This is a genomic window from Caballeronia sp. LZ032, from assembly GCF_031451315.1.
GTDB lineage: Bacteria > Pseudomonadota > Gammaproteobacteria > Burkholderiales > Burkholderiaceae > Caballeronia.
In genome coordinates this window covers 693362-748725 of sequence record NZ_JARUXP010000001.1, presented here as the reverse complement: position 1 = coordinate 748725, position 55364 = coordinate 693362, and the positions used below count along the sequence as shown (strand labels likewise).

General features: G+C 64.5%; 53 protein-coding genes and 5 tRNA genes (1 of these 58 cut by a window edge). 24 read left to right on the top strand and 34 right to left on the bottom strand.

Annotation, left to right across the window (positions count from 1 at the left end; all coding sequences use genetic code 11):
* From QCE69_RS03485 to QCE69_RS03450, 8 genes are all read right to left on the bottom strand, one after another.
* Nucleotides 1-9: the 5' portion of a 2-aminoethylphosphonate aminotransferase gene (locus QCE69_RS03485; RefSeq protein WP_309929481.1), read on the bottom strand. 1056 nt of this gene lie to the left of the window's left edge; the window shows 9 of its 1065 coding nt (coding positions 1-9); its start codon is at nucleotides 7-9; its stop codon lies beyond the left edge, outside the window.
* Complete coding sequence (gene aepY, locus QCE69_RS03480; protein ID WP_309929478.1) at nucleotides 9-1175, bottom strand: phosphonopyruvate decarboxylase; 1167 nt, start codon at nucleotides 1173-1175, stop codon at nucleotides 9-11. The genes QCE69_RS03485 and aepY overlap by 1 nt, the downstream gene beginning before the upstream one ends.
* Nucleotides 1168-2874 (bottom strand): phosphoenolpyruvate mutase, encoded by a 1707-nt coding sequence (gene aepX, locus QCE69_RS03475; RefSeq protein ID WP_309914519.1) that lies wholly within the window; start codon nucleotides 2872-2874, stop codon nucleotides 1168-1170. The genes aepY and aepX overlap by 8 nt, the downstream gene beginning before the upstream one ends.
* Complete coding sequence (locus tag QCE69_RS03470) at nucleotides 2871-3647, bottom strand: phosphocholine cytidylyltransferase family protein (RefSeq protein WP_309807604.1); 777 nt, start codon at nucleotides 3645-3647, stop codon at nucleotides 2871-2873. The genes aepX and QCE69_RS03470 overlap by 4 nt, the downstream gene beginning before the upstream one ends.
* Nucleotides 3648-3671: 24 nt before the next feature.
* Nucleotides 3672-4688 (bottom strand): flippase-like domain-containing protein, encoded by a 1017-nt coding sequence (locus QCE69_RS03465; protein ID WP_309914514.1) that lies wholly within the window; start codon nucleotides 4686-4688, stop codon nucleotides 3672-3674.
* The gene (locus QCE69_RS03460) at nucleotides 4685-5488 is read right to left on the bottom strand and encodes a 2OG-Fe(II) oxygenase (protein WP_309914511.1); all 804 of its coding nucleotides are present in this window, start codon (nucleotides 5486-5488) and stop codon (nucleotides 4685-4687) included. The genes QCE69_RS03465 and QCE69_RS03460 overlap by 4 nt, the downstream gene beginning before the upstream one ends.
* Entirely contained in the window at nucleotides 5485-6180 is a 696-nt protein-coding gene (locus QCE69_RS03455) for a CDP-alcohol phosphatidyltransferase family protein (protein WP_309914508.1), read from the bottom strand. Before QCE69_RS03455 ends, QCE69_RS03460 begins: the two co-directional genes overlap by 4 nt.
* A gap of 206 nt (nucleotides 6181-6386) precedes the next feature.
* A complete protein-coding gene (locus QCE69_RS03450) occupies nucleotides 6387-7106 on the bottom strand; it encodes a DUF4136 domain-containing protein (protein WP_309914505.1) in 720 nt (239 codons plus the stop codon).
* A gap of 258 nt (nucleotides 7107-7364) precedes the next feature.
* On the opposite strand from QCE69_RS03450, the gene pepN reads away from it, so the two are divergent.
* From pepN to QCE69_RS03435, 3 genes are all read left to right on the top strand, one after another.
* A complete protein-coding gene (gene pepN, locus QCE69_RS03445; protein WP_309929475.1) occupies nucleotides 7365-10088 on the top strand; it encodes an aminopeptidase N in 2724 nt (907 codons plus the stop codon).
* 186 nt (nucleotides 10089-10274) lie between these two features.
* On the top strand, nucleotides 10275-11294 hold the full coding sequence (locus tag QCE69_RS03440) for a class 1 fructose-bisphosphatase (RefSeq protein ID WP_309914498.1): 1020 nt from the start codon (nucleotides 10275-10277) through the stop codon (nucleotides 11292-11294).
* A gap of 53 nt (nucleotides 11295-11347) precedes the next feature.
* Nucleotides 11348-11423 (top strand) — tRNA-Thr (locus QCE69_RS03435).
* Nucleotides 11424-12075: 652 nt separating this feature from the next.
* On the opposite strand, the gene QCE69_RS03430 is transcribed toward QCE69_RS03435, so the two are convergent.
* Nucleotides 12076-12462 (bottom strand): hypothetical protein, encoded by a 387-nt coding sequence (locus tag QCE69_RS03430; protein ID WP_309931669.1) that lies wholly within the window; start codon nucleotides 12460-12462, stop codon nucleotides 12076-12078.
* A 4-nt stretch (nucleotides 12463-12466) separates the two neighbouring features.
* On the opposite strand from QCE69_RS03430, the gene QCE69_RS03425 reads away from it, so the two are divergent.
* Nucleotides 12467-13069, top strand: a complete 603-nt coding sequence (locus tag QCE69_RS03425; protein ID WP_309931539.1) for a chorismate mutase — start codon at nucleotides 12467-12469, stop codon at nucleotides 13067-13069.
* 19 nt (nucleotides 13070-13088) lie between these two features.
* On the opposite strand, the gene QCE69_RS03420 is transcribed toward QCE69_RS03425, so the two are convergent.
* Nucleotides 13089-14231, bottom strand: a complete 1143-nt coding sequence (locus tag QCE69_RS03420; RefSeq protein WP_404987278.1) for an exonuclease domain-containing protein — start codon at nucleotides 14229-14231, stop codon at nucleotides 13089-13091.
* Between the two features lie 549 nt (nucleotides 14232-14780).
* Nucleotides 14781-15185, bottom strand: coding sequence for a hypothetical protein (locus QCE69_RS03415; protein ID WP_309929474.1), 405 nt, complete (start codon nucleotides 15183-15185; stop codon nucleotides 14781-14783).
* A 377-nt stretch (nucleotides 15186-15562) separates the two neighbouring features.
* On the opposite strand from QCE69_RS03415, the gene QCE69_RS03410 reads away from it, so the two are divergent.
* A complete protein-coding gene (locus tag QCE69_RS03410) occupies nucleotides 15563-16720 on the top strand; it encodes a porin (protein ID WP_309914492.1) in 1158 nt (385 codons plus the stop codon).
* 100 nt (nucleotides 16721-16820) lie between these two features.
* On the opposite strand, the gene greB is transcribed toward QCE69_RS03410, so the two are convergent.
* A complete protein-coding gene (greB, locus tag QCE69_RS03405; protein ID WP_309914489.1) occupies nucleotides 16821-17372 on the bottom strand; it encodes a transcription elongation factor GreB in 552 nt (183 codons plus the stop codon).
* A gap of 151 nt (nucleotides 17373-17523) precedes the next feature.
* Here greB and QCE69_RS03400 point away from each other — a divergent pair.
* Together QCE69_RS03400 and QCE69_RS03395 are read left to right on the top strand one after the other, a co-directional pair.
* Nucleotides 17524-17600 (top strand) — tRNA-Arg (locus QCE69_RS03400).
* Between the two features lie 105 nt (nucleotides 17601-17705).
* Nucleotides 17706-17782, top strand: a tRNA-Arg gene (locus QCE69_RS03395).
* Nucleotides 17783-17865: 83 nt separating this feature from the next.
* On the opposite strand, the gene QCE69_RS03390 is transcribed toward QCE69_RS03395, so the two are convergent.
* From QCE69_RS03390 to QCE69_RS03370, 5 genes are all read right to left on the bottom strand, one after another.
* On the bottom strand, nucleotides 17866-18357 hold the full coding sequence (locus tag QCE69_RS03390; protein ID WP_309914486.1) for a phage protein NinX family protein: 492 nt from the start codon (nucleotides 18355-18357) through the stop codon (nucleotides 17866-17868).
* Between the two features lie 71 nt (nucleotides 18358-18428).
* Complete coding sequence (locus tag QCE69_RS03385) at nucleotides 18429-20822, bottom strand: bifunctional (p)ppGpp synthetase/guanosine-3',5'-bis(diphosphate) 3'-pyrophosphohydrolase (protein ID WP_309914483.1); 2394 nt, start codon at nucleotides 20820-20822, stop codon at nucleotides 18429-18431.
* A gap of 98 nt (nucleotides 20823-20920) precedes the next feature.
* Entirely contained in the window at nucleotides 20921-21124 is a 204-nt protein-coding gene (rpoZ, locus tag QCE69_RS03380; RefSeq protein WP_050456014.1) for a DNA-directed RNA polymerase subunit omega, read from the bottom strand.
* A 69-nt stretch (nucleotides 21125-21193) separates the two neighbouring features.
* Nucleotides 21194-21871 carry a guanylate kinase gene (gene gmk, locus QCE69_RS03375; protein ID WP_309914479.1) on the bottom strand — a complete coding sequence of 226 codons (678 nt, stop codon included), beginning with the start codon at nucleotides 21869-21871 and terminating at the stop codon, nucleotides 21194-21196.
* Between the two features lie 9 nt (nucleotides 21872-21880).
* On the bottom strand, nucleotides 21881-22825 hold the full coding sequence (locus QCE69_RS03370) for a YicC/YloC family endoribonuclease (protein ID WP_309929472.1): 945 nt from the start codon (nucleotides 22823-22825) through the stop codon (nucleotides 21881-21883).
* A 287-nt stretch (nucleotides 22826-23112) separates the two neighbouring features.
* Here QCE69_RS03370 and rph point away from each other — a divergent pair, with 287 nt between their 5' ends.
* The 5 genes from rph (at nucleotide 23113) to QCE69_RS03345 (ending at nucleotide 27080) form a co-directional block, all read left to right on the top strand.
* On the top strand, nucleotides 23113-23871 hold the full coding sequence (rph, locus tag QCE69_RS03365; protein WP_404987274.1) for a ribonuclease PH: 759 nt from the start codon (nucleotides 23113-23115) through the stop codon (nucleotides 23869-23871).
* Nucleotides 23864-24493 (top strand): RdgB/HAM1 family non-canonical purine NTP pyrophosphatase, encoded by a 630-nt coding sequence (rdgB, locus tag QCE69_RS03360; protein WP_309929470.1) that lies wholly within the window; start codon nucleotides 23864-23866, stop codon nucleotides 24491-24493. The genes rph and rdgB overlap by 8 nt, the downstream gene beginning before the upstream one ends.
* Complete coding sequence (gene hemW, locus QCE69_RS03355) at nucleotides 24490-25713, top strand: radical SAM family heme chaperone HemW (RefSeq protein WP_309914471.1); 1224 nt, start codon at nucleotides 24490-24492, stop codon at nucleotides 25711-25713. Before rdgB ends, hemW begins: the two co-directional genes overlap by 4 nt.
* A 29-nt stretch (nucleotides 25714-25742) precedes the next feature.
* Entirely contained in the window at nucleotides 25743-26933 is a 1191-nt protein-coding gene (locus QCE69_RS03350) for an MFS transporter (protein WP_309919590.1), read from the top strand.
* A gap of 57 nt (nucleotides 26934-26990) precedes the next feature.
* Nucleotides 26991-27080 (top strand) — tRNA-Ser (locus QCE69_RS03345).
* Nucleotides 27081-27518: 438 nt separating this feature from the next.
* Here the strand turns inward: QCE69_RS03345 and QCE69_RS39480 are convergent.
* On the bottom strand, nucleotides 27519-27839 hold the full coding sequence (locus tag QCE69_RS39480) for a zinc-ribbon domain-containing protein (protein WP_404987271.1): 321 nt from the start codon (nucleotides 27837-27839) through the stop codon (nucleotides 27519-27521).
* Between the two features lie 15 nt (nucleotides 27840-27854).
* Complete coding sequence (locus tag QCE69_RS03340) at nucleotides 27855-30164, bottom strand: heavy metal translocating P-type ATPase (protein WP_409021162.1); 2310 nt, start codon at nucleotides 30162-30164, stop codon at nucleotides 27855-27857.
* A gap of 235 nt (nucleotides 30165-30399) precedes the next feature.
* Here QCE69_RS03340 and QCE69_RS03335 point away from each other — a divergent pair, with 235 nt between their 5' ends.
* Nucleotides 30400-30723, top strand: coding sequence for a hypothetical protein (locus QCE69_RS03335; RefSeq protein ID WP_309929469.1), 324 nt, complete (start codon nucleotides 30400-30402; stop codon nucleotides 30721-30723).
* A 33-nt stretch (nucleotides 30724-30756) separates the two neighbouring features.
* Here the strand turns inward: QCE69_RS03335 and QCE69_RS03330 are convergent, their stop codons facing one another.
* Nucleotides 30757-30915, bottom strand: a complete 159-nt coding sequence (locus tag QCE69_RS03330; protein ID WP_309929468.1) for a hypothetical protein — start codon at nucleotides 30913-30915, stop codon at nucleotides 30757-30759.
* 130 nt (nucleotides 30916-31045) lie between these two features.
* On the opposite strand from QCE69_RS03330, the gene QCE69_RS03325 reads away from it, so the two are divergent.
* Together QCE69_RS03325 and QCE69_RS03320 are read left to right on the top strand one after the other, a co-directional pair.
* The gene (locus tag QCE69_RS03325; RefSeq protein WP_309914463.1) at nucleotides 31046-31534 is read left to right on the top strand and encodes a TonB family protein; all 489 of its coding nucleotides are present in this window, start codon (nucleotides 31046-31048) and stop codon (nucleotides 31532-31534) included.
* A gap of 317 nt (nucleotides 31535-31851) precedes the next feature.
* The gene (locus tag QCE69_RS03320; RefSeq protein ID WP_309929465.1) at nucleotides 31852-33156 is read left to right on the top strand and encodes an MFS transporter; all 1305 of its coding nucleotides are present in this window, start codon (nucleotides 31852-31854) and stop codon (nucleotides 33154-33156) included.
* Nucleotides 33157-33182: 26 nt separating this feature from the next.
* On the opposite strand, the gene opgC is transcribed toward QCE69_RS03320, so the two are convergent.
* The gene (gene opgC, locus QCE69_RS03315) at nucleotides 33183-34379 is read right to left on the bottom strand and encodes an OpgC domain-containing protein (protein ID WP_309929464.1); all 1197 of its coding nucleotides are present in this window, start codon (nucleotides 34377-34379) and stop codon (nucleotides 33183-33185) included.
* A gap of 285 nt (nucleotides 34380-34664) precedes the next feature.
* Here opgC and QCE69_RS03310 point away from each other — a divergent pair, with 285 nt between their 5' ends.
* On the top strand, nucleotides 34665-34844 hold the full coding sequence (locus QCE69_RS03310; protein ID WP_309914456.1) for a hypothetical protein: 180 nt from the start codon (nucleotides 34665-34667) through the stop codon (nucleotides 34842-34844).
* 314 nt (nucleotides 34845-35158) lie between these two features.
* On the opposite strand, the gene QCE69_RS03305 is transcribed toward QCE69_RS03310, so the two are convergent.
* The 6 genes from QCE69_RS03305 to map form a co-directional block, all read right to left on the bottom strand.
* Complete coding sequence (locus QCE69_RS03305; RefSeq protein WP_309929463.1) at nucleotides 35159-35464, bottom strand: hypothetical protein; 306 nt, start codon at nucleotides 35462-35464, stop codon at nucleotides 35159-35161.
* Between the two features lie 316 nt (nucleotides 35465-35780).
* Complete coding sequence (minE, locus tag QCE69_RS03300; RefSeq protein ID WP_035926261.1) at nucleotides 35781-36035, bottom strand: cell division topological specificity factor MinE; 255 nt, start codon at nucleotides 36033-36035, stop codon at nucleotides 35781-35783.
* A gap of 9 nt (nucleotides 36036-36044) precedes the next feature.
* On the bottom strand, nucleotides 36045-36860 hold the full coding sequence (gene minD / locus QCE69_RS03295; protein WP_309914450.1) for a septum site-determining protein MinD: 816 nt from the start codon (nucleotides 36858-36860) through the stop codon (nucleotides 36045-36047).
* An 87-nt stretch (nucleotides 36861-36947) separates the two neighbouring features.
* Nucleotides 36948-37715: a septum site-determining protein MinC gene (gene minC, locus QCE69_RS03290; RefSeq protein ID WP_309831050.1), complete on the bottom strand. Its 768-nt coding sequence runs from the start codon at nucleotides 37713-37715 to the stop codon at nucleotides 36948-36950.
* Between the two features lie 141 nt (nucleotides 37716-37856).
* Nucleotides 37857-38381, bottom strand: coding sequence for a GNAT family N-acetyltransferase (locus QCE69_RS03285; protein ID WP_309914448.1), 525 nt, complete (start codon nucleotides 38379-38381; stop codon nucleotides 37857-37859).
* A gap of 178 nt (nucleotides 38382-38559) precedes the next feature.
* Nucleotides 38560-39342, bottom strand: coding sequence for a type I methionyl aminopeptidase (gene map, locus QCE69_RS03280; RefSeq protein ID WP_309914444.1), 783 nt, complete (start codon nucleotides 39340-39342; stop codon nucleotides 38560-38562).
* 206 nt (nucleotides 39343-39548) lie between these two features.
* On the opposite strand from map, the gene QCE69_RS03275 reads away from it, so the two are divergent.
* The gene (locus QCE69_RS03275; RefSeq protein WP_409021161.1) at nucleotides 39549-39902 is read left to right on the top strand and encodes a hypothetical protein; all 354 of its coding nucleotides are present in this window, start codon (nucleotides 39549-39551) and stop codon (nucleotides 39900-39902) included.
* A 10-nt stretch (nucleotides 39903-39912) separates the two neighbouring features.
* Here QCE69_RS03275 and QCE69_RS03270 read toward each other — a convergent pair whose 3' ends face one another.
* The 4 genes from QCE69_RS03270 to QCE69_RS03255 all read right to left on the bottom strand — a co-directional run bounded on the left by QCE69_RS03270 (nucleotide 39913) and on the right by QCE69_RS03255 (nucleotide 44029).
* Nucleotides 39913-40890 (bottom strand): Abi family protein, encoded by a 978-nt coding sequence (locus QCE69_RS03270; protein WP_309929460.1) that lies wholly within the window; start codon nucleotides 40888-40890, stop codon nucleotides 39913-39915.
* A gap of 230 nt (nucleotides 40891-41120) precedes the next feature.
* Nucleotides 41121-41211, bottom strand: a tRNA-Ser gene (locus tag QCE69_RS03265).
* 124 nt (nucleotides 41212-41335) lie between these two features.
* A complete protein-coding gene (serS, locus tag QCE69_RS03260; protein ID WP_309929458.1) occupies nucleotides 41336-42634 on the bottom strand; it encodes a serine--tRNA ligase in 1299 nt (432 codons plus the stop codon).
* Between the two features lie 78 nt (nucleotides 42635-42712).
* Entirely contained in the window at nucleotides 42713-44029 is a 1317-nt protein-coding gene (locus QCE69_RS03255) for a replication-associated recombination protein A (RefSeq protein ID WP_309929456.1), read from the bottom strand.
* Between the two features lie 179 nt (nucleotides 44030-44208).
* On the opposite strand from QCE69_RS03255, the gene cytX reads away from it, so the two are divergent.
* Nucleotides 44209-45537: a putative hydroxymethylpyrimidine transporter CytX gene (cytX, locus tag QCE69_RS03250; protein WP_309914430.1), complete on the top strand. Its 1329-nt coding sequence runs from the start codon at nucleotides 44209-44211 to the stop codon at nucleotides 45535-45537.
* 21 nt (nucleotides 45538-45558) lie between these two features.
* On the opposite strand, the gene speB is transcribed toward cytX, so the two are convergent.
* Nucleotides 45559-46575, bottom strand: coding sequence for an agmatinase (gene speB, locus QCE69_RS03245; RefSeq protein ID WP_309929453.1), 1017 nt, complete (start codon nucleotides 46573-46575; stop codon nucleotides 45559-45561).
* Between the two features lie 114 nt (nucleotides 46576-46689).
* On the opposite strand from speB, the gene QCE69_RS03240 reads away from it, so the two are divergent.
* The gene (locus QCE69_RS03240; protein WP_309929451.1) at nucleotides 46690-47592 is read left to right on the top strand and encodes a LysR family transcriptional regulator; all 903 of its coding nucleotides are present in this window, start codon (nucleotides 46690-46692) and stop codon (nucleotides 47590-47592) included.
* 236 nt (nucleotides 47593-47828) lie between these two features.
* A complete protein-coding gene (locus QCE69_RS03235) occupies nucleotides 47829-48299 on the top strand; it encodes a hypothetical protein (protein WP_309929449.1) in 471 nt (156 codons plus the stop codon).
* A gap of 54 nt (nucleotides 48300-48353) precedes the next feature.
* On the opposite strand, the gene lolA is transcribed toward QCE69_RS03235, so the two are convergent.
* Entirely contained in the window at nucleotides 48354-49034 is a 681-nt protein-coding gene (gene lolA / locus QCE69_RS03230) for an outer membrane lipoprotein chaperone LolA (RefSeq protein WP_309914419.1), read from the bottom strand.
* A 32-nt stretch (nucleotides 49035-49066) separates the two neighbouring features.
* The gene (locus QCE69_RS03225) at nucleotides 49067-51382 is read right to left on the bottom strand and encodes a DNA translocase FtsK 4TM domain-containing protein (RefSeq protein ID WP_309914417.1); all 2316 of its coding nucleotides are present in this window, start codon (nucleotides 51380-51382) and stop codon (nucleotides 49067-49069) included.
* Nucleotides 51383-51802: 420 nt separating this feature from the next.
* On the opposite strand from QCE69_RS03225, the gene trxB reads away from it, so the two are divergent.
* The 4 genes from trxB to QCE69_RS03205 all read left to right on the top strand — a co-directional run bounded on the left by trxB (nucleotide 51803) and on the right by QCE69_RS03205 (nucleotide 55250).
* On the top strand, nucleotides 51803-52798 hold the full coding sequence (trxB, locus tag QCE69_RS03220; protein ID WP_309914414.1) for a thioredoxin-disulfide reductase: 996 nt from the start codon (nucleotides 51803-51805) through the stop codon (nucleotides 52796-52798).
* Between the two features lie 214 nt (nucleotides 52799-53012).
* Complete coding sequence (locus tag QCE69_RS03215; protein ID WP_309929446.1) at nucleotides 53013-53849, top strand: Smr/MutS family protein; 837 nt, start codon at nucleotides 53013-53015, stop codon at nucleotides 53847-53849.
* Nucleotides 53839-54459 (top strand): trimeric intracellular cation channel family protein, encoded by a 621-nt coding sequence (locus QCE69_RS03210; protein ID WP_309914409.1) that lies wholly within the window; start codon nucleotides 53839-53841, stop codon nucleotides 54457-54459. The genes QCE69_RS03215 and QCE69_RS03210 overlap by 11 nt, the downstream gene beginning before the upstream one ends.
* Before the next feature lie 137 nt (nucleotides 54460-54596).
* Nucleotides 54597-55250, top strand: coding sequence for a protein-L-isoaspartate O-methyltransferase (locus QCE69_RS03205; RefSeq protein ID WP_309807553.1), 654 nt, complete (start codon nucleotides 54597-54599; stop codon nucleotides 55248-55250).
* Nucleotides 55251-55364: the final 114 nt, after the last annotated feature.

Below are 55364 nucleotides of genomic sequence, written 5' to 3'. Positions count from 1 at the left end.
CAAAAGCATCAACGGCCTCCAATGTGGTGTTGCAAGCGGGCGCGCACGTCCTCGGGCGTGACCTTCGGACGCGGCAGGTCGGCGGGCGTTCCGGTGGTGATCGACAGGCGCGCGAAGCGGGCGCCGTCTACATTCTGCGCGTCGAACAGGCGGTCGATCACGCCGATGTCGTCGCCGTCGAGCGCGAGCGCATAGCCGCATGCCGACGCGACCGACGCGAAATCGACGCCGCGCGACACGGTAGCCTGCCCACCGGTCGATTCGTGCGCGCCGTTGTCGAGCAGCAGGTGCACGAGGTTCTTCGGTCCATAGGCGCCGAGCGTCGCGAAGACGCCCATGCGCATCAGCGCGGCGCCGTCGCCGTCGATGGCTACGACGGTCAGGTCTGGCCGCGACAGCGCGAGACCGAGCGCCATCGGCGTGACACAGCCCATCGAGCCGACCAGATACAGTTGGTTCTCGCGGTCGTCGATCGCGTAGAGTTCGCGGCCGCAGAAGCCGGTCGAGGCCAGCACGACGGTCGAGTCCTTCGGCGTATGCGCGATCACCCGTTGCAGCGCGGCGTGGCGCGTGACGCGCTCGCCGGCGAAACGCGCGACCTGCGCCGGCGCGTCATGGGCGCGCAGGCCTGAAAGGCCGCTCGTCTTCAGTTCATAAGGCGCGACGCTGCCCTTCTGCATCACGAGCGCATAGGGACGGCCGGTGCGGTCCATGTACTCGGTCGCGCGGTCGAGCGCCGGGCCGATCTGCTCTGCTTCCGTCGGGAACAGTTCCCATGGGATTTCCATGGTGTCGAGCATCTGCGGCGTGATCGGGCCCATCAGCGCGTGCTGCGGCTCGTCGTGCACGCCGGGCTGGCCGCGCCACGTGACGATCAGCAACTGCGGCAGACGGAAGGTCCAGGTGAGCGACGTCAGCGGGCTGACCGCATTGCCGAGACCGGAGTTCTGCATCATCGCGATGCCGCGGCGCTTCGTTTCACCGGAGCCGCCGCCGAGCGCGACACCCGCGATCAGCGCGACCGCATCGCCTTCGTTCGCCGCCGACACGTAATGCAGCGACTCGTCCTGCAGCACGTAGTTGATGAAGGGCGTGAGATACGAGCACGGCACGCCCGCATACCAGTCGAAACCGCGTGCGCGCGCGGCCTCGACGAACTGGGCGGCCTCAATCACGCGCGCGCTCCGTGCTGTCCAGACCGTCCGTGCCGATCGGCGTCTGGCCGTGCGCGAAATCGCCCGCGCGACGGAAGTCGTCGAGATCGTTCACGCCGCGCCAGTGGCCGTGCACGTATTGCACTTCGATCTTCTGGCCCGCCGCCAGCAGCGCGTTGAGCAGCGCGGCCATGTCGAGGGTGTCGAAGTCCGGACGCTGCTGCAGTTCGCCGAGCGCGGCGAGCAGGCGCTCACGTGCGCCCGCGCGCACGTTGATGAGACCCATCCAGCGGCCTTGCGGCGCGCGGCCCGGCTGCGCGCTTTGCCCCGCGCCGACCACGCTTTCGAGCCACACCTTCTGGCCGAACAGCGCGCGGTCGTCGCCGGTCGAGCAATACACGAAGTCCGTGGCGGATTCACCGGCCTGCGGCGCCTGCGACGAATCGACCACCACGCAGAAGTCGCTGTCCGACTCCACCAGATCGCGCAGGATGTAGCTGCGGAACAGAAGGTCGCCGTAGGAAATGACGGTGTCGCCGTTCAAGTGCTCAGCGGCGCACGCCAGCGACGCGAGTTCGCCCGTCGACGCATGCCGCTCGTTGACGACCAGACGCACGCCGCCCTTCTCGATGGCGTCGGCGCGATAACCGCCCACCACGGTGATGTCGTTGATGCGCTCCTTCTTGAACGCTTCGACCAGATGGCGCAGCAGCGGCTTGCCCGCCACCGGCAGCATCACCTTGGGACGTTCTTCGGTGAGCGCTTCGAGGCCTGCGCCGCGGCTTGCGGCCAGCACCACCGCGCTGCGCTTTTCGTTCGCCGCGCTCAGGTAGATGTTCTCGGCAGCCGAGTATTCGTCCGCGTCCTGCAAACGGAAAATCTCGTTGACCGCCGCGATGCGGTCTTCCACGTTGACGAGCGTCTCGCTGTCGTGGATTTCCTTCGCGATCGCCTGCATCGCCGAGACGGCGCCGCGGATCAGATGGTTCGCCCAGATCACGCAGCTGATGCCAGCCTGGCGGAACGCGTCGGTCGGCGTGCTGTAGTACTTCGTCGGCACGATGACGAGCGGACCGCGTCCCGCCCATTCGCGCGCGAACGTGAGGATTTCGTCCGGCTTCGAGAGCTTGCTGTGGATCAGGATGGCATCCGCGCCCGCCTGGCGATATGCCTCGGCGCGCTTCAGCGCTTCTTCCATGCCCCAGCCCGCGATCAGCGCTTCCACGCGCGCGACGATCGAGAAGTTCGGATCGCTTTGCGAATCCTTGCCAGCCTTGATCTTGCCGCAGAATTCATCGATGTCGGCGAGCGGCTGCGCTTCGCCGTTGATGAAGCTGTTGGTCTTCGGAAACTGCTTGTCCTCGATGCACACGCCCGCGATGCCGCGCTGCTCCAGCTTCTTCACCAGGCGCCGCACGTTGTTGAAGTTGCCGTAGCCGGTGTCGCCGTCGAGCAGGATGGGCAGATCGCTCGCGTCCGCCATGAATTCGAGGTTGTCGACCACTTGGGTCCAGCTCGCTTCGTTGTTGTCGCGCACGCCGAATTGCGCGGAGATCGACAGGCCGGAGCCCCAGATCGCCTTGAAGCCGGCTTCCTTCGCGATGCGCGCCGAAATGCCGTTGTGCGCTTCCATCAGGAATTCGAGGCGGTTGCTTTGCAGCATCTCGCGCAGGCGCAGTGTGCGCGAATAGCCGACGGGAATTTGAGTAGGTGCGTTCATTGTTGGGAGGCTCCGGCAAACTGATGCAGCGCGTTGAGTTGCGGCAGGACTTCGTCGGCCGCGCGCTTCACGTCGTTCTGAAAATCGATTTCGATCCACGGTGCGCCGGTCACGTCGGCGATGTCGAACACGTGGGACTGTTCCAGCAGCAGGTCGCGCACCGCTTCCTCGTGCGGCAGCTTCGCGCGGCCGGTCGCGACGTAATCGGCGCAGATCTCGGCGAGGCGCGTGGCCGTCGCGTGGTCGAAGCGGAAGAAGCCGACCGATTCGCCGATCGTGTCGTACTGCAAGCCCGCCGCCACCTGCTTGCGCAATTCCACCGGCACGCCGTTCTCGACGCACAGCTTCACCGGCTCGTCGCCGGCTTCGAAGTCGCGGTCGATCAGCAGGCGGTTCACGCTCGCGCCCGCCACCAGCGGCGCGAAGATACGCTCGTCGTAGAGCACGTCGGCGTCCATCAGCAGGACGTCGCCGCCGCGCGTCATGGCTTCGCGCGCGGTATGCACGGACAGCACGCTGCCGAGCGTGAATTCATCGTTGACGACGACTTCGCTCGCCGGCTTCCAGTCGATCGACGCGAGTTCCGCCTCGATCTGCTCGCTCTTGAAGCCGGTCACGAAGACCACTTCGGTCACGCCGGCGGCTTTCAGGAAATGCAGATGGCGTTCGAGCAGCGAGGCGTCGCCGAAACGCAGCAAGCACTTGGGCTTCTGCTGGCCTTCGGGCTGCACGAGGCGCAGACCCATCCCGGCCGCAAGAATAATTGCGCGCATGGTTGTTGTTCCCTTCGAGGGTGTTCAGTCGATATCCGGCACGCGCGCGAGTCGGCGGCGCTGCCAGCCTTTTTCAACGAAATGCAAGTAGACGATGCCCGGCACGCCGAGCAGCAACTCCCGCGCTCGCTTGACGAGCGACAGCGCGAGCGCCGCCTCGGGCGGCAGGCCGACCAGGCGCGCGAGCAGCAGATAGCCGCCCTCCTGCACGCCGAGCGAACCAGGAATGGCGAAGGCCGCGCCGCGGATCGCCTGGCCGAGACTTTCGAGCATCAGCGCCTCGGCCCAGCCGACCGGATGGCCGAGCAAATGCAGCGCGAACCACACTTCGCCCGTGCCGGCAAACCAGCCGAGCAGGCTCAGCCCGAAGCTCGACGCCACCTTGCGGCGCTCGCGATAGAGCTCGTGGACGGCGGCATCGACAGCTTCGGCGCGCGTGACGAGCGACGACCAGTCGCGCTTGGCGGAGAACTTCGCGGCGATGCCGGAGGCGAAGCGCATCGCGCGGCCGAACAGCCCGCGCCGCTGCGCCAGATAGAAGCCGAAGATCATCAGGCCGATCACGCCGATGACCGCGAGCACGGCAATCGTCACGCTCGACGACGATCCGCCCGTCGCATAGCCGGTCAGCAGCACGACGCCGACCAGCGCGAACAGCAGTTGCGCGACCGTCTGCATGGTCGTGCTGACGGTGATGACGGCGGCGGCGTCGCGCGCGCGCATGCCGCGCTGTGCGAGGTAGCGGACCATCAGCATCGGGCCGCCGATCTGGCCCGCCGGCATCAGGCTGTTGACCGATTCGCCGGCCCAGCGCGCCAGCAGCGCTTCACGCAGCGCCACGCTGCGCTCGTGCGCCGGGAACAGCACGCTGATCGCGCCTGCGTCGATGAACAACGGAATGAAGTGAAACGCGGCCACGGCCACCAGGCCCCAACCGGCCGCGGCGAGCGTCGCCGCCACGGAACCGAAGCCTTGCCAGCCAAGCAGCGCGATGAACAACACCACGCCGGCCGACAGCAGGAAGGTACCGGCGCGACTCATGCGGATCCGTTCTTGCCGCCCTTGCGGCGGAAGACCTGGCGGAATCCGAAGTACGCGATCGAATCCTTCATGTTCGAGATGAAGCGCTGGAACGGCCGCATCGACGGGTTCGTCACGTATTCGAAGGTCAGCGACACGCGCATCTGGTTCTCGCCGAGCGGCGTGACGCGGTGGCGCAGCTTGTCGCCGTCGAAGAACACGAACGCGCCCGGCGGATAGCGCACCGCACCCGGCTGGTCCGGCACGCCGGGCGTTTTCGTGTGCAGTTCGTATTCGAGCGCGCAGGTGGAGTCGTCGATCACGCCGAGCAGCAAGGTGTAGCGCCGGCCTTCGTAATACGACGTGTCGTAATGCCAGCCGATGTGATCGCCCGGACGCGTGTAGAAATACAGCGCGTAGGCGTGGGCGTCGTCGGGCGGCGAGACTTGCAGCTTGTCGCCGGTGATCGACTCCAGCCATCCGATCAGCGCTTCCGAGCGATACAGCTCCGCGATGAACGGCGCGAGCTGGTCCAGCGTATGGCGGCTCACGCTGCCGCCCGCCTTGTGCCCCGGCAGGTAGTTGCGGTTCACGGCCGGCGTCACCGCATGCACGGCGGCAATCAGACGCTCGGTGAAGTCGCGCGGCAGGAAGTCTTCGATGTACAGAAACGACCCTTGCTGGCCATACTCGTCGCGCAGCGCAGGCGTGGGCAGCGCGGCGAGGCGCGTTTTCATCGTCGCGTCGATGTCGCGCCGCGACACCGTCGCCGCCGCGGCGGGCTGCGCCGCCGTGTTGTCCGGAAAAGCCGTTGCGCTCATCTCACCGCCTGGAAGTCGTTGCCGTCCTTGGCGGGCGACGCCTGCGCGCGCCGCTGTTTCGCGGCGACGCGCTGATAGTCCACCGCCACATACACGGCAAACAGCGGCGCGCCGATGGCCGCGGCAATCAGGAAAGGCGTCATGCCATTCAGAAGGGTGATGACGGGCAGCAGATAAAGCACGTCTTCGGTCTCGAAGCCGGCCATGGAGGCCTGTTTGGTGCCGGCCTTGCCGATCATCGACTCGATCCGCATGCGCAGATAGAAGATCAGCGCGACGGCCACGCCCGCGAGGCCGCCGAGCCACTGGGCCGGCACGAGCATGGACGGATGATGCACGGCCACATAGAAGCCGATGCCGAGAAACAGCAGCACGGTGACGAGCGCGTCGCACGCGAGGTCGTACAGGTGGCCGATCTTGCTCGACTGTCCGCTGATGCGGGCGAGTTCGCCGTCGGTGTGATCGACGAGATTCGACAGCGCGATCAGCGCGGCGCCGAGCGAACACAACCAGAACTCGCCGAGCGACAGATACCAGGCACCGGCCAGGCCGATCGCGAGGCGCAGCGTGGTCAGATGGTTGGGCGTGACAGGTGTGCCGACGAGCGGCGTGACGAGGCGTCGGGCAAGCCGTGCGTCCCAGGTGGCGGGCTCAGGAACGGCTTTGGGATTGGGCGGACACGATTTTGTCATCCCGGGAATATATCGCTAATTCGGCGAACCTGCATATATTGCGGGGGGTCGTTTCCAGCGATAACTCCCTGTTTAGTCAAGGCCAGCGGGCGATTCTGAAAGTTCGACTTTCACTTTCGACAATGCCGGGCATTGTTGCATGCGGCAAAATTTTCCGGCTCCAGAAAAGCAGCCCGTGCAGCCGGGCTGCTGCTTCGGACCCGCGATCATTCGACCGTCTTCTGCGCCGGCGCGGGCGCAGGCGGCGCGACCGTGCGCTCGTTCGAACTCGTCGAGGACGCCGTCTCGTTCGGCATGCCGTCCTTGCCCATCGGCAGCGTGACGGTACGCACCGTGCCGTTGCCGAGCGGGAAATCGGCGAGTGCGCTGCGCACGAGATAAGGCATGGCCTGGTAGAGCGAGGGATCGCCCGTCGAGTTGACGGCCGTGACCTTGTAGGCTTCGCGGCCAGTCTGCCGGTCGGTCATGCGGATCTGCAGCGCGTGGATGTACACCGGATAGGTCTGATCGACATAGCCCGTCGGACCCCACGGGCCATAGCCGCCCCAGCCCGGCCCCCAGCCGCCCCACGGGCCACCCCATGGACCGCCCCACGGGCCGCCGTACATCCACGGATCGTAGAAGACCGGCTGGCGCACGGTCATCGTGTCGCCGCGGACCGAGTAGGCAATCGCCACCTGATAGTTCGCACTCGCCTCGGGCACCTGGCGGAAGTTGTACTTGGAGAGCTCCATCGCAACGAGCGTCTCGTACGTCGTCTGTTCGATGCTGTTGCGCTGCTCGTCCTTGCGGGCGAAAGCGTAGGTGCGGGTCGTGTCGTTGCCGCTCCAGTCGGAGAAGGCGGTCACCTGGGTCTGCACGTAGGTCGTGCAGCCCGCGAGCCAGGTTGCCGCGAGTATCAGCGTCCATCTGAAAAACGCGTTCATGGTCGTCCTCACTGGGTTCCAGCACCCGTTCCAGTTTATTTACAGCCTCCGGGCAGCCCGGAAGCCTCCTTGTTTTGTGGGGGTTTGCGACGCGTCATGCCGCCCGGTTCACGATCCTCGGGCGGCTTGTACAATGGTTCGACCAGCCGCGCGCGCGTTGGTGCGTTCGACCTTCGTGCGTTCTGCGTTCTGCGTTCGCATAGCGTTCGCACTCGGGACGCCGGCGCCGCCGTTCAATCCAAACATGAAGACCCTGCCATGTCTACCACGACCGCTTCCGCAGTGATCCGCCGCGAGGACTATACGCCACCCGCCTTCCTGATCGAATCCGTCGCGCTCGAGTTCGATCTCGCGCCGTCGCACACCGTGGTCAGGAACACGATGAAGCTGCGTCGCAATCCTGACGCAGCCGCCGCCGGACCTGGCGCGCGGCTCGAACTCATGGGCGAGCAACTGGAATTCGTCAGCGCGACGGTCAACGGCGCGGCGCATTCGGATGCCCGCGTTCACGCGGCGGGACTGTCGCTCGGCGGTCTGCCGTCCGATGCTTTCGAGCTTGGCATCGAGAGCATCTGCAATCCGGCTGAGAACACGACGCTCTCCGGACTTTATGTCTCCAGCGGCAACTTCTTCACGCAGTGCGAAGCCGAGGGCTTTCGCCGCATCACCTACTTCCTCGACCGTCCGGACGTGATGGCCACCTACACCGTCACGCTGCGCGCCGACAAGACCGCGTATCCGGTGCTGCTGTCGAACGGCAACCTGATCGCCGAGGGCGATCTGCCGGATGGCCGCCATTTCGCGCAATGGGAAGATCCGTTCAAGAAACCAAGCTACCTGTTCGCGCTGGTGGCCGGCAAGCTGGTGTGCATCGAGGAGCGCATCCAGTCGGGTTCCGGGAAGGACAAGTTGCTGCAGGTCTGGGTCGAACCGCAGGATCTCGACAAGACCCGCCACGCGATGGACTCGCTGATTCACTCGATCCGCTGGGACGAAAAGCGCTTCGGGCTGGAACTGGATCTGGACCGCTTCATGATCGTCGCGGTGAGCGACTTCAACATGGGCGCGATGGAGAACAAAGGCCTCAACATCTTCAACACGAAGTACGTGCTGGCCAACCCGGAAACCGCCACCGACACCGACTTCTCGAACATCGAGGCCGTCGTCGGCCATGAATACTTCCACAACTGGACGGGCAACCGCGTGACTTGCCGCGACTGGTTCCAGTTGAGCCTGAAGGAAGGCCTGACGGTGTTCCGCGACCAGGAATTCTCCGCCGACATGGCCGCCGGCGACGCCGACGGCGCAGCCAGCGCCGCGGCGCGCGCGACCAAGCGCATCGAGGACGTGCGCGTGCTGCGCCAGATGCAGTTCGCCGAGGACGCGGGCCCGATGGCCCACCCGGTGCGTCCGGAGAGCTACGTCGAGATCAACAACTTCTACACGATGACCGTCTACGAGAAAGGCTCGGAAGTCGTGCGGATGTACCAGACGCTGTTCGGGCGCGACGGCTTCCGCCGCGGCATGGACCTGTATTTCAAGCGTTTCGACGGCCAGGCCGTGACCTGCGACGACTTCCGCCAGGCGCTGGCCGACGCGAATCATCGCGATCTCGCCCAGTTCGAGCGCTGGTACAGCCAGGCGGGCACGCCACGCGTCTCGGTGCGCGCGCATTACGATGCCGCCGGCAAGCGCTATACGCTTTCGCTCAAGCAAGGCTATGGCGAGGCGTCCGAAGCCGCGCGCGAAACCCAGAAGGGTCCGCTGCTGATTCCGTTCTCGGTGGGCCTGATCGGCCGCAACGGCGCCGATCTGCCGCTGCGTCTGGAAGGCGAAAAGGAGCCGAACGGCACGACGCGCGTGCTCGAGTTCACCCAGCGCGAGCAGTCCTTTACGTTCGTCGATGTGAACGAGGCCCCGCTGCCGTCGTTGCTGCGCAATTTCTCGGCGCCGGTGATCGTGGAATACGACTATTCGAACGAGGAACTCGCCTTCCTGCTCGCGCATGACAGCGATCCGTTCAACCGCTGGGAAGCCGGCCAGCGGCTCGCGACGCGCGAACTGCTGGCGCTCGCGGGGCGCGCGGCGCAGGGCGAGGCGCTGACCATCGACGATGCGGTGATCGCAGCGTTCGCCCAGCTGCTCGACGACACGACCCTCACGCCGGCCTTCCGCGAACTCGCGCTGATGCTGCCGTCGGAAAGCTATCTGGCCGAACAGATGGCGGTGTCGGATCCGGCCGCCGTGCACGCGGCGCGCGTCTTCATGAGCCGGCGGCTGGCCACGCAGCTGCGCGACAAGTGGCTCGCGACGTATGAAGCGAACCGCACGCCCGGCGAGTATCGTCCGGTGCCAAAAGACGCGGGCAAGCGCGGGCTCCGGAACCTCGCCCTCGCCTACCTGAGCCAGCTCGACGACCCCGCCGACGCCGTCCGCCTCGCACAGGCGCAGTACGACAGCGCCAACAACATGACCGACCGCTCCGCCGCCCTCGCCGCCCTGCTGCTCGCGAGCGCGACGCAGGGCGCGGACGCGACTGTCGCCGACGCCGCGCTGGCCGACTTCTATCGCCGCTTCGAGAAGGAGGCGCTCGTCATCGACAAGTGGTTCGCGCTCCAGGCGACGCAGCGTGGCGGACCGGACCGCAACGTGATCGAGATCGTGCGCAAGCTGATGCAGCACCAGGCGTTCACGCTCAAGAACCCGAACCGCGCGCGTTCGCTGATCTTCAGCTTCTGCAGCGGCAATCCGGCGCAGTTCCATGCCGCCGACGGCTCCGGCTACGCCTTCTGGGCCGAACAGGTGATCGCCCTCGACGCGCTCAATCCGCAGGTCGCCGCGCGTCTGGCGCGCGGGCTGGAATTGTGGCGCCGCTTCACGCCGCAATTGCGCGAGAAGATGCATGCGGCGCTGAGCGAAGTGGCGGCGCAGGCGAAATCGCGCGATGTGCGCGAGGTCGTGGAGAAGGCGCTCGCCGCTTGAGCGTTGTTTCGGCACGGTTTTTTTCCGCTGGGTGATGGGCGGTGACTGACTGGAGGCCGTCGTGCGCCGCCTGGCGCGCGGCGGCCTTGCTTGTTTCTGGCCGACGCCCGCCGGCGTTGTCATACGGTGGGACGGGGTCGAGCGGTTAGAATCGCAAATATTCGTCTAACGCTCACGGAGCCTCGCATGTCCTCCAATTTCAGCCGTACCACGCTCACAAAGTATCTGATCGAGCAGCAGCGCGAACACCAGAATCTGCCCGCCGACCTGCGCCTGCTGCTCGAAGTCGTGGCGCGGGCCTGCAAGCAGATCGGCTATCACGTGAGCAAGGGCGCCCTCGGCGAAGCGCTCGGCTCCGCCGGCAGCGAGAACGTCCAAGGCGAAGTGCAGAAGAAGCTCGACGTGCTGTCGAACGAAATCCTGCTCGAAGCCAACGAATGGGGCGGCAATCTGGCCGCGATGGCATCGGAAGAAATGGAAAAGATCTTCCCGATCCCCAATCGCTATCCGAAGGGCAACTATCTGCTGACCTTCGATCCGCTCGACGGCTCGTCCAACATCGACGTGAACGTGTCGATCGGCACGATCTTTTCGGTGCTGCGCTGCCCGGACGGCGTCGAACCGAGCGAACAGGCGTTCATGCAGCCGGGCTCGCAACAGGTGGCGGCCGGCTATGCGGTGTACGGTCCGCAAACCGTGCTCGTGCTGACCACCGGCCATGGCGTGAACTGCTTCACGCTCGATCGCGAACTCGGCTCGTGGGTGCTCACGCAGCGCGACATGACGATTCCGGTCGAGACGCGCGAGTATGCGATCAATGCGTCAAACAGCCGGCATTGGTATGAGCCGGTGCAGCGCTATGTCGGCGAACTGACCGAGGGCAAGGAAGGCGCGCGCAAGGAAGATTTCAACATGCGCTGGATCGCTTCGATGGTCGCGGACGTGCATCGCATCCTGAGCCGCGGCGGCATCTTCATGTACCCCGCCGACAAGCGCGACCCGTCCAAGCCCGGCAAGCTGCGCCTGATGTACGAAGCCAATCCGATGGCGTTCATCGTCGAGCAGGCCGGCGGCGCGGCGACCAACGGCGAACAGCGCATTCTTGATATCGTCCCGACGAGCCTGCATCAGCGTGTCGCGGTGTTCCTCGGTTCGAAGGGCGAAGTGGATCGCGTCACCCGCTACCATCACGAAAAGAAAATTTGATTCGAGCTATTGCCAAATCGAGAAAACGGTCGCTATAATCTTGTTTCTCTGATGCCGGAATAGCTCAGACGGTAGAGCAGCGCATTCGTAATGCGAAGGTCGGGGGTTCGATTCCTCTTTCCGGCACCAAAAAGATTCAGCAGTACAAAAACCCGCGTTCACGCAAGTGACGCGGGTTTTTTGCTTTATCCGGTGTTTCTGCATCTCCACACCTTTTCACCCCCACAGGTGGGTGGATGCAAGTGCAGCACGTCTATGCCACGATTGCCTGAAGTTGTTCGCGAGTGCTCTCGACCGACTTCAGCCCGTGCGCGTCTTTCGCTGAATCTTCCTTTGCGATTTCACGTTCAGTCCGAGTGCGCGTCTGATTCGCTTTTTATGTGCGGCTTCGTACAACAACACGCTATTTTCCGCTCTGCACCATCGAGCGTCAACGCAGGTTTCCCGGTATCGTTATATCCATAGAGGAAACGCTACAGTTGGACATGAGTTACGCGGGCAGGATCGGCAAGCAAGGCGCCATGCGGCTGACGGCCGATTCGCACGAATCCCGAAAAATGCAGTTTTTGCGACACCGGATGTTAAGGGCGAGTATGCATTACCGGTACATTGCCCTTTGCAACACGAACGATCATGCGTTGTGCTTCAGCCGTATCGATTGGATTCAAGTTGAATCGGCAGCCATCCGATAACGCATTTTGAGAGGATTTCGAGTTTGAACTGCTGCTTGTGTGCGGCGGCGCAACAGCCGCATCAATCAGGTTGGCGCATTTGAGTGTAGTCATAGAGGAGAGAGATCATGGACGCAAAACCGACGAAAATCCCGACGCCCGACACGGTGTTTTGTCCGGATCAGGATCCGGTGGCCGTCGAATTTCTCGCGACCGAATTGCCTGAGCACGTCAGGGCTTTCTTCGACGAACAGCGTAACGCTGCGCAGTCGAAATAGGCAGATGCACTGGATCACGCAGTCGTCGTGGGAATGACAGACCGCCGCGCGCGGTGCAGGCGGGCGTTCGCGTCCGGATGCGGCTCGCGTGAGGTTCCCCCACGTCGCTGATGTTTGGGCGAGCCGCACATGCCGGCTCGCCTGTTCAGGACGCTTCTCCTCTTCCTCTCTGTTGATCCCGGCCGGCGGTACGTTATTCTGGCGCTTTTGCTCGTTCATGCCGATGCGCCGTCGCCCGACCCTCTCCCTTCTCGTTCCCGCCGCTTTCGCTTACGCGCTTGCGCTTGCAGCACCCGGATCCGCCCACGCCGATGGCGATGAATCCGCCTTCACCAATGTCATCGCGCTGGTTTCGCAGCGTCTCGCGCTGGCGGAACCGGTCGCGCGCTGGAAGTGGGCACATCACGATGCGATCACCGACGCGCCGCGCGAGGAAGCGCTGCTCAAGCAAGTCGAAGACAAAGCGCGTGCCGCGCAAGTCGATCCTGAATTCGCGCGCGCCTTCTTTCGCGATCAGATCGAGGCGAGCAAGGACGTCCAGAACGCCCTGTTCGCCAACTGGCGCAAGCTGAAGGCCGCGCCGGAAGGCACGCCGCCGGATCTCGCGAAGGACACGCGCCCGAAAATCGATCAGCTCACGCGCTCGCTGATTGCGGCGCTTGCGCACATCGAACCGCTTCGGCACACGGACGATTGCCCTGTTCGGCTCGCGGAGAGCGTCGCGCGATGGAAGCATCTGACGCGCTACGACGCCGCGATGGATGCGCCGCTCGATCGCGCGCTGTCGCATGTCTGCGCAAGCGGCGGGCTGGGCGCGGTGGGTTGACCGCCGGGTCGACTGAAGACTAGAACGCGGCGGCGAGCGGACGGATGTCGAGCGGCGTCACGGGCAGGCCGCGTGCGAGGCGTTCGCTCAGGATCCGGTAAGTCGTCAATTCGAAGCCAGGCGCCGTGACACCCGCCGACAGCGCAGCCGCCCCGTCCAGCGAGTCAGCCGAGCCAAGGTATTGCCATTGATTCACGACGTGCCATACGCGTCGTCCCGACTCGGCGTCGCGCTCCTCGACGGCAATCGCGCCCGCATACGGCCAGGGTGCGCCGCGCGCTTCGCCGGAACGCGGCTTTGGCACCCGGTTGTAGGCCGGCCGCAAAGCCGCAATCAACTGCGCTTCGGCAAGCATTGCGCCAATTTCGCCGCCCGTCGCCTGGTATTCGACACGGCGCACGAGCGACGCCAGCCGCAAGTCCTTCGCCGAGCGCTTCGGTCCGACCAGATGCGAGCGCACGCGTTGCCGCAACCGTACGCTTCGGCCGACGTACAGCGGTGCGTCGTCATCGCCATGGAACACATAGGCGCCGCAGCCGGCGGGAATGCGCTCGATCGTGTCCTCGTCGATATGCGCCGCAAGCTGGAAGCGGCGCGTCACCCGTTCGAGATGTGCCTGCATGACCTCCGGCGCGTGCGCACGATGCAGGTGTTGCCAGAACTGCCAGAGCAGATCGGCGTCGGCGAGTGCGCGATGGCGCGCCGACGGCACGAGCGCATGGCGTTGCACAAGTGCGTCGAGACCGTGACGGGTTTCCGACGGGTACACCGCCCGCGAGAGCTGTACCGTGCAGAGCACGTCCGGCACGAACCGAAGCCCGACGCGCTTGAACTCGCCTTTGAGGAAACCGTGATCGAAATGGGCGTTGTGGGCGATGAAGAGTCGCCCGCTCATCCGTTCGAGCAGGTTTGTGGCGAGCTGGTCGAAGGTGGGTGCGTTTCGCACCATGGCGTCGTTGATGCCGGTCAGCTGCTGGACGAACGCGGGAATGGAGCGCTGCGGATTGACCAGCGACGTCCACTGCGAAACGCCCTGCGGACCGACTTCGACGATACCGATCTCCGTGATCCGGTCGACGCCGAAGGTACCGCCTGTTGTCTCGAGATCGACGAAAACGATGGGTTCGGCCGGAAGCGTGAAGCGGGATGAATCGAAGTGCATCATGGACGGCGGAAAGCGGTGCGCCTGACGAGATAGACAGGCGCGCAGTAAAGGATGAATTGCCCATTCTAACGCAGGGGCTCGGCGGGCCCTGACCACGCAAGGATCGCATTCGACAATTAAGCATTTGCTACGCTTTGCCATAACGCAATGGGTGCGTGATGAATACTGCGGTAGAACTCAAAAGGGCATCTGTCAGCATTCCATAAATAAACTTGCAATAGTGGCAAACCCGAAATCAAGCGAGTGTATTTTCAAGCTGGAGCAGCGCTGCGGGAGCCCGGAGAAGCCGAAGCGCGCACGCCCCTGCCGGCAGGGGCCGGCCCTCATACGGCTGGCTTGAGCGAGGTAACGCGGAACCAAGCTGGCGTGATTCGATTGCTTTTGCGACGCTCAGTTTTCAATCAGACCAAAGCACTAAAGCAATACCCTTTGAGCAGCGCCTTATCCGTCACTCGCAAGTTGCATTGGTTATCCCAATTCAATTATTCAGTATTAACCTATGCCAAAGAATTTTAAGCGTATCCAAGTAAATCAATTAAGGACATTTCAAGAGTAACCGACCATAATCCTTGCCGGATTCTCCGCGAGGATTTCATCTGCCTTTTGCCCGCCGTCAACAAAAACGCGCATCGATAACGAGCGGCTTTCACCAACTTGTCGACAGGAAGCTTTGACCGGATTAAAAGAACAGCCAGGGAATTTTGTCTCGATTGCAGTGGGCAATGCTGAATGTGCCCAACCTTGATACCCGCCAAGCCATACGACGCAAGGCTCCGCGCCTTCCGCAAAGGCGCCTCGCGTCACCACTTCACCGAAACCCGGCGCAAAAAAAAAGCGCGACTGGGAAGTCGCGCCGACAAAGTTTGGAGATCTTTTTCCGTCAACGAAAAAGTCTGCTTCGGAAAGCAGAGCAGTCAGTATAGCGATGCGCCCCGCACAAATTACCTGCATAAATCACAAACTTCTCTTTCAGATTTCTCAACAATCTCATTCCGGGAATTACTTGTTGCTTTTGCGCGTCAATTTGTGTCGTTCATGCGCAACGCTAATCGGTTGACACCTTAGCCCTTACGACTTCATTCGCCCTTAAACCATTGTAAATAAACAGGAATAAGCGAATTTTCGATCATTGCGCGAGCGAGAATGGTTTATTGCGGAAATCGAACAATGCTCAATGTGACACCGTTCTTTACACTTCGTCTGGTCCGGAAACAAATGTGTCGGCTGCCGATGCATAGCTCTTCTGGCCGCGCCCTCTCGCAGCGCGCCGGTACGAGGTTTCCTCAAAGCCTGGGTCCTGGGCCCAATCTGCTCTCGGAGTTACAAAGATGAAAAAGACTCTCATGGTCGCCGCCCTGACGGGCGTTTTTGCTACTGCCGCCCATGCGCAAAGCAGCGTCACGCTGTATGGCCTGATCGATGCCGGCATCACCTACACGAACAACAATGTGACGACGGCCGGCGGCACGGGCCACAGCAACTTCAAGGCGACGAGCGGTTCGGTCAACGGCAGCCGTTGGGGCCTGCGCGGTGCTGAAGACCTCGGCGGCGGCCTGAAGGCAATCTTCACGTTGGAAAACGGCTTCAACATCATGAACGGCACGAACGGCCAAGGTGGTCGCGAGTTCGGCCGTCAGGCATTCGTCGGTCTGTCAAGCACGCAATTCGGCGCCGTGACGCTCGGCCGTCAGTATGACTCCGTCGTCGACTTCGTCGGCCCGCTGGCACTGACCGGCACGCAATACGGCGGCACGCAGTTCGCCCACCCGTTCGACAACGACAACCTGGACAACACGTTCCGCGTCAACAACTCGATCAAGTACACGAGCGCGAACTACGCCGGCTTCAAGCTGGGCGCGATGTACGGCTTCTCGAACGAAGCGGGCGGTTTCTCGGATAACCGTGCTTACAGCGTCGGCGCATCGTACAACTACGGTCCGTTGAACGTTGCTGGCGCGTACATGCAACTGAACAACGTCGGTTCGGCGACGAACAACATCGCCGGCGCAGTCGGCAGCGACAACTCGCCGTTCACGGCTGGCCGTCAACGCATCTTCGGCGGCGGCATCAACTACGCGTTCGGCCCGGCAACGGTCGGCTTCGTGTTCACGCAGACGATGCTGGACAACGCAACGTCGCTGAACAACGTCGCAACGAACGCAGGCAACATCAACCTCGGCGACAGCCACGTTCGCTTCACGAACTACGAAGTCAACGGCCGTTACAACCTGACGCCGGCTCTGTCGGTTGCAGGCGCGTACACGTACACGGACAGCCGTATCGCCGGCGAAAAGCCGAAGTTCCATCAGTTCAGCCTGCAAACGGCCTACGCGCTGTCGAAGCGTACGGACGTGTACCTGCAAGGCGAATACCAGCACATGACCGACGACGATGGCCTGCCCATCGGCGCGACGATCAACGGCGTGGGTATGTCGTCGTCGTCGAACCAGGTTTCGGCAACGGTTGGCGTGCGTCACCGCTTCTAAGCGTCACCGGCAATACTGCTGTAGAAAAGCCGCTCTTCGGAGCGGCTTTTTTTCGTTCTGGGTTCAGGCAAGCGGTCCTGAACCGGACGGCACACGCGCCTCAGCGCGGATAGCGCACGTCGAGAATATCGATCTGTCGCACGCCCGCGGGCGTATGCAGCGCCACCGTGTCGCCGATCTTCGCCTTCAGCAGCGCACGCGCCATTGGCGAGATCCAACTCACCCAGCCGCGCTCGAGATCCACCTCGTCCACGCCGGCAATCGTCACCGTCTTCACTTCGCCGTCGTCGCCGGCGTAATCGACGGTCGCGCCGAAGAACACCTGGTCGACGTTCTCCTGCTTGCTGCTGTCCACCACTTCCGCTGCGTCCAGCCGTTTGGTCAGGAAACGGATGCGCCGGTCGATCTCGCGCAGGCGCCGCTTGCCGTAGATATAGTCGCCGTTCTCTGAACGATCGCCGTTCGACGCCGCCCACGACACCAGCTTGACCACCTCGGGACGCTCGTTGTCGAGCAGTTGCAGGAGCTCGTCACGCAGGCGCTGATGTCCTTGCGGCGTGATGTAGTTCTTCGTGCCTGCCGGGACATCCGGGTGTGCGGTTTCGAGATCGTCGTCGCTGTCGTCCGACTCTTTGACAAATGCTTTGTTCATGATGCGAATCCAGATCCAGTTTCGAGATGACACACGCTTTCAAAACATCAAGTTACCATGCGGAACATGCATCTCCTACGAAGGAAACCGGGAATTTGCCCTAAAAGCCTTCCATTTTCGGATTAGCTTGGCTATAATTCCGCTTCTGCGTGCGGCTGTAGCTCAGTTGGATAGAGTACTTGGCTACGAACCAAGGGGTCGTGGGTTCGAATCCTGCCAGCCGCGCCACTTTTTTCTGATGTTCTCGTTATTGGCGGTCGCGCCAATCAAGGAAAACATCACGCGCTTGACCATAAGCGCATTGACGTCACATGAAGCAGTACCGTTTTGCGTGCGGCTGTAGCTCAGTTGGATAGAGTACTTGGCTACGAACCAAGGGGTCGTGGGTTCGAATCCTGCCAGCCGCGCCATTTTAGGAGGGCCTTCCAGTCGGAAGGCCCTTTTTGTTTTCGTCGCTCGAACCGGGCCGCATCGGGACCGTGCAATCGTGCAATCAGACGCGCGGAATCGAACCGATATCGCCGATATGCTTCTCCGGCGCCGGCACGTCTTCCACCGACACCACCGCGCTCGATTCCCCGATCGCCTCCGCCCGCGTCCCCATCAACGATTGCGGCCGACGCATGAATTCGTCTTCCACGGTATCGCCGAATGCCTGCCGCACGAACGCGCGCAGCAACGCGATGCGCAACGACACTCCGCGCCCCTCCACGCTCTCCCCGTCCTTGCCGAAGCTCACGCTGCAGACCACTTCGCCGCGGCCGTGATCGTGCATCTCGAGCCTGCAGGCGCGCTCCAGCACGACGGAGGCGGCTTCCCACGAGGTAGACGGCAGGAAGCGCCCGTCCCACGGCCGTCCGCGATCGTTGCCGCGGATGGAAAGCGTCTCGCCGCTATCGGTAAAGTGGATTTCCCGAACGAATTCGTGCAGCCCGCGCGCGACCCAGTAGTCGAGCGTGGCGCCTTCGAGATCGGATGTGTTCATTGCGGCGCTCTCTCCTGTCGATGGAGGACGGAGCATGCACGCCGCGTTCCCGCGCCGGGATCGAGCCGGGATCAGTAGTCCGCGCGTTCCCGGTCGATGCGCATGCCGCCGTCCTGATTGCGATGATGCGGTTCGTCGCTCGGACGTTCGCGCGCGATCCGCATGACGTCGTGATTGGTTCTCACGCGGCGCATCACGTTCGCCAGATGCACGCGGTCGCTGACCTGGATCACGAAGCGCAGCAGCTTGGCTTCCTGCGACACGTCCTCGTCCATCGCGATGTGCACGATGTTCGCGTCCGCCGAGGTAATGTCCGCCGCGACGCGCGCGAATACGCCCTTGGTGTTCTTCACCAGCACCTTCACGGCGACGTCGAACAGGCGGCCCGGTTGCGGCGCCCAGGCCACGTCGATCCAGCGGCCCGGATCGCGCCGGTGAATGCGCTGCGCGACACGGCAATCGGTGGTGTGGATCGCCATGCCGAGGCCGATGCCGATATAGCCCATGATGTCGTCGCCGGGAATCGGGCGGCAGCACGGCGACAACTGCACCGACATGCCTTCCGTGCCCGTGATGACCACCGGCGGCGCGGTATTGGTGTTGTGATGGTCGCGATGCGGATGCTCGTCGTCATCCAGACCGTTCATCAGCACCTCGATGCGCTTCGCCATCACCGCGGCCACACGGCGTCCGAGGCCGATATCCGCGAAGATTTCCTGACGCGTCTTGTTCCCGGTCCAGAGCACGAGCTTTTCCCAGACTTCCGGCGTGACGTCGGACAGTGCGAGGCCGTAACCCTTGAGACTTTGATCGACGAGACGCTCGCCCAGCTGGACGGACTCGTTCAGGCGCATTGTCTTCAGATAGTGGCGAATGGCCGAGCGCGCCTTGCCGGTGCGCACGAAACCGAGCCACGCCGGATTCGGCTTCGAATAAGGCGCGGTGATCACCTCGACGATATCGCCGCTCTTCAGCTCCGTGCGCAGCGGCAGGAGCTCGTTGTTGATCTTCACCGCGACGCATTGATTGCCGAGGTCGCTGTGAATGGAATACGCGAAGTCGAGCGCGGTGGCGCCGCGCGGCAGCGGCATGATGCGCGACTTCGGCGTGAAGACGTAGACGGCGTCCGGGAACAGGTCGATCTTGACGTGTTCGAGGAATTCGCTCGAATCGCCCGCTTCGCTCTGGATGTCCAGCAGCGACTTGAGCCATTGATGCGCGCGCTTTTGCACATCGTTCAGGTCGGCGCCGCCGTTCTTGTACAGCCAGTGCGCCGCGACGCCGGCTTCGGCGATCTCATGCATCTTGCGCGTGCGGATCTGGAACTCGATGGGCGCGCCGAACGGACCGACCAGCGTGGTATGCAAGGACTGATAGCCGTTGACCTTCGGAATCGCGATGTAGTCCTTGAACTTGCCCGGCACCGGCTTGTAGAGCGCATGCAGCGCGCCGATGCACGTATAGCATTCGAGCGCGCTCTCGACGACCACGCGAAAGCCGTACACGTCGAGCACCTGCGAGAACGACAACTGCTTGTCGCGCATCTTCTTGTAGATGCTGTAGATCGTCTTCTCGCGGCCGGTGACTTCCGCGTTGATCTTGGCGTCCGCGATGGTGCGCTGCACCGCTTCGAGAATCTTGCCGACCACTTCGCGCCGGTTGCCGCGCGCCGCCTTCACCGCTTTTTCGAGCGTGGCGTAACGGGTCGGATTGAAGTTCGCGAACGAGAGATCCTGCAGCTCGCGATAGGTATTGTTCAGACCGAGCCGATGCGCAATCGGTGCGTAGATGTCCAGCGTCTCGCGCGCCACGCGCCGGCGTTTCTCCGGCGGCACCGCGCCCAGCGTGCGCATGTTGTGCAGGCGGTCGGCCAGCTTCACGAGGATCACGCGCACGTCGCGCGCCATCGCGAGCAGCATCTTGCGGAAGTTCTCCGCCTGCGCCTCTTCGCGATTGCGGAATTCCATCTTGTCCAGCTTGGACAAGCCGTCCACCAGTTCCGCGACCTTCGCGCCGAAGCGCTCCGCAATCTCCGTCTTGGTCACGCCCTGATCTTCGATCACGTCGTGCAGCAGCGCCGCCATGATCGATTGCGCGTCCAGCTTCCATCCCGCGCAGATTTCCGCGACCGCCACCGGATGCGTGATGTACGGCTCGCCGCTCTGGCGATACTGCCCGAGATGCGCTTCGTCGCTGAAATGGAAAGCTGCCTTGACTTCCTTGATCTCTTCGGCCGTGATGTAGCCGGAGAGCGCATTCGTCAGTTTCGCGATGGAAACGACGTCATGCTTGCGCGGCTGCTCGGGCGTGGCGGTCGGACCGAACAGATGGCGGAAGGACTGTTCGAGAACGGCGTCGATGTACTTGCGCGCCGCGTGCGGCTTGTCGGCGTCGAGCAAGGAGTCGGCGTCGGTGTCGAGATCGGGATCCACGGCGGCGGAGACGGGCAACGGTGTCTGACTCATGATCGCCTCCTCCGTGGTGATGTGATGCGGCGGGTTGCAGGTTGCAGCCTACAAACGGATCAGGGAACCGGCGCCGGTTCCCTGCTTGATTCAAGCCCTCAGACGGGCACCTTCTTCAGCATTTCGATGCCCACTTGCCCCGATGCGATTTCACGCAGTGCGACGACGGTGGGCTTGTCGCGGCTTTCGATCTTCGGCGTATGGCCTTGCGCCAGCTGGCGAGCGCGATAGGTTGCAGCGAGTGCGAGCTCGAAGCGGTTAGGGATTTGTTTCAGGCAGTCTTCGACAGTGATGCGGGCCATGTTGGTTTCCTTCTCGATATGAACTTTATTCTACCTTATGTGACCGATATGACCCGGCCACCGCGGTGCTCATGATTGCGGCGTGGAGTGGATGCCGAGATCCACGAAGAGCTGCGTATTGCGGGCATATTGCGACGTGAAGCGCAGGCGCGTCGCGGCGACGAGGCAGCGCAACTCGGTGAGCGCGCGATCGAAATTCTCGTTGATGACCACGTACTCCGCTTCCGATGCATGCGCCATCTCGCTGCCGGCTGCAAGCAGACGGCGCACGATTACCTTGTCGGAATCCTGGCCGCGTTTCTTGAGGCGGTCTTCGAGCGCATCCAGCGACGGCGGCAGGATGAAAATCTCCACCGCATTGCGGAACTGCTTCTTCACCTGCTGCGCGCCCTGCCAGTCGATCTCGAGCAGCACGTCGTGGCCCATCTTCATCTGGTCGGCAATCCACAGCTTGGACGTGGCGTAGTAGTTGCCATGCACTTCGGCGCTTTCGAGAAACTCGCCGCGCTCGCGCCGCTCCATGAACTCATCGACGGACACGAAGTGATACTGCACGCCGTTGGTTTCCTTCGAACGCGCTTCACGCGTCGTGTAGGAAACCGACAGCAGGATGGCCGGATCTTCGGCGAGCAGCGCGTTCACGAGCGTGGACTTGCCGGCGCCCGACGGCGCGACGACCATGAACAGGTTGCCGGGATAGATGCCGGTGTAGTGGCTGTGCGAGCGATGCGGTGTGGGGTTCGACATGATGGTGCGTTACTCCAGATTCTGTACTTGCTCGCGCATTTGTTCGATGAGCAGCTTGAGCGTCATCGAGGCGTCGGCGAGTTCCTTCGCGGCGGCCTTCGAGCCGAGCGTGTTCGCTTCGCGGTTGAGTTCCTGCATCATGAAGTCGAGACGCTTGCCGACCTTGCCGCCCTTTTGCAGCACATGGCGCGTCTCGGTCAGATGCGCGCTGAGACGCTGCAATTCCTCGGCGATGTCGATGCGGATGCCATAGATGGTCACTTCCTGGCGGATGCGTTCGGCGACTTCCTCGCGCGGCACGCTGGCGGCGGAGGCGCCGTCGGCGGTGGCGATGCCGAGCGCATCCTGCAGGCGCTCGACGATCTTGTGCTGATGCCGCGCGATCAGTTCGGGCACGAGCGGCGTGATGCGCGCGACGATGGCTTCCATCTCCGTCACGCTGTTGAGCAGCACGGTGCCGAGCGCGGCGCCTTCGCGGCCGCGCACTTCGATGAGATCGGCGATGGCCTGCCTGCCGCACGCGAGCACGGCTTCGCGCAGCGTGTCCTGCGACACCGAGCTTTCCGCGAGCACGCCGGGCCAGCGCAGGATTTCGCCAGTGCGCATGCGCTCGGCGCCGGGGAAGATGTCGAGCACGGCGCGCTCGAGCGTGGCGAGCTGGCTGAGCGCGTCGCGGTTGAGCGCGCCGGCATTGGCCGTCTGTTCGACACGATTCAGGTTGATGCGGATATCGACCTTGCCGCGCGAGAGCTTGTTCATCAGCATTTCGCGCAATTGCGGCTCGGTGGCGCGCACGTCTTCAGGCATGCGGAAATTGAGGTCGAGAAAGCGCGAATTCACCGTGCGCAGTTCCACCGAAACCCCGACGCCCGAACCGCCCGCGCCATTGGGTCCCGCGCCATCCGCGACGACTTCGCGCGTCGCGCTGGCATAGCCAGTCATGCTGTAGATCATGGTACGTCTCGCGATTGAGACCTTCGTTGCGAAGGCCATTTCGATACGAAGCGCCCGGCGCTTTCGAAAGCCCCTTGGAGTGGCGCGTGTGTGACCGCCGGGCGAGGAACCGGCATTATCCCATTTTTGCCATGCGGACCGCCTACCAAGGGTCGGCCGGACCGGGCCCGCCCGACGCCCTGCGGGGTTTGGCGATAAAATCCAGCCTTGCTGCGCGGCGTCCCACGGCTGTCCTGCAAGCGTTCTGTGCCGGACGCGCGCGCTTTCACTCTCACCACTCGATCCTCATGACCGACTCTCCCCTGCTGAAGCCCTCTCCCCCGCGCCCGAGCGGCCGCCGCGCAAACCAGCTGCGCGACGTGCGCATCACGCGGAACTACACGAAGCACGCGGAAGGCTCGGTGCTCGTCGAATTCGGCGATACCAAGGTGATCTGCACGGCCAGCATCGCCGAGCGCGTGCCCGAATTCCTGCGCGGCCGCGAACAGGGCTGGCTCACCGCGGAATACGGCATGCTGCCGCGCGCCACGCACACCCGCAGCGACCGCGAAGCCGCACGCGGCAAGCAGACCGGCCGCACACAGGAAATCCAGCGTCTGATCGGCCGGGCGCTGCGTTCGGTGTTTGACCTGAACGCGCTCGGCGCGCGCACGCTGCATCTCGATTGCGACGTGATCCAGGCCGACGGCGGCACGCGCACGGCGTCGATCACCGGCGCGTTCGTCGCGGCCTATGACGCCACCAGCAAGCTGCTGGCCGCGGGCAAGATCGCGAAGTCGCCGGTGAAGGACTTCGTCGCGGCGATCTCGGTGGGCATCTTCGAAGGCTCGCCGGTGCTCGATCTCGACTACGACGAAGACTCGCAGTGCGATACCGACATGAACGTCGTGATGACGGGCTCGGGCGGATTCGTCGAAGTCCAGGGCACGGCGGAAGGCGCGCCGTTCTCGCGCGAAGAGATGAACGAGCTGATCGCGCTCGCCGACAGCGGCATCAAGGCGCTCGTGCTGAAGCAGAAGGAAGCATTGGGGATTCGCAGTGTCTGATTCGTTTGCATCCGGGGCGGCGCCGGGCCGTGTCGTGCTCGCCTCGAACAATGCGGGCAAGCTGCGCGAGTTCGCGGCGCTGCTGGAGGCGGCGGGCATCGAACTGATTGCGCAGGGCGAACTCGGCGTGCCCGAGGCGCCCGAGCCGCATGTCACCTTCGTCGAGAATGCGCTGGCGAAGGCACGCCATGCGTCGGCGCTGACGGGCCTGCCCGCGCTCGCCGACGACTCCGGCCTGTGCGTGCGCGCGTTGCAGGGCGCGCCGGGCGTGTATTCGGCGCGCTACGCGTCGCTTGCCGGCGGGGAGAAAAGCGACGCGGCGAACAACGCGCGGCTGGTCGCGGATCTCGCCGGCGTGGCGGACCGTCGCGCGTATTACTTCTGCGTGCTGGTGCTGGTGCGTCACGCGGAAGACCCCGAACCGCTGATCGCGGAAGGCCGCTGGCACGGCGAAGTGCTCGACGAACCGCGCGGCGCGCACGGCTTCGGCTACGACCCGCACTTCTTCCTGCCCGCGCTGCACGCCAGCGCCGCCGAACTCGATCCCGCCCGCAAGAACGCGCTGAGCCACCGCGCGCTGGCGCTGCGCGACCTGCTGCAACGACTGAAGGAACTGGCGTGAGCGCGGGACCGAAGACCATCAACGTGGTGCAGACCTTTACGTCGCCGGGCAGCATCCGCCTGACGTCGTTGCCGCCGCTAGCGCTGTATGTGCATTTTCCGTGGTGCGTGCGCAAGTGCCCGTACTGCGATTTCAACTCGCACGAGTGGAAGGGCGACAGCTTTCCCGAAGACCGTTATCTCGACGCATTGCGCGCCGATCTCGAAAGCGCGCTGCCGCTCGTGTGGGGACGACAGGTGCATACGATCTTCATCGGCGGGGGCACGCCTTCGCTGCTCTCGGCGCCCGGTCTCGACCGGCTGCTTTCGGACGTGCGCGCGCTGCTGCCCGTCGACGCCGACGCCGAGATCACGCTCGAAGCCAACCCCGGCACGTTCGAGGCGGCGAAGTTCGCGTCGTTCCGCGCGAGCGGCGTGAACCGGCTGTCGATCGGCATCCAGAGCTTCAACGAGGCGCATCTGAAGGCGCTCGGCCGCATCCACGATGCAGGCCAGGCGCGCCAGGCCGTGGAGATCGCCGCGCGGCACTTCGACAACTTCAACCTCGACCTGATGTTCGCGCTGCCGCAGCAGTCGCTCGACGAATGCCGGCACGACATCGAGACGGCGCTGGCGTTCGCGCCGCCGCATCTCTCGCTGTATCACCTGACGATGGAGCCGAACACGGTCTTCGCGAAGTATCCGCCCGCGCTCCCCGACGACGATGCTTCCGCCGACATGCAGGAGTGGATTCACGAGCGCACGCGCGAGGCGGGCTACGGACGCTATGAGGTATCGGCGTATGCGAAGCCGCATCGGCAGAGCCGGCACAACCTGAACTACTGGCGCTTCGGCGATTACCTGGGGATTGGCGCGGGAGCGCATACGAAGCTGTCGTTTCCGTCGCGGATCCTGCGGCAGGCGCGTTTCAAGCATCCGGCGAGCTACATGGATCACGCGCTTTCGCCGACCGAAACCCCGGTGCAGGAAGAACGCGAAGTGGGTCCGCGCGATCTGCCCTTCGAGTTCATGCTGAACACGCTGCGGCTCGTGGAAGGTTTCCCGGTGCATGCCTTCGTGGAGCGCACCGGCTTGTCGCTGTCGGCGATCGAACCGGCGCTCCAGCGCGCGGAACAGCGCGGACTCATCACGCGCACCCCGGAGCGCATCGCGCCGACCGAGCTCGGCCAGCGCTTCCTCAACGATCTCCAGGAGATGTTCTTGAAGGATCCGCACAATTGAGCGCGTCGACGGCGGCGTCCGGCTCGGTGATGCGGCATCGTCCGTTCGCGCTGTTCTGGAGCGCGCGGGTGATGTCGTCGGTGGCGTTCCAGATGATGTCCGTGGCGATCGGCTGGCAAGTCTATTCGATCACCCATAGCGCCTATGCGCTCGGCTTCGTCGGACTCGCGCAGTTCCTGCCGATGTTCGTGCTGACGCTGGTCGTCGGGCACGTGGCGGACCGCTACGACAGGCGCACCATCGCGTACGTCTGCCAGGGAATCGAGGGGATCGGCGCGCTCGCCCTGTGTCTCGGCGCGTGGCACGGCTGGAATCACGTCGGCCCGATCTATGCCATCGCCACGATCACGGGCGCGGCGCGTGCGTTCGAATCGCCGTCGATGGCGGCGCTCTTGCCCAACCTCGTCGCACGCACGCAGTTGCAGCAGGCGACCGCATGGTCCACTTCGGCGAACCAGACCGCGATGATTCTCGGCCCGGCGCTGGGCGGCCTGCTGTATGGCTTCGGCGCGTTGACGGTGTATGGCGCGGTGGCTATCGCGTTCCTGGCGGCGGCGTGGGCCGTGGCGGCGATCCGCATCGACGAACCGGTCCGAATGCGCGCGCCCTTGTCGTTCGAGGCGCTGTTCTCGGGCATCGGCTTCATTCGCAGCAAGCCGGTGATTCTCGGCGCGCTGTCGCTCGATCTGTTCGCCGTGCTGCTCGGCGGCGCGACGGCGCTGCTGCCCGTCTATGCGCGCGACATCCTGCATACCGGTCCGTGGGGACTCGGCGTGCTGCGCGCGGCGCCGGCGGTGGGCGCGCTGACGGGCTCGATCGTGCTCGCGCACTTTCCGCTGCGGCAGCGCGCGGGCACGGCGCTGTTCGGCGGCGTGATCGTGTTCGGCATCGCGACGATCTTGTTCGGGCTGTCGCACGACATCGTGCTCTCGCTGATCGCGCTTGCCGTGCTCGGCGCATCGGATGTGATCAGCGTGGTGGTGCGCACATCGCTCGTGCAGTTGCAGACGCCCGATGACATGCGCGGAAGAGTCGGCGCGATCAACTCGCTGTTCATCGGAACGTCGAATCAGCTCGGGGAGTTCGAGTCGGGCATGACGGCGGGGCTGTTCGGCGCGATGCCGGCGGTGCTGATCGGCGGGATCGGGACGATCGCGGTCGCGCTGCTGTGGATGCGGCTGTTTCCGGCACTGCGGGCGACGAAATCGCTGGAAGGGTGAAGGTTTGAAGCGATGCGGCTTCCTGCCGGAGAGTTGCGCTACAATACGCGCCTTGCTGGAGGTGTGGCCGAGCGGTTTAAGGCACCGGTCTTGAAAACCGGCGAAGGAGCGATCCTTCCGTGAGTTCGAATCTCACCGCCTCCGCCAGCACCCAATCAAAAGCCCCATGAGTTGCCCGCTCATGGGGCTTTGTCGTTTCCGCGCAGTTCTCTCGCCACTTCACATGATCACTTTCTCATCTCCCGCTCATCGTGGCGACGCGGCCGTTTCGTACTCTATCCCTGACGCTGCTGCACCGGCCCGATCCGATTCGGACCACCCGCTCGCGGGACTAGCGAATACCACCGGACGCAGCAGCGCCGCCGTCTTTCAGGACATTCAGGACGGCGCCGACGCACCTCACCTCGACGACCCTGCGCTGCACGAGCCAGCCGCGTCCAGGTTGTCGTCAGGCCACGCGCACGACGGAACTGGTGGCCCGTCGTGCTTTGGTCCGGGCACTCCCGCCCGGACGTTTTTTTTTGCGCCGCGCCCGACATCGAAGAGCGCCGAGGCGAACCTCGCCGCTCCCGCACAACCCATCTTTCAAGCCCCCACTGCCGTCCCGCACTGGCTGCAAAACTTCGCGCCTAGCACGAGTGCCTGACGACATTGCCCACACGACTGCGGCACGAGCGGCGTCGCGCACTGCGAGCAGAAGCGCGCGCCTTCCTGCTGGCTCGTATTGCATCGCGGGCAGCTTACACCGCCGGGCGGACGCGTCGGCGCCGCCGGAGCGGGCGCCCGTCCCCAGCCCTCGTTCCCTTGTCCGCCATGATGTCCATGACTCCCTTCATGCCGACGGCCATGCCCGCCCTGCACCGCATCTCCACGATGCCCGCCAAACGCGCGCTCGAACCAGTTCATGCCATCTCTCCCAAGTCACTTGCGCAGCAGACGCAAACCATTCCCCACCACGAGCAGACTCGCGCCGACGTCGGCGAACACGGCCATCCACATGGTCCCGATGCCCCCGATGGTCAGCCCCAGGAACACCGCCTTGATCCCCAGCGCCAGCACGATGTTCTGCACCAGCACGCGATGCGTCGCCTTCGACAAGCGGATGAACGCGGGAATCTTTCTGAGGTCATCGTCCATCAGCGCGACATCGGCGGTTTCGATGGCCGTGTCCGTACCCATCGCGCCCATCGCGAAGCCGATGTCCGCGCGCGCCAGCGCCGGCGCATCGTTGATGCCGTCGCCGACCATGCCCACCGTCGTGCCCCCCGCCGAGAGCTGCTCCACAGCCCGCAGCTTGTCCTCGGGCAGCTGATCGCCCTCGGCGCGATCGACGCCCACTTCGCGGGCAATCGCCGCCGCGGTATGCGCGTTGTCGCCGGTGAGCATGACGGTGCGCACACCCAGCGCATGCAGCTCGGCGACGGCCGCGCGGCTCGTGTCCTTCACCGTGTCCGCGACGGCGAACAGCGCCAGCACGCGCTCTTCATCGGCGAGCATTACGACGGTCCTGCCGTTTTTCTCATGGCGTTGCAGTTGCGCTTCGAGCTCCGTCGAACACAGGCCGAGCGCTTCCACCATCCGGTGATTGCCGAGCGTATGGCGACGCCCGTTCACCCGGCCCGCGATACCTTGTCCCGGCAACGCTTCGAACTCGTCGACGGGCAACAAACCGACCGCATCCGCCGCGCCGGCGCGTGCGATGGCCGTCGATACCGGATGATCGGAGCGGCTCGACAAGCTGACGGCGATCGCGCGCACTTCCGCGTCCGGGAGATCGTTCGTCGTCTGTTCGAACGCCACCTGCACCGGCTTGCCGTGAGTCAGCGTGCCGGTCTTGTCGAGGGCGAGCCAGCGCAGTTTCCGGCCTTGTTCCAGAAAGGTCCCGCCCTTCACGAGCATGCCCTTGCGGGCCGCCGCGGCAAGCCCGCTAACGATGGACACCGGCGTCGAGATCACCAGCGCGCACGGGCACGCGATCACGAGCAACACCAGCGCCTTGTACAGCCACGTGAGCCACGCGCCCGCGAACAGCAGCGGCGGCAGCACGGCGACGCCCACCGCGACCAGGAACACGCTCGGCGTGTAGATGCGGGCGAATTGATCGACGAAGCGCTGCGTCGGCGCGCGCGTGCCTTGCGCGTTCTCCACCGCATGGATGATGCGGGCGAGCGTCGACTGGCCGGCCACAGCCGTCACCTCGTACTCGAACGACCCGGACTGGTTGATCGTGCCGGCGAAGACGTCATCGCCGGGCCCTTTCTCGACGGGCAGGCTCTCGCCGGTGATGGGCGACTGATCGATCGTCGAGCGGCCCGCGCTGATCCTGCCGTCCAGCGCGATGCGCTCGCCCGGCCGCACGCGCGCGATGGCGCCAAGTTTGACTGCCGTAGCCTCGACGTCGCGCCACGGACCGTCCGGCTGCCTGACGGTCGCGGTGTCGGGCGCCAGCTTCATCAATCCTTCGATGGCATTGCGCGCGCGATCAAGCGAGCGTGCCTCGATCAGTTCGGCGATCGTGAACAGCACCATCACCATCGCGGCCTCGGGCCATTGGCGCAGCGCGAGCGCGCCGGTCACCGCGATGCTCATCAGCGCGTTGATATTGAGGTTCAGGTTGCGGATGGCGACCCAGCCTTTCTTGTAGGTGCCGACGCCCGAACCCGCGATCGCCAGCACCGCGAGCGCCGCGACGAGCCATTCGGGCGCGCCCAGCCAGTTCGCGGCTTCGGCGCTCAAGGCGGTGACGCAGGCCGCACCGAGCAGCCACATGGGCTTGCGGGACGGCGCGGAAGAGGCGGCGCGGGCGCCGGTTTGTGCGTCATCCGCGAGTTCCGCTGCGAAGCCGAGCGACGTGAGCGCCTTGAGCACCGCATCGAGTCCATCGGGCCGATGCACGACCGTCAGCACGCGCTGCATCAGGTTGAACTGCATCTCGCTGACCTCCGGCAGCGCGCCGAGTTTTTTGCGGATCAGCGCTTCCTCGGTCGGGCAGTCCATCTGCGCGATGCGCATCTGCGTGCGGACGAAGCCGCCCGAGGTAACGGACGGGGCCAGCGCGGGGTGGTCGTGGGCGTGTGCATGGTCGTGTTCATGGCCGTGGTCGTGTTCATGCACGTGGTCGTGATCGTGACCATGTTCATGCCCGCCACAATGTGCGTGTCCGACGGCACGCACGTCCTGCTCCTTTCGAAGCTCGATGATCGAATCATGTCCTGCGCAGCACTGTTTCATTTTCGCTATCCCTTAACGCCATGGGGCGAGTAAACACCCTGGAGGAACTCCAGGGTCAAGGGACGATTCTTTGAAAACAGTCATTCCGCGCGAAAGCACGCCAACGCGTGCATGTCGCTATGCGAAGGAAATCAGGAATCAGCAGGGCTTTGTCGGTCATGCGTGACAATCGCAGTGAACAGACAGGCCATAGGCCCATCTAACCGCCCACATCGATCACTACGCGGAGACGCTTATGAAATCAAACCGCATCCTGCCCTTTCTCTTCGGGGCGTTGCTGGCTGCAAGCCTGCCGATGCAGGCGCAAGCCCAGCCCAACCCGAATGCGCAATGGCGGCATTCGGAAACCACCTTCTTCGATCTCATCCAGAACGGCTACGGCATCGTCTCGGTGACGAGCGTGGCCGCCCGCAGCACCGGTCTGCCTGAAGACACCTACATCCTGCAGAAGACCAACAGCGTGTTCCGCTGCGTCGAAACCCGCGCGGCGGAAACGGGCGCGGTAAGAGCATCAGCGCCGCTGCGCTGCGCCGAACTGGTCAAACCCTACGTCGACTGACTCACGCCCGCTGTCCGCTGAAGGCGCCGTACTTTAGCCCACCGGCGTCTCGCCCTCACCCGATTCCTTGCCCGGCCGGTCATTCGGTCCTTGCTTGCGGTTCTCGTCGCTCCGCTCCGGCAGCTTGCTCTTTTCGTTGTCGCTATGCTCGGCCGGCTGGGCATTGTCCGGCGCTTGACTGTCTGCGTTCATGATCGGCTCCTTGGAAGCTTTCCTTGTGAAAGCCAAGGCAGCAAGTCGCGCGCCCGCACGATCGTGTCGACGTCGCCCATCCGGCCCGCAGGCACTACCATGGAAGCAGAGTCTTCCACGGCGCCCTCCCATGTCCGCCTCTCTCCGTTCGGCCGTAGCCGCCCTGCTCGGCGCATGCGCCGTGCTCGCGCTGACTTCATGCACCTTCACGCCGCCGCCCGGTGTCGTCGCGGCGCGCACAACCGCGCCGCCCGCGGCGCAAGGCTCGACCCTCGACGACTACAAGCAGCGCATCGCGCAACGCATCTTCGAGCGCAATCCGTCGCTGGTGCTCAAGGGCACGCCGCAAGCGATGCTGCGTTCCTTCGTGCTCGTCGCGTTCACGGTGGATCGCGGCGGCCGGCTGGTCGATTCGTCCGTGTACCGCACCAACGGCGACGACGAAGCCGAAGCCACCGCGCTCGCCTCGCTGCGTCGCGCGGCGCCGTTGCCCGCACCGCCGGCGCGGCTGCTGAACGGCAATGGCCAGTTGGAGTTGTTCGAAGGCTGGATGTTCAACGACAACGGCCAGTTCCAGCTGCAAACCTCGCACTCGCCGCAGGCGACGACCATCGACTAGCATCGACCGGTGGCGGTCGCCACGCACGCTCGTTATAATTTTTCGCACCCCGGCCGGACCTGCTTCCGGCGTGGCCTTCGCCCCGCGCCCACCCCGCGCGCCCTGCGAAGCGCCTCAGGCGCAGCCCATCTGCGCCGCGACCACGCGCGGTACTCGCGCATGCCGCCCGGCGCTGGCTCCCAGCGTCACCGCTGTCATCGCATGACCATCCCTACAAGAAGCTGACGCGACAGTCGACGGCGACAGTCGACGGCGCCACGCCCCGACGCAGCACGAATCAACGCAACACGCATCAACGCCAAGACAACGGAGACAGCATGTCCTCACCCTCGCTCTCCGCCGCCAAGCCCGGCGACGGATCCCAAAGCGCTTCCCGCGTGATTTTCGCGAGCTTCATCGGCACCGCGATCGAGTTCTACGATTTCTATGTCTATGCGACCGCCGCCGCGCTCGTCATCGGACCCGTGTTCTTTCCGCACGACTCGCCCGCCGCGCAGGCACTGTCGGCGTTCGTCACCTTCGGCATCGCGTTCGTCGCGCGGCCGATCGGCTCGTTCCTGTTCGGACATTTCGGCGACCGCATCGGCCGCAAGTCGACCCTCGTCGCCTCGCTGCTGGTCATGGGCGTCTCCACGACGCTGATCGGTTTCGTCCCCGGCTACGATTCCATCGGCAGCCTCGCGCCGATCCTGCTGTGCGTGCTGCGCTTCGGCCAGGGCATCGGTCTCGGCGGGGAATGGGGCGGCGCGGCGCTGCTGGCCACCGAGTACGCGCCCAAAGGCAAGCGCGGGCTGTTCGGGATGTTCCCGCAGCTCGGGCCGTCGATCGGCTTCCTCGCCTCCAACGGCCTGTTTTTCGGTCTGGCGCTGTCACTCACCGACGAACAGTTCCGCAGCTGGGGCTGGCGCGTCCCGTTCATCGTCAGCGCGGTGCTGGTCGCGCTCGGCCTGTACGTGCGCCTGAAAATCGCGGAGACGCCTGCGTTCCGCGCGGCCGTCGAGCGCGAGGAGCGCGTCAAGGTGCCGGTCGCGACGCTGCTCGGCAGTCACCTCATGCCCACGCTGCTCGGCGCGTTCGCGATGGTCGTCTGCTACACGCTGTTCTACATCTCGACGGTGTTTTCGCTGTCGTTCGGCGTCGGCAAGCTGCATTTCGCGCGCGAGACCTTCCTCGGCCTGCTGTGCTTCGCGGTGCTGTTCATGGCGCTCGCCACGCCCATTTCCGCAATCGCCAGCGACCGCTTCGGACGCAAGCCGGTGCTGGCAGTCGGCTGCCTGCTCGCGATCCTGTCGGGCTTCACGATGGCGCCGCTGCTCGGCAGCGGCAACACGATCCAGGTGGCGCTGTTCCTGACGATCGAACTGTTCCTGATGGGCGTGACCTTCGCGCCGATGGGCGCGCTGTTGCCCGAGCTGTTCCCGACCAACGTGCGCTACACCGGCGCGGGCGTCGCGTACAACCTGGGCGGGATTCTGGGGGCGTCGGTGGCGCCTTATATCGCGCAATTGCTCGCGAACCGGGGCGGCCTGACGTGGGTGGGTGGATATGTATCGGCGGCGGCGGCGGTCAGCCTCATCGCCGTGCTGTGCATGCGCGAGACCCGCGATATCACGTTGGAATGAGCACGCTCGAATAAACTTGGCGCCGCTCAGCGGTCGTGCCGGTTGCCTGCCTGCGCGGGCGCCGGCCGGCCGTTGACGAGCGCGACGCGCGGCGGCGCCGGCCGCTGCGCCTGCCTGACCTCCTTGTCGCGCGCGGCCTTCGCCGCCTTGCGATCGGCCCAGAAACGCGCGAGCGCCAGCAGCGTGACGATAGCGATGCCATCCGCGATCAATCCCAGGATCCAGTGCGACGGATAGCGTCCGAGTCCGAGCACGCCCATGGCCCGCAGCGCCGAATCCAGCACGAGCGACACGCACGCCCCCGCGATGAAGCACACGAGCCCTTGCTGCCCGATCGTCACGATGCCCGGCAGCCTGCGCGCGAGCCGTCCGATCCAACCGGCATACACCGCGCGCGCGACGATCCACGCGATGGCGGCGAAGCTCACGATGCGCAGGGTCGCAAGATTCTGTTTCATGAATCCCGGCGGCGGCTGCATTTCGAAGAACAGCTTGTAGAACGCGAAGACCAGCGCGACCGCAATCGCCACGGCGGTCAGCCCGCGCGCGATGCGGCTCGCATGGAATCCTTCGCTGATCGGCTGGACGCGCGCGAGCATGCCGGTCACGAACATCAGCTGCCACGCGAAGGGATTGAACGACCACGCTTCCGCATAGGTGCCGGGCAGCGCGCGTGCGAGCGGCGCGGCCGCGAGCCAGACCAGCAGGCTTGCGAAGATCGCGACCACCGGCTTCTTCTGCGCGAGCGGCACGATCACGGGCACGGCGAGGGCGAAGACGGCGTACATCGGCAATACCGCCGACAAATACGGCTGCTGCCTGAGCGTCACGATTTCGCCGATCAGACCCAGTGGCCGCGCGAGGAAATTGGGCCATTCGGTGTACTGGAGCATCGGCGTGTCGATCTTCAGCGCCATCATCAGGCCGCCGCCGATCAGCATCAGGAAGGCCGTGAACAGATAAGCGCGATAGATTTCCCAGCTGCGGCGGAAAAAACGCCGGCGCGCGGCCTTGATGCTACGGCGAGTCGCAAGCGCCGTATAAGCCGCCGCCGACGCGTAACCGCCCAGGAAGACGAACACTTCGGCGGAATCGCAAAAGGCATATTGATGCAGCGTGAAGCGCGACAGCACACTTCCCGTTATATGGTCTACCGCGATAATCAGCAGCACGATTCCTCGAAAGAAATCGACTTCGAGAGAACGTGTTGTCGGGGAAGTCATCTGGTGAATGCTCCACGGGCTGCGGTTCCACGGCGACAGGAACGTCGCGCGCGCATACGGGGTTTGTACTGACTCCCGAGAGAAAATTCCCTTTATCGACCGGTATTTAAAGTAACACCCGATGTCAGTCGGCAAGCTGGCGGCGAAATGACTTTTTGGCCCGCTATTCAGTCATTTTTGCTGTGCTTATACTCGAAGCGGCATCGAAACAAGCTCGACAAAACCAAAACGGTTCGGCAGCGTCAATCGCGGATTCTTCATTCGCGCTTCAATCGGGAGGCCACCATGCGTTTTCATCTTCAAGGCTCGCATCTGGTTGCAATGATCGCCATCGCGCTGCTGAGCGCCCTGCTGCTCGCCGTGAAGTTCCGGCCTGCAACCTGGCGCGGCGTGGTCGTCGAAGCAGTCATTGCGAATGTCGGCGCCATTCTCGCGGTCGTCGCGTTCGAGGTGCTCACCGCCTGACCTGCTCGTCCGCTCGCAAGAAATTTCAAACCGTTTGAACTCTGTTGCCAGGAGGCTGTCACATCGGGCAATGGCGTTCAGGCGACCGGTTCTTTTCGGGTTGCTCGAACGACTCCCTTCTCCTCTCCGTTCCTGCTAACGCGGGAACGTTCAAGGGCGCCAGGCGAAAGCCTCGCGCCTGTTCTTTTTTCCGCCCTGCGCATGCCGTAGTTCAAGCAATGCTTCGCTCACTCGCAGCGAACATGCCTGGCCCGCTTCGTCGGTTCAGGATTTCCCACGCTCGGAGCGTGCCCGGCATCGCGGAATGACCCGACTCAGATCCAGTGTCCCGGCACATAGCGATACTGCCCGCGATACGGCGACCACACGCCCGCGATCCAGCGCCGGCCCGCGCGCACTTCGACCCATCGTCCGGCGGCCCAGACGTAACGGCCCTGCCAGACCCAGTGTCCGGCTTCCCAGATGAAGCCCGCACGCGGCGGCGGAATGCGCTCGTAGCGCGGCGCGGGCGGCGCGCTCGGCGCGATGATCACCGCGGCGGCGTACGCCCCGGACAGCGTGACGGCGCCGGCGGCGATGATCGCGATCTGAACGAGCAGGCGGCGAAGGGACACTTTCATGAACGACCTCTTGTCGAAAAACATCGAACGCGCGCGCAGGGCGCGCGGGCAAAGCTCGCGGCGCAGGAACCTCCGCGAAACAGTTCAATGTGTAGACCGGCCGATGCGATGACAGGCGCAGGCGTGCCAGAGGCCCGAATTCGAAACGATGTGTGGACAAGTGTCAGCGACTGTCGATGCGCCTGCTCGCGCCACCTCGAAGAACGACAAGAGAATCACGCAAACGATAGCGCCACAAACGAAAAGAGCCGGAATCTCGCGATTCCGGCTCTTCCTGTAAAGCAAACGGTGCGGCACGCAGACGCGCCGCACGACGTCACGCCTGCGGAATTTCGATCTTCACTTCCAGCACTTCGAGATCGTCCTGACGTTCGAGGCTGACCCGAATGTCGTCGTTGGAAATCTTCACGTACTTCGAAATCACCGCAACGAGTTCCCGTTGCAACGCCGGCAGGTAATCGGCGGCGGCTTTGCCACCTGCGCGCTCGTGCGCAATGATCAACTGCAAGCGTTCCTTCGCGACCGAAGCGGACTTTTTCTTCTCGCCCAGCAAAAACGAAAGAATCGACATTGCGTCCCCTTACTTGGTGCCGAAGATGCGTTGCAGCAGGCCGGGCTTTTGATAATCGGTGAAGCGCAGCGGCTTCTGCTCGCCGAGAAAGCGCGACACCACGTCCTTGTACGATTCGGCGACATCCGTGCCGTCGAGATGCACGGCGGGCAAGCCCTGGTTCGATGCGTGCAGCACCGCTTCCGACTCCGGAATCACGCCGATCAGATCGATGCGCAAGATCTCCTGGATGTCGCTCAGCGACAGCATCTCGCCTTCGGAGACGCGCTTCGGGTTGTAGCGCGTGATGAGCAGGTGTTCCTTGATCGGCTCCTTGCCTTCCATCGCGCGCTTGGTCTTCGACGAGAGAATGCCGAGGATGCGGTCCGAGTCGCGCACCGACGAGACTTCCGGATTCGTCACGATGAGCGCTTCATCGGCGAAGTGCATGGCCATCAGCGCGCCGGATTCGATGCCCGCCGGCGAATCGCAGATGATGTATTCGAAGTCCATCTTGACCAGCTCGTCGATCACCTTCTCGACGCCTTCGAGCGTGAGCGCGTCCTTGTCGCGGGTCTGCGAAGCCGGCAGGATGAACAGGTTCTCGCACTTCTTGTCCTTGATGAGCGCCTGGTTCAGATTGGCTTCGCCCTGGATGACGTTGATCAGGTCGTACACCACGCGGCGTTCGCAACCCATGATGAGGTCGAGATTGCGCAGACCGACGTCGAAGTCGATCACGGCCGTCTTGTGGCCGCGCAAGGCGAGCGCCGATGCGAAGCTCGCGCTGGTGGTCGTCTTGCCGACGCCGCCCTTTCCCGAAGTCACCACAATGATTTTTGCCATACAAGTACCTTGTGTTCGTCAATAGGTCCGCTCGCGTTGCCTGGAGCGCGCGCTGGGCATCGGTGGCGCGCGGGTGGAGGCGACTCGTCAGGTCAGCCGCAGCGGTTCGATCATCAGTTTTTCTTCGTTCAGCCAGATCTGCACCGGCTTGCTCAGCACGTCGGCCGGCAGCGGGTTCTCGGTGGTCCGGTAGATTCCCGCGATGGAGATCAGTTCCGGTTCGAGACAGGTGCAGAAGATCCGCGCGTCGAGGTTGCCGTGCACGCCCGCGAGCGCGCGGCCCCGCAACGGCGCATAGATATGGATGTTTCCTTCCGCGATGACCTCGGCCCCGTAGGACACGAGCCCGAGCACGATCAGGTCGCCCTTCGCGTAGACCTGCTGGCCCGAGCGCAACGGCCGGTCGATGATGGTCGCCGGCTGCGGCAGCGTCGCGGGCGGCGGCGTGTTGGCGACGGCCGCCTCGATCACGGCGGCGGCCTCGGTGTTGGGCTTGGCTTCGTCGACGGAAGGCTTCGGCGCGCCCCGGCGATCGCGTGCTTCGAGGATCGGCAGGCCGCCTTCGTTGGCCCACTGGATGGCCCACGTCTGCGCGGGCAGCGCGACCACGCCGATGGGACGCATGCGCACGCCGGCAAGCAGCTTCTCGAGTTCCGCGAGGGAGATGCGCTCGCCTTCAGCGAGACGTCGAACGTCGATGGCGACGACATCGCCTGCGAAGAATTCGGGAGTCGCTTCGAAACGCCGCGTGAGTTCGGTGCGCAAGGCATCGAGGTCGGGAGTCTTGACGACGAAGAGAAGCGTGTCGACGGAGCCGCTGCGCAGTTCGAAATAGGGCGTTTTGTTGAGCGACATAGGAACGGCCAAAAATTTTGCGTATTTTACAGGCGTTGTCGCACACGGCCATAATTTTTGGCTCGAATTCAGCTATCGGAAACGCGAAGTGCGACGAGAGATGCGTGCCGCGCGCACGCTCGACGTGACCGCGATGCGCGCTTAGACAGGCTGCCCGGAATGCAGCCGATGCACAAAGAGGGATTCGGCTTCCTGCTCATGCAAGGGCATGGCGCGACGATCGCCGGTCGGGCCGAAGCCCAGACGTTCGTAGAAGCGCATCGCGGTGCGGTTCTCATCGGCGATCCACGCGTGCACGTCGGCCGCGCCCTGCTCCGCGAGCCATTGCGATGCGACGTTCACGAGCAGTTCGCCGCCGCGCAGATGACGCACCGCCGGCGCGACCCACAGCGCGTTCACGAAGGCGCGCCCGCCCGGTGCGTCCTCGATGTACGCATGCACGAGCCCGCAGGGATGGCCTTCGGTGTACAGCAGGAAAGTTGCGAGCTTGTCGGCGCTGGCGTGCAGCGCGGCGGTATCGTCGAATTGGGCGGGTTCGAGCAGCAGCGCATCTTCAAGCGTCTCGCCGAATGCGTAAGGCGCCTCGCGCAGCGATGCCGTGCGAAGTTCGCGCAGGACCGGACCTTGTTGCGCGGCGATGCGGCTGACGGTCAATGAGGGACTCATGCGGGCAATTTCTCTCTGACTTCAGGCTCCATGCGTGCGGCTCGTGCGGCCGGTCCGGCATGTTCAGCCATGGGCGTAGCTTCAACCGATCGGGCGGACCCGTCAATTCCTAAATCCGGGAAAGTGCTTTACAGCGCACATGGCAATGCGTAGCCGTGCTCATGGTCGCTTCGCTCATTCAGGGCGCCGCGTACGCGCCGGTGCCGTCCGGCCAGGGCGTGAGCAACTCGAAACCGTCCTCGGTCACGGCCACCATGTGTTCCCATTGCGCAGACAGCGAGCGGTCCTTGGTCGTCACGGTCCAGCCGTCGCGCGACTGCTGCGTGGCGGCGCGGCCTGCGTTGATCATCGGCTCGATCGTGAACACGAGGCCCGGCTTGAGGCGCAGTCCGGCGCCGCGCTGACCGTAGTGCAGCACTTGCGGATCTTCGTGATACACGCGGCCGATGCCATGGCCGCAGTATTCGCGCACCACGGAAAAGCCTTCCCGGTGCGCGACGCCCTGAATTGCCGCGCCGATGTCGCCGAGCGTCGCGCCCGGGCGCACTTCGCGGATGCCGGCCACCATCGCCTCGTACGTGGTTTCAGTGAGGCGGCGCGCCTCCGCGTTCGGCGTGCCGGCAAAGTACATGCGGCTCGTGTCGCCGTAGTAGCCGTCCTTGATGATCGCGACATCGATGTTGATGATGTCGCCGTCCTTCAGCTCCTTCGGCCCGGGAATGCCGTGGCAGACGACGTGATTCACCGAGGTGCAGACGGTTTTCGGAAAGCCCATGTAGCCGACGTTGGCGGGAATGGCTTTCAGTTCGTCGACGATAAAGCGGTTGCAGAGGGCGTCGAGTTCGTCGGTGGTGACGCCGGGACGGACGTGTTCGCCGATCATCGCGAGAACTTCGGCGGCCAGGCGGCCGGAAATGCGCAACTTGTCGATGTCTGCGGGAGTCTTGAGCGTGATGGCCATGGGGCGATGCAGATGGGTTCAGCGGCCTGCGTGCGCGGCCTTCGACCGGATTTCAGGCGGACGGCGCACGAGGACAATGGGGCCGATGATAGCATTCCGGCGCCGCCGGTCCTTGGCCGGAGGGGTCAGGACGCGGTTGCGGACATGCACGCTTGTGATGCACGCGGGTTTGTGTTTTAGTGGCCCCGGTTCAGACTTGCCGGAGCGTGACTACCTTGCCTCGATTTGCCCATTTGTTTGCCATGGCCGCGAGCGCCGCTGCCCTCGCCGCCTGCAGTTCGACGAGCGGTCCCGAGTTGCGCGCGTCGAAGCCCGTGATCCATGTTTCATCGGCGCGGCCCGCGTCGGATATTTCCAGCTGCCTGCAACGCATGATTCCGTCCGCGCAGACCAGGCGCGCGCAGGGTTCGACCGAGCTGATGGTCGGGTCGAAGGCGTGGCTCGTGACCTTGACGCCTTCGGTGTATGGGTCGGAGGTGAAGGTGCAGCAGTCATCCAGCGACGATGGCGGTGTGCCGGAGCCGGAGCTGCGGTTTGATATTGCGCGGTGTACGACTTGAGTGCGACGGGCTAGGCGATCCATATTCGCTCACTTTCCCAGCCCGGCGGGAAACCTGCGGCGCGAATGTTCACGAGCTCCGACTGCGGGAAAGTAAGGCAATGCGCTTTCACTGCGCCAGACCATCCGCTTTCCGGCCGAATGACTCGCAACATGGTTTCGAGGATGCACAGCGTGCCGTACGTCCGCCGCCGTGCAAATTCATCTCTCGCCAAATGGTGCAGGTATTGATGCGGTTGAGTGTCGGGAAGTTTCGGTGGTTCGGGGTGGTTGCGATTCCACAGCCGTGAATGATGCGCAGCGACGTTTCGCACGAAGTCGATCGTGCGTAGCCATGACGCCAGATGCTGTCCGCTGATTCCATATCGGCTCGCGATCTTGTTCTGATCGCCGCACTTCATCCCGGCGAAAAATTTCGACAGTAAGCCGAAGTCCCAAATCTCTGTGGCGACCCGGATCGGAAGCGCTGCGCCGTATTTCTGCTCATGATGAGCGACGAAATCTTCCTTGCGACTTTTTCTCAGTGCCTCTTTGTATTTTTCCAGCCACTCTTGATGTCGCGTGAGCCTCCTTGGGCCCTGTCGTTTCTGGCAGAAATTCGCGTCCAACTGAGCTGTTGGTTCGTGGGCGCGACGATGCCGCCGCCCAAGCAAATGCGCGATATCGACGCGCACCGCGACCGCGACTCTCTCGATGGCGTCGAGGACGAGCAATCTCAATTTCCTGTCGAACTCGTAGAGTGCCTCGGCCAATTCGAACGACGCTCCGTCGAGAGAATCATCGCTACGGCGGACATCGCTGCCAGGAGTCGGGACGCGAAGCGGGAACCCGTAGCCAACCAGACGGTAATAGCCGATTCCTTGCAGCGTTGCTAAAGCCGCAGCATCGTCACCAACAGCCAAGTTTCGCGATTTCAGGAGGTCCAGTTGGTCTGCGTAAGGGCGGTACAGTTTTAACGGAGAGAATTCCGGCTTGTCGGTTGCCGTCATGCAAGGATCGGTCTCCTCAAATGGAAATCCCCCACATGGGACACCAATCTTTCGATCGGGCTCAGAGGTGAGGGACATATTGGAGAGTGATTCCAAATGACTGATGGAAGCCGTCAACAAGGAAAATCAAATCGAGATGTTCGCCACATAGGCGGCATTGCCTTGCATACGCCAGAATGACGAAAGGCCGCCCGATGGGCGGCCTTTCTGTTTGATGCTTTCGATGTTCTTGGCGGAGAGGGTGGGATTCGAACCCACGGTACGGGAAAACCGTACGCCTGATTTCGAGTCAGGTACATTCGACCACTCTGCCACCTCTCCGTCTACCCTCTCGGGCCTTCGTCAAGCCGGTCGTTGCTCGGCGAAGAACGAAACTATATCGAACTCTCGGAACCTTGCCAAGCCCCTTTTGCCAACCTTCAGCAAAATAAGCGCGAGGCCAGTGTCATGCGCCCACGGCGGCTTCGATGCGCTCCTGACCACGCATATAAGGCCGCAACACGGCGGGAATCGTCACCGAGCCATCCGCGTTCTGGAAGTTCTCCAGCACCGCGACGAGCGTGCGGCCCACCGCCAGTCCCGAGCCGTTCAGCGTGTGCACGAACTCCGGCTTGCCCTGGGCATTGCGGAAGCGCGCCTGCATGCGGCGCGCCTGGAAAGCCTCGGTGTTCGAGCAGCTCGAAATCTCGCGATACGTGTTCTGCGCCGGCAGCCAGACTTCGAGGTCGAAGGTCTTCGCCGCTGAAAAACCCATGTCGCCCGTGCACAGCGTGATCAGTCGATACGGCAATTCCAGCTTCTGCAGGATGGCTTCGGCCTGGCCGACCATCTCGTCGAGCGCGGCGTACGAATGCTCGGGCGCCACGACCTGCACCATCTCCACCTTGTCGAACTGATGCTGCCGGATCAGGCCGCGCGTGTCACGCCCGTACGAGCCCGCTTCGGACCGAAAACACGGCGAATGCGCGGTGAGCTTCACGGGCAGCGCGGCTGCGTCGAGAATGCTCTCGCGCACGGTGTTGGTCAGCGAGATCTCGGACGTCGAAATGAGGTACTGCGTGACCGTGTTCTCCTCGCCGCCCTTCTCCACGCGGAACATGTCGTCCGCGAACTTCGGCAACTGGCCCGTGCCGTAGAGAATCTCCGGATTCACGATGTACGGCGTGTACGCCTCGGTATAGCCGTGCTGCTCCGTGTGCGTGTCGATCATGAACTGCGCGAGCGCGCGATGCAGCCGCGCAATCTGTCCGCGCAACAGCGTGAACCGCGCGCCCGACAGCTTCGCGCCGGTTTCGAAGTCGAGGCCGAGCGGCGCGCCGACATCCACATGGTCCTTGATCTCGAAGTCGAACGCGCGGGGCGTGCCCCAGCGCCGCACCTCGACGTTCTGGGTCTCGTCGCGGCCCACCGGCACGCTCTCGTGCGCCAGGTTCGGCACGGTGAGCATCAGGTCCGACAGGCGCTTCTGCACGTCGTCCAGCTTCGCCGCCGACTCCTTCATGGTGTCGCCGATCCCGCCCACTTCCGCCATCACCGCCGAGGTGTCCTCGCCGCGGCCCTTCATCGCGCCGATCTGCTTCGAGAGGCTGTTGCGGCGCGCCTGCAGTTCTTCGGTGCGCGTCTGGATCTCGCGGCGCTCGGCTTCGAGCGCGGCAAACGCGGCGACGTCGAGCGTGAAGCCCCGGTCGGCGAGGCGCTTCGCGACGCCGTCCAGGTCTTTGCGGAGGGTTTGGATATCGAGCATGGCGGGGGCTGCTGGTTGAGTATTCGTGAAACGTCGATTCTAGCGCACGGCCAGCGCCGGCCGGACAGGCATCAGCCCTCAGCGCTTCTTGTCGTCGCGGTGTTCGCGCCGCCACGCGTCGTCGAGATCGCTAAGGCGCGCGAGCTTCTCGCCGATCTTGCCTTCGAGCCCACGCGGCGTCGGCTGATACCACGAAGGCTCGCGCATGCCGTCGGGCAGATAGGTCTCGCCGGCGGCGTAGGCGTCGGGTTCGTCGTGCGCGTAGCGATATTCGTGGCCGTAGCCGAGTTCCTTCATCAGCTTGGTCGGCGCATTGCGCAGATGCACCGGCACGCCGCGCGACTGATCGCGGCCGACGAAGCGGCGCGCCTCGTTGTACGCGTTGTAGCCGGCATTCGATTTCGGCGCGACCGCCAGATAGATCAACGCCTGTGCGAGCGCCAGTTCGCCTTCCGGCGTGCCGAGGCGCTCGTAGGTCTCGGCGGCGTCGAGCGCGATGCGCGCACCCCGCGGATCGGCAAGTCCGATGTCCTCCCACGCCATCCGCACGATGCGCCGCGCCAGATAGCGCGGGTCCGCGCCGCCGTCGAGCATGCGGCAGAACCAGTACAGCGCGCCGTCCGGATTGCTGCCGCGCACCGACTTGTGCAGCGCGCTGATCTGGTCGTAGAACGCATCGCCGCCCTTGTCGAAACGGCGCAGGTTCTCGGCGAGCGCGCTGCCGAGCAAGGCGCCGTCGACTTCGCCCTGCTTCTGCTGCGCCGCCGCGCGCGCGACGATCTCGAGATTGTTCAGCAGCTTGCGGCCGTCGCCGTCGGCCGAACCGACCAGCGCATCGCGGGCCTCGTCCGTGAACGTGAGGCCGCCCAGTTCCCGGCTCGCGCGCTCGAGCAATTCCTTCAGTTCGTCGGCGTCGAGGCTCTTCAGCACGTAGACGGCCGCGCGCGACAAGAGCGCGCTGTTCACCTCGAACGACGGATTCTCGGTCGTCGCGCCGACGAACACGAACAGGCCGGACTCCACGTGCGGCAGGAAGGCGTCCTGCTGGCTCTTGTTGAAGCGATGCACTTCATCCACGAACACGAGCGTCTGATGCCCGTTCGCGCGATGAATCTGCGCCGTCTCCACCGCCTCGCGGATATCCTTGACACCGGACAGCACCGCCGAAAGCGAGATGAACTGCGCGTGGAACGCGTCGGCCATGAGGCGCGCGAGCGTGGTCTTGCCGACGCCGGGCGGGCCCCACAGGATCATCGAATGCGCTTCGCCCGATTCGAACGCGACGCGCAGCGGTTTGCTCGGGCCAAGCAGGTGTTTCTGGCCGATCACGTCGTCGATGGTGCGGGGGCGCAGACGCTCCGCGAGCGGAACGGTGCCACGGTTTTCTTCGAACATGTGCTGTGCGATGCAGGTTGACGCGGTTGGGTGGATCGCGGCGATAATCTCGCGCTTCCCGAGAGAGGCGCCGGCCGGCGGCGGAACGGGTCATTATGACAGCCGGGCCGCGAGGGCATCGGACCCGCCTGCGCGTGACCGTCTCGGACAACGCATCGACCATATGAGGACGCAATCCGATGGGGCAAGAGCACACCACGAACGCTGCGGCGCACGGCGAAACTTCCACCTACGCGCCGCTCACCCCCGTGCCACCCGAACGGCGCGCCTTCGCGACGAGCGACGCCTTCGCGCTGTGGTTCTCGCTCGGCATCGGCCTGCTGGTCGCGCAGGCGGGCGCGCTGCTGGTGCCGGGACTGTCGCTGCCGCATGCGCTCGCGGCGATCGGCATCGGCACGGTGGTCGGCGTCGTGCTGCTGGCGCTCGCGGGCGTGATCGGCACGGACACCGGGCTCGCCGCCATGTCCTCGCTGCGGCCGACGCTCGGCGTGCGCGGCGCCTCCGTGCCGGCGGTGCTCAACGCGGTCCAGCTGGTCGGATGGGGCTCGTTCGAGATCATCGTGATGCGCGATTCCGCCGATGCCCTCGCGAAGCAATCCTTCCACTTCTCGATGCCGATCGTCTGGACGCTGATCTTCGGCGTGCTCGCCACGCTGCTCGCGGTGAGCGGCCCGCTGTCCTTCGTGCGGCGCTTCCTGCGCACCTGGGGCATCTGGCTGCTGCTCGGCGGCGCAGGCTGGCTGACCTGGAACCTGCTCGCGAAGCACGATCTCGCCGCGCTGATGGCGCGGCCCGGCACCGGCGAGATGGCGTTCGGCGCGGGCATCGACCTCGTCGTCGCGATGCCGCTGTCGTGGCTGCCGCTGATCGCCGACTACACGCGCTTCGGCCGCAGCGCGGGCGGCACGTTCCGCGGCACGCTGCTCGGCTACGGCATCGCGAATCTCTGGTTCTACGCGCTCGGCGCGATCTACGGTCTCGCGGCCGGCGGCGGCGATGCGCTGCTGACCACCGCGTTCGCGCAGGCGGGCGGCGGTCTCGCGCTGTTCCTGATCCTGATCGATGAAACCGACAACGCCTTCGCCGACATCCACTCCGCCGCCGTTTCAACCGGCACGTTGTGGGCGCGCGCCAGCGTGCCGCTGCTGTCGTGCGCGTTCGGGGCGCTGTGTACGCTGGTCGCGCTGGTGGTCGAGATGGGCAAGTACCAGAACTTCCTGCTGCTGATCGGTTCGGTGTTCGCGCCGCTCTTCGGCGTGGTGCTGGCGGATCACTTCATCGTGCGCAAACGCCGCATCGACACCGCCGTGCTCGCCGATCCCACCGGCCGCTATGGCTATTCCGGCGGCTGGCATGTGAGCGCGTTCATTGCGTGGGGCGTCGGCATTGCCGCCTATCACGCGATCAACCAGTGGCTGCCGAACCTCGGCGCGACGTTGCCCGCGCTCGCGCTCGGCGCGGTGTGCTATCTGCTGCTCGTGGCGGGACGGCGGCGCGCGTACGCGTAAGGCCGCGAGCAAGCCGGTCGCTCAACGCGCCGCGCGATATTCGACGCCCGGCAGCACGCACAGCAGTTCGAAGGCGAGATTGGCGCCGAGCAGCGCCGTGGTGCCGAACGGATCGTAGGGCGGCGCGACTTCCACCAGATCCGCGCCGACGATGTTCAGCCCGCGCGCGCCACGCACGATCTCCAGCGCCTGCGGCACCGTCAGGCCGGCGATTTCCGGCGTGCCCGTGCCGGGCGCGAAGGCCGGATCGATGCCATCGATATCGAACGTGATGTAGACGGGACCGTCGCCCATCTGCGCGCGCACTTCGTCCATCAGCGGCGCGAGCGACTTGTTCCAGCATTCCTCGGTCTGCACGACGCGAAAGCCCTGCTCGCGGCACCAGTCGAAATCGCCGGCCTCGTAGCCGGTGCCGCGCAGGCCGATCTGCACGACGCGCGAGCAGTCCAGCAAGCCCTCCTCCACCGCGCGGCGAAACGGCGTGCCGTGCGCGATCTTCTCGCCGAACATGGTGTCGTTGACGTCCGCGTGGGCGTCGATGTGAATCAGCCCGACCTTCCCGTGCTTCGCGTGGATCGCGCGCAGGATCGGCAACGCGATGGTGTGATCGCCGCCGAGCGTGAGCGGCGTGCAGTCGTGCTGCAGGATCTCGCGATACGCACGCTCGACGCGGTCGATGGAATCGAGCAGGTTGTACGGATTGATCGCGACGTCGCCGATATCCGCGACGCGCAGCGAATCGAACGGCGCGGCGCGCGTCGCCATGTTGTACGGGCGCAGCAGCACGGATTCGCTGCGCACCTGACGGGGGCCGAAGCGCGCGCCGGTGCGATTGGACGTGCCGAGATCGAACGGCACGCCGACAAAGCACGCATCCAGCCCGGCGGCGGACGGGACATGCGGCAGACGCATCATCGTCGTGATGCCGCCGCAGCGCGGCATCTGGTTGCCGGAAAGTGGCTGCGGACGTTCGGCGCGGGCGTCGAGAAAGTGGGAATCGAAGTGTTCTGCGGGGGCAAACAGCGCGGAAGTATTCATGGCGTCGGATGAATCAGGATGGGTATGCTGCCATTCATAGCCGCTTTCCTCCGGCGTTAAAATGACGACAAAAACAACTTCACATCGATTTTTATCGATGTATCGGCGGCGCGCATGTTCACTCACTTGTCCGACCTGGATCTCCGGCTGATCCGCGTGTTTCTCGCCATCGCCGACGCGGGCGGCGTGTCGTCGGCGCAGGCCACGCTCAACGTCGGGCAATCCACCATCAGCACGCAGCTCGCGACGCTCGAAACCCGGCTCGGCTATCGCCTGTGCGAACGCGGCCGCGGCGGCTTCGCGCTGACTTCGCGCGGCGAACAGTTCGTCGAGGCGTGCCGCACGCTGCTCGCGGCCATCGACACCTTCGACTCCACCGCCCGCAACGTCGGCAAGACGCTGGTCGGCACGCTCACGCTCGGGATGATCGGCAATACACCGGTCAGCGCGAACGCACGCGTCAGCGAAGCCATCGCGCGCTTTCGCCAGCGCGACGAATCCGTGCGCTTCGCGGTGCTCGTGCGCTCGCCGGGCGAACTCGAGGAAATGCTGCTCGCAGGACGCATCCAGATGGCGATCGGCTATTTCTGGCATCGCGTGCCGTCGCTCGATTACGTCGAGATCTTTGCCGAGGAACAGCTCGCCTATTGCGGCCGCGGGCATCCGCTGTACGCACGTGCGGGACGTGTGCGCATGAGCGAGGCCAATGAGCACGACTGGGCATGGCGCAGCTATCCGCTGCCGGAGGCCGGGACGCTTGCGCCGCGACTCGTCGGCGCGGTCGCCGACAACATGGAGGCCGTCGCGATGCTCGTGCTCTCGGGACAGCATCTCGGCTATCTGCCCGAGCATTTCGCCGCGCCGTATGTGAAGGAAGGACTGCTCGCGCCGCTGAATCCAAAAGCGATGCGCTATCGCGTCGCGTTCCAGATGGTCACGCGTGCGCGGCGTGCGGGCGGTGCGAAACGCGAGATCGTCGAAGCGTTCATCGAAGACATGCAGGCTGCGCACGGCTGAGATTGCTTTTAGGCAGGCGTTTTCAGCCGTTATTGGCCCATCCACAAGCATGACAATTTTCTACAAATCTAATACCGGAATCTTATTGATCAGGCAATACGACTTCTCCTAATATCAATTCATGGACATCTCAAAATTGAGCGCGACAACGGGTCCGAAGGACCGGAAGCGTGCTCGGTTGCAGCGCTGACTGACCATCGCGGACGGGCAGCACCTTCTCTTAGGACGAGGGAACCATGATCGACGCAAAGCTGGGTAGGGCACGACGGGCCGGACAACTCGTTCTGGCCAGCGCGATGAGTTACTGCGCGATGGCGAGCGCAGGCACGAACGGCGGCGTCATCTACTTCACGGGATCGATCGTGGACTCGCCATTCGGCGTATCGGTTGGATCGGGGAATGCCTCTGCGACCGCCTCCCCGATGCGGATCGACCAGACGAGCGGGCGCACCGCGCACGTGATGTTCTCCGCCGAGCCAAGCGATGCGCCGAGCGCTGGCGTGTCGATGTCGGTGATCGGACACAGCCCGGCATCCGGCGCGCGTTTGCTCGCGACCCGCTTCACCGACAGCCGGGGCAACACCACGCCGTCCGATGCAGGCGGCACTTACCACGTAGGCAAACTCGGCGGCACGCTGTCGATGCGCGCGCTCGACGAGACGCCCGCGTCCGTGACCCGCGTCCTGCTGACGACGAGCTACAACTGAGCCGCGATGAAGGCACGGCCCGGCGGGCGCCGGGCTGCGTAGATCAGCCGATGATCAGCCGTTGATCACGTCCGCGCCCTTCGGCACGGTGAACTTGAACGCATCGCTCTTGATGGGCGGGTTCTTCTGGATGTTCGAGAACGTGAGCAGCGTGACATTGCCGAACACGTCGTGCAGTTCCATCGCTTGCAGGTTGCCGTCCTTGAAGCCGATGCCGACCGTCTCGAACTGCGTGTCCTTCGCTTTCGGCGTGAGTTCGAGCCAGTCGATGCCGCCCTTCTCGCCCGCATCGCGCAAGTTGAAGTTCTTGTCCAGGTCGTTGCTGCCGAACAGGATGGCCGCCGGGCTCGCACCCAGCGCGCCGCCAAGCGTGCGCACGGTGACCTGGTTCAGATCCTTGTCATACACGTAGAGCTTGTCGCCATCCGCCTGCAGGACCTGCGCATACGGCTTCTGATACGACCAGATGAACTTGCCCGGCCGCGCGAACATGAACGTGCCGCTCGATGTCGTGCCCTTGGTCGGCACGGGCGTGGACGTAGCGCCGTTGTTGGCCTTGCCCGGCGCCTTGATTTCCTGTTGCGTGAAGTCGCCGCGCGCGGCCTTGACCTGCGACACGAACGCCTTCAGCTGTTCGGTGCCGCTCGCGAAGGCGTGCGACGCCAGCAGCATCGACGCTGAAAACAATGCGGCGCTCAGGACCTTGAGCGTCCGGCTCCCCGTATGGTGTTGCATCGTGATGTTCTCCCTTTGATTCGCGCCGCGCGTCATTCGGCGTCGCGCGCCGGCGTCAGGATCTCGCGGTTGCCGTTCGACGACATCGCCGACACCAGCCCCGAATTCTCCATCTGCTCCAGCAGCCGCGCCGCGCGGTTGTAGCCGATGCGCAAGTGCCGCTGCACCAGTGAAATGGATGCGCGGCGATTCTTGATGACGACCTCGACCGCCTGGTCGTACAACGGATCGGACTCGCCGTCCGCGCCGCCGGTTCCGTTGGCGCCGGCCGAGCCTTCGTCGCCCTCGCCGGCAAGCCCGCCTTCGAGCAGGCCTTCGATGTAATTCGGCTCGCCCTGCTCCTTCAGCTTGTCCACCACGCGATGCACTTCCTCGTCCGACACGAACGCGCCGTGCACGCGCACCGGCAGGCCCGAGCCCGGCGGCAGATAGAGCATGTCGCCCATGCCGAGCAGCGACTCCGCGCCCTGCTGGTCCAGGATCGTGCGCGAGTCGATCTTCGACGAAACCTGGAACGCCATCCGCGTCGGCACATTGGCCTTGATGAGGCCGGTGATTACGTCCACCGAAGGCCGCTGCGTCGCGAGAATCAGGTGGATGCCCGCCGCGCGCGCCTTCTGCGCGATACGCGCGATCAGTTCCTCGACCTTCTTGCCGACCACCATCATCAGGTCGGCGAGTTCGTCGATCACGACCACGATGTTCGGCAAGCGCGTGAGCGGTTCCGGTTCATCCGGCGTCAGGCTGAACGGATTCGGAATCTTTTCGTCGCGCTTCTTCGCGTCGTCGATCTTGCTGTTGAAGCTCGCGAGATTGCGCACGCCCATCTTGCTCATCAGCTTGTAGCGGCGCTCCATTTCGGCGACCGCCCAGTTGAGCGCGTGACCGGCCTGGCGCATGTCGGTGACGACCGGACACAGCAGATGCGGAATGCCTTCGTAGACGCTCATTTCGAGCATCTTCGGGTCGATCAGGATCAGCCGCACCTGATCCGCGCTCGCCTTGTAAAGCAGCGAGAGGATCATCGCGTTGATGCCGACCGACTTGCCCGAGCCCGTCGTACCCGCGACCAGCAAGTGCGGCATCTTGGCGAGATCGGCGCAGACCGGATTGCCGCCGATGTCCTTGCCGAGACCCATGGTCAGCGGCGACGCGCCGTTCGCATAGACTTCGGAGCCGAGGATCTCGGAGAGCTTGACGGTCTGACGGCGCTGGTTCGGCAGCTCGAGCGCCATGTAGTTCTTGCCCGGAATGGTTTCGACGACGCGGATCGACACCAGCGACAGCGAGCGCGCCAGATCCTTCGCGAGACCGACGATCTGGCTGCCCTTCACGCCCGTTGCGGGCTCGATTTCATAGCGCGTGACGACCGGACCCGGATACGCCGCGACCACGCTCACTTCCACACCGAAGTCCTTCAGCTTCTTCTCGATGAGACGCGAGGTGTATTCGAGGGTATCGGCGGCGATGGTTTCCTGGGTCTTCGGCGGCGGGTCGAGCAGCGCCAGCGGCGGCAGCGTGGAGTCGCCCGGCAGGTCCTTGAAGAGCGGCACCTGCTTTTCTTTTTCCGCGCGCTCCGAGCGCGCCGGCGTGGGCACGGCGGGCACGATCATCACCGGTTCGTGATCTTCGTTCTTCTCGCGCGAACGCACGACCTTGCCCTCGCGCTTGACCGCCGCGGCCTCGCCGAGCTTGCGGTCGCGGCCGGCCTCACGGCGCAGTTGCGCGCCGGTGATCGCGTTGAGAATGCCGTCGCCGACCTTCTCGCACACCGAGAGCCACGAGAAGCGGAAATACAGCGACAGCCCGATGGCGAGCGCGATCAGCAGGAACAGCGTGGCGCCGGTGAAGCCCAGCGCGTGCGACACATGGCGCGCGACCATGTCGCCGATCACGCCGCCGGGCGCGCGCGGCAGCTGCACCTTGAGCGACCACATGCGCAAGGCCTCGATGCCGTCGGAGGCAAGCAGCACGAGCACGAAGGCGAAGGCTTCGGCGAGCCAGGTGCGGTCCTTCGGCGCGTCTTCATCGACGACCGGCGGTTGCGTGATACGGCGATAGTTCGCGATGATGCGCCGCGCGAGCAGCACGATCAGCCAGTAAGAGGACAGCCCGAACACGAGCAGCAGGATGTCCGACGTATAAGCGCCGACGCGGCCCGCCCAGTTCGCGATGCGTTCGACGCTGACGGCGTGGGTCCAGCTCGGGTCCCTGCGGCTGTACGAGAGCAGCGCCATCACGAGGAACAGTCCGAGCGCGACCTGGAGGATCCAGCGAATCTCGGTGAAGAGCCGCGACATGCGGTGCGGCAGTGCCTGCGGGCTCGCGGAATAAGGTGCTTTGGCCATTGATTCGATGCTTGGTGTCGCCTGCTTGCGGCCTCGCCGGCCGGTGCGCCGGGACCGCCTGGAACGGTGGCCTATTGTAAACGCTGCATTGCGGGGAACGGCGTAAAAACGCCCCGGCGCTTGCAACCTGTAACACTCGTCACGCGGGCGTCATGGGCGCAAACCTCGCGCGCCGCGCCTATCGGCGCAATTGAAAGGTTCACTCGGAAGGCTTTTCGAGGCACCTTTATAATCCCCGTTTTGCACTCAAATACGGTTCATCGGAAGCGCTCCGGCGCCTCCACGCGGCCACGAGCCGCGCGGCGGGTGTCGATATTGCTGCGGTTCGCGCATGGCAACCAGCGCCCAGCCGCGCTGGCCACGCTGCCGCAAGCTCATCCGGCGCGCTTTCGAGCCGACCATCAAAAACGGACCACTATCATGTCTTCGCCCAAACACGCCAAAGTGCTGATCCTCGGTTCCGGCCCCGCCGGCTACTCCGCCGCGGTCTATGCGGCGCGCGCGAATCTGTCGCCGCTGCTCATCACCGGCCTCGCCCAGGGCGGCCAGCTGATGACCACCACGGATGTCGAAAACTGGCCGGGCGACCCCTCGGGCGTGCAGGGCCCGGAACTGATGCAGCGTCTCGAAGAACACGCGCGCGCCTTCAACACGGACATCGTGTTCGATCACATCCACACCGCCAAGCTCAATGAAAAGCCGATGCGCCTCATCGGCGACTCGGGCGAATACACCTGCGATTCGCTGATCATCGCGACCGGCGCGTCGGCGCAGTATCTCGGCATGCCGTCGGAGGAAGCGTTCATGGGCAAGGGCGTGTCCGCCTGCGCCACCTGCGATGGTTTCTTCTATCGCAACGGTGAAGTCGCGGTCATCGGCGGCGGCAACACGGCGGTCGAGGAAGCGCTGTATCTGGCGGGCATCGCGAAGAAGGTGACGGTGATTCATCGCCGCGACAAGTTCCGCGCCGAGCCGATCCTGATCGACCGCCTGCTCGCGAAGGAAAAGGAAGGCGTGGTCGAGATCAAGTGGAACCACGTGCTCGACGAAGTCACCGGCGACCAGTCCGGCGTCACGGGTCTGCGCGTCAAGCACACGCAGACCGGCGAGACGACCGACATCGCGCTGCAGGGCGTGTTCGTCGCGATCGGCCACAAGCCCAACACCGATCTCTTCATCAACCAGCTCGAGATGAAGAACGGCTACATCATCACGAAGGGCGGCACGACCGGCGACGCCACCTCCACGAGCCTTCCCGGCGTGTTCGCGGCGGGCGACGTGCAGGATCACGTGTATCGCCAGGCCATCACCAGCGCGGGCACGGGCTGCATGGCCGCGCTCGATGCGCAGCGCTACCTCGAAAGCATCCATGAAACGGCCACGCCGCATTCGATGAGCCACGAAGCGGATCGCTGATCCGCCGGACCGCGCGCGCGGCGAGCCGCTAGAATGTGATCAGCCCGCACGGTGCGCTTCGTGCATCGCTTTGGAAGCTTGCAGAACGGGCCACGGTTCACGCCGCCGGCCCGTTTTCTTTGCGGCAGGCGCGCGGCGGGCGGCTTGCTTTCCGGCATTCGCCCGCGCACCCCATCCTCGACTCAGTTTCCAGACGTTTCCAACTGGCCGAACGATGCCGAAGAATCACCCCCATCCAAACGAACCGAAAGCCCGGCGCAAGCCTGCGCCGCCATCGGCCGAACCGCCAGCGCGCGAGCCGGCCAGGCCCGCCGACGTCGCCGCCGCGGTAAGGCGCGACGGACTCGCGGGCCTGTCGACGCTCAAGCGCGCGCTCAAGGCCGACGCCGAGCAGCGCGAGATCCAGCGCGTCGCGGCAGCGCGCGCCGAGCGCGAGAGCGTCGCGGATGCCGATGAATTCCGCCGCGCCATCGACTCGATCGGCGCCGTCGAACCGCTGAAGACCCCGCCCCGCACGACGCTGACCCGTGTGCCGCCCCCGCCGCTGCCGCTGCAGAGCCGTCGCGACGAAGAAGCGGTGCTGCAGGAGGCGCTGTCGGACGAATACGATCCCGAAAGCCTGCTCGATATCGACGACACGCTGTCCTTCAGCCGCCCGGGCATCAGTCAGGAAGTGGTGCGCAAACTGCGGCGCGGCGCGTGGATCGTGCAGGCGCAACTCGACCTGCACGGCATGCGGCGCGAAGAAGCGCGCGAGGCGCTGGCGGAGTTCATCCGCGAATCCGTGAAGCGCGGGCTGCGCTGCCTGCGCGTGATCCACGGCAAGGGACTCGGCTCGATTGGCCGCGAACCGGTGCTGAAAGGCAAGGTGCGCGCGTGGCTGGTGCAGAAGTCGGAGGTGATCGCGTTCTGCCAGGCGCGTCCGCACGACGGCGGCGCGGGCGCCGTGCTCGTGCTGCTGCAGCCGGGCGGTACGTCGCGCCAGCACCATCATCCGCAGGATCGCGGCGGCGAAGACAAGTCGAGGCAGGGGTCCGAACGTGCATCCTAGACTGACGCTCGCCATCAGCATCATGGAGGCGCTCGCGATCTTCGCCTACGCCTTCTCCGGGCTCATCGAGGCGCGCAAGCGCCGGCTGGACGCGGTCGGCGCGTTTCTCGTCGCGCTCGTCACGGCGTTCGGCGGCGGCACGGTCCGCGACGTATTGCTGTCGCGCCGGCCGTTCTACTGGGTCGAGCATCAGGACTACGTGCTCTTCATCTTCGCGATGGCGATCTTCGCGCCGCTGTTCCTGCGCGTGACCTCGCGCCTGTTCGACCAGCGCGCGCTGCTGGTGACCGACGCGATCGGCCTCGGTCTCTTCAGCGTGTCGGGCACGTCCGTCGCGCTGGACGCGCAAATGCCCGCCTTCACGGCGACGATGATGGGCGTCGTCACCGGCGTGTTCGGCGGCGTCATGCGCGACGTGCTGTGCAACGAAGTCCCGCTGATCCTGCGCGATTCGCGTCCCTATGCGGTGTGCGCGTTCGCGGGCTGCTGGATCTATCTCGGACTGGAGCGGCTCGACGTCGACACGATCTACAACGTGCTGCTCTCGACGGCGTTCATCCTGCTCGCGCGCCTCGTCACCTTCAAGCTCGACATCCGGCTGCCGCACTAGACGCCTTGGGGCACGTACCGCGAAGCAGGCGGGAAAACCCCTCGTTTTGCTACAATCGCTTCGTTTCCCGCCCCTTATCCGGCCACAGCGCGGCCACGGCGCGTATCCGCCCTAGGTCGCCACTACGCACACAGAACATGAACATCGAGCAAGCGCGTTTCAACATGATCGAGCAACAGATTCGTCCGTGGGAAGTGCTGGACCAGGACGTCCTCAATCTGCTTTCGATCGTCAAGCGTGAGAACTTCGTTCCCGCCGCGTACCGCAACATTGCCTTCGCAGACCTCGAAGTGCCGCTGCCCGGCGGCGAACGCATGCTGGCGCCGCGCGTCGAGGCGCGCATTCTGCAGGAACTCGCGGTTCACAAGGGCGAGACGGTGCTGGAAATCGGCACGGGTTCCGGCTACATGGCCGCCCTGCTCGCGCATCGCGGACGCAGCGTGACGAGCGTCGAGATTTCGCCGGAGCTGGCCGACCTCGCGCGCCAGAACCTCGCGGCGAACGGCGTGACGAACGCCGAAGTGATCACCGGCGACGGCGCGCGCGGCTGGACCGACGGCGCGCCCTACGACGTGATCTGCGTGTCCGGCGGCCTGCCGGTCATGCCGCAGGAATTCCTCGAACAGTTGAAGATTGGCGGGCGCATTGCGGCGTTCGTCGGCGTGGCGCCGGTCATGAAGGCGCAGATCGTCACCCGCGTCGATGAAAAGCAGTTCCGCGTCTCGGACGTGTTCGAAACGCTGGTCGCGCCGCTCAAGAACGCGGTGCATCCGTCGCTGTTCCGCTTCTGATTGCGCTTCGTGCCGCCGTGAAGTCACGGCGGCACGCTCCCCGTGCGCGCTGTGCTTGCTGTCGTCTTTCGAATATGTACAAGCAAAATATCACCCCCCCCCAACATGGCGCGG

Coding starts and splice junctions, on each gene's coding strand:
- aepX (WP_309914519.1), bottom strand. CDS start 2,874: ATGAACGCACCTACTCAAATTCCCGTCGGCTATTCGCGCACACTGCGC.
- QCE69_RS03470 (WP_309807604.1), bottom strand. CDS start 3,647: ATGCGCGCAATTATTCTTGCGGCCGGGATGGGTCTGCGCCTCGTGCAG.
- QCE69_RS03465 (WP_309914514.1), bottom strand. CDS start 4,688: ATGAGTCGCGCCGGTACCTTCCTGCTGTCGGCCGGCGTGGTGTTGTTC.
- QCE69_RS03460 (WP_309914511.1), bottom strand. CDS start 5,488: ATGAGCGCAACGGCTTTTCCGGACAACACGGCGGCGCAGCCCGCCGCG.
- QCE69_RS03455 (WP_309914508.1), bottom strand. CDS start 6,180: ATGACAAAATCGTGTCCGCCCAATCCCAAAGCCGTTCCTGAGCCCGCC.
- QCE69_RS03450 (WP_309914505.1), bottom strand. CDS start 7,106: ATGAACGCGTTTTTCAGATGGACGCTGATACTCGCGGCAACCTGGCTC.
- pepN (WP_309929475.1), top strand. CDS start 7,365: ATGTCTACCACGACCGCTTCCGCAGTGATCCGCCGCGAGGACTATACG.
- QCE69_RS03440 (WP_309914498.1), top strand. CDS start 10,275: ATGTCCTCCAATTTCAGCCGTACCACGCTCACAAAGTATCTGATCGAG.
- QCE69_RS03430 (WP_309931669.1), bottom strand. CDS start 12,462: ATGAACGAGCAAAAGCGCCAGAATAACGTACCGCCGGCCGGGATCAAC.
- QCE69_RS03425 (WP_309931539.1), top strand. CDS start 12,467: ATGCGCCGTCGCCCGACCCTCTCCCTTCTCGTTCCCGCCGCTTTCGCT.
- QCE69_RS03420 (WP_404987278.1), bottom strand. CDS start 14,231: ATGCACTTCGATTCATCCCGCTTCACGCTTCCGGCCGAACCCATCGTT.
- QCE69_RS03415 (WP_309929474.1), bottom strand. CDS start 15,185: ATGCAGGTAATTTGTGCGGGGCGCATCGCTATACTGACTGCTCTGCTT.
- QCE69_RS03410 (WP_309914492.1), top strand. CDS start 15,563: ATGAAAAAGACTCTCATGGTCGCCGCCCTGACGGGCGTTTTTGCTACT.
- greB (WP_309914489.1), bottom strand. CDS start 17,372: ATGAACAAAGCATTTGTCAAAGAGTCGGACGACAGCGACGACGATCTC.
- QCE69_RS03390 (WP_309914486.1), bottom strand. CDS start 18,357: ATGAACACATCCGATCTCGAAGGCGCCACGCTCGACTACTGGGTCGCG.
- QCE69_RS03385 (WP_309914483.1), bottom strand. CDS start 20,822: ATGAGTCAGACACCGTTGCCCGTCTCCGCCGCCGTGGATCCCGATCTC.
- rpoZ (WP_050456014.1), bottom strand. CDS start 21,124: ATGGCCCGCATCACTGTCGAAGACTGCCTGAAACAAATCCCTAACCGC.
- gmk (WP_309914479.1), bottom strand. CDS start 21,871: ATGTCGAACCCCACACCGCATCGCTCGCACAGCCACTACACCGGCATC.
- QCE69_RS03370 (WP_309929472.1), bottom strand. CDS start 22,825: ATGATCTACAGCATGACTGGCTATGCCAGCGCGACGCGCGAAGTCGTC.
- rph (WP_404987274.1), top strand. CDS start 23,113: ATGACCGACTCTCCCCTGCTGAAGCCCTCTCCCCCGCGCCCGAGCGGC.
- QCE69_RS03350 (WP_309919590.1), top strand. CDS start 25,743: ATGCGGCATCGTCCGTTCGCGCTGTTCTGGAGCGCGCGGGTGATGTCG.
- QCE69_RS39480 (WP_404987271.1), bottom strand. CDS start 27,839: ATGAACTGGTTCGAGCGCGCGTTTGGCGGGCATCGTGGAGATGCGGTG.
- QCE69_RS03340 (WP_409021162.1), bottom strand. CDS start 30,164: ATGAAACAGTGCTGCGCAGGACATGATTCGATCATCGAGCTTCGAAAG.
- QCE69_RS03335 (WP_309929469.1), top strand. CDS start 30,400: ATGAAATCAAACCGCATCCTGCCCTTTCTCTTCGGGGCGTTGCTGGCT.
- QCE69_RS03330 (WP_309929468.1), bottom strand. CDS start 30,915: ATGAACGCAGACAGTCAAGCGCCGGACAATGCCCAGCCGGCCGAGCAT.
- QCE69_RS03325 (WP_309914463.1), top strand. CDS start 31,046: ATGTCCGCCTCTCTCCGTTCGGCCGTAGCCGCCCTGCTCGGCGCATGC.
- QCE69_RS03320 (WP_309929465.1), top strand. CDS start 31,852: ATGTCCTCACCCTCGCTCTCCGCCGCCAAGCCCGGCGACGGATCCCAA.
- opgC (WP_309929464.1), bottom strand. CDS start 34,379: ATGACTTCCCCGACAACACGTTCTCTCGAAGTCGATTTCTTTCGAGGA.
- QCE69_RS03310 (WP_309914456.1), top strand. CDS start 34,665: ATGCGTTTTCATCTTCAAGGCTCGCATCTGGTTGCAATGATCGCCATC.
- QCE69_RS03305 (WP_309929463.1), bottom strand. CDS start 35,464: ATGAAAGTGTCCCTTCGCCGCCTGCTCGTTCAGATCGCGATCATCGCC.
- minE (WP_035926261.1), bottom strand. CDS start 36,035: ATGTCGATTCTTTCGTTTTTGCTGGGCGAGAAGAAAAAGTCCGCTTCG.
- minD (WP_309914450.1), bottom strand. CDS start 36,860: ATGGCAAAAATCATTGTGGTGACTTCGGGAAAGGGCGGCGTCGGCAAG.
- minC (WP_309831050.1), bottom strand. CDS start 37,715: ATGTCGCTCAACAAAACGCCCTATTTCGAACTGCGCAGCGGCTCCGTC.
- QCE69_RS03285 (WP_309914448.1), bottom strand. CDS start 38,381: ATGAGTCCCTCATTGACCGTCAGCCGCATCGCCGCGCAACAAGGTCCG.
- map (WP_309914444.1), bottom strand. CDS start 39,342: ATGGCCATCACGCTCAAGACTCCCGCAGACATCGACAAGTTGCGCATT.
- QCE69_RS03270 (WP_309929460.1), bottom strand. CDS start 40,890: ATGACGGCAACCGACAAGCCGGAATTCTCTCCGTTAAAACTGTACCGC.
- serS (WP_309929458.1), bottom strand. CDS start 42,634: ATGCTCGATATCCAAACCCTCCGCAAAGACCTGGACGGCGTCGCGAAG.
- QCE69_RS03255 (WP_309929456.1), bottom strand. CDS start 44,029: ATGTTCGAAGAAAACCGTGGCACCGTTCCGCTCGCGGAGCGTCTGCGC.
- cytX (WP_309914430.1), top strand. CDS start 44,209: ATGGGGCAAGAGCACACCACGAACGCTGCGGCGCACGGCGAAACTTCC.
- speB (WP_309929453.1), bottom strand. CDS start 46,575: ATGAATACTTCCGCGCTGTTTGCCCCCGCAGAACACTTCGATTCCCAC.
- QCE69_RS03240 (WP_309929451.1), top strand. CDS start 46,690: ATGTTCACTCACTTGTCCGACCTGGATCTCCGGCTGATCCGCGTGTTT.
- QCE69_RS03235 (WP_309929449.1), top strand. CDS start 47,829: ATGATCGACGCAAAGCTGGGTAGGGCACGACGGGCCGGACAACTCGTT.
- lolA (WP_309914419.1), bottom strand. CDS start 49,034: ATGCAACACCATACGGGGAGCCGGACGCTCAAGGTCCTGAGCGCCGCA.
- QCE69_RS03225 (WP_309914417.1), bottom strand. CDS start 51,382: ATGGCCAAAGCACCTTATTCCGCGAGCCCGCAGGCACTGCCGCACCGC.
- trxB (WP_309914414.1), top strand. CDS start 51,803: ATGTCTTCGCCCAAACACGCCAAAGTGCTGATCCTCGGTTCCGGCCCC.
- QCE69_RS03215 (WP_309929446.1), top strand. CDS start 53,013: ATGCCGAAGAATCACCCCCATCCAAACGAACCGAAAGCCCGGCGCAAG.
- QCE69_RS03205 (WP_309807553.1), top strand. CDS start 54,597: ATGAACATCGAGCAAGCGCGTTTCAACATGATCGAGCAACAGATTCGT.